The 56936-nt window shown below is 73.0% G+C and carries 46 protein-coding genes (2 of these 46 only partly in view); 27 read left to right on the plus strand and 19 right to left on the minus strand.

From position 1 onward, the window contains the following. Positions 1-609, plus strand: the 3' portion of a protein-coding gene (locus AB0D99_RS03810; RefSeq protein ID WP_362356529.1) for a SigB/SigF/SigG family RNA polymerase sigma factor. 273 nt of this gene lie to the left of the window's left edge; only the last 609 of its 882 coding nucleotides appear in the window; the start codon falls outside the window, past its left edge; it ends in the stop codon at positions 607-609. Between the two features lie 218 nt (positions 610-827). Here AB0D99_RS03810 and AB0D99_RS03815 read toward each other — a convergent pair whose 3' ends face one another. The 3 genes from AB0D99_RS03815 to AB0D99_RS03825 all read right to left on the minus strand — a co-directional run bounded on the left by AB0D99_RS03815 (position 828) and on the right by AB0D99_RS03825 (position 1993). Next, positions 828-1244, minus strand: coding sequence for an ATP-binding protein (locus tag AB0D99_RS03815; RefSeq protein ID WP_362356531.1), 417 nt, complete (start codon positions 1242-1244; stop codon positions 828-830). A gap of 38 nt (positions 1245-1282) precedes the next feature. After that, positions 1283-1642 (minus strand): STAS domain-containing protein, encoded by a 360-nt coding sequence (locus AB0D99_RS03820; protein WP_362356671.1) that lies wholly within the window; start codon positions 1640-1642, stop codon positions 1283-1285. A gap of 108 nt (positions 1643-1750) precedes the next feature. Further along, positions 1751-1993 (minus strand): DUF5133 domain-containing protein, encoded by a 243-nt coding sequence (locus AB0D99_RS03825; RefSeq protein WP_362356533.1) that lies wholly within the window; start codon positions 1991-1993, stop codon positions 1751-1753. 140 nt (positions 1994-2133) lie between these two features. On the opposite strand from AB0D99_RS03825, the gene AB0D99_RS03830 reads away from it, so the two are divergent. Next, the gene (locus AB0D99_RS03830; protein WP_362356535.1) at positions 2134-3171 is read left to right on the plus strand and encodes an NAD-dependent epimerase/dehydratase family protein; all 1038 of its coding nucleotides are present in this window, start codon (positions 2134-2136) and stop codon (positions 3169-3171) included. Between the two features lie 107 nt (positions 3172-3278). After that, positions 3279-3737: a hypothetical protein gene (locus AB0D99_RS03835; RefSeq protein WP_362356537.1), complete on the plus strand. Its 459-nt coding sequence runs from the start codon at positions 3279-3281 to the stop codon at positions 3735-3737. Between the two features lie 47 nt (positions 3738-3784). Here AB0D99_RS03835 and AB0D99_RS03840 read toward each other — a convergent pair whose 3' ends face one another. Then, positions 3785-4633 (minus strand): glutathione S-transferase C-terminal domain-containing protein, encoded by an 849-nt coding sequence (locus AB0D99_RS03840; RefSeq protein WP_362356539.1) that lies wholly within the window; start codon positions 4631-4633, stop codon positions 3785-3787. 125 nt (positions 4634-4758) lie between these two features. Beyond that, a complete protein-coding gene (locus AB0D99_RS03845; protein ID WP_362356541.1) occupies positions 4759-4917 on the minus strand; it encodes a hypothetical protein in 159 nt (52 codons plus the stop codon). Positions 4918-5055: 138 nt separating this feature from the next. Here AB0D99_RS03845 and AB0D99_RS03850 point away from each other — a divergent pair, with 138 nt between their 5' ends. The 4 genes from AB0D99_RS03850 (at position 5056) to AB0D99_RS03865 (ending at position 9153) form a co-directional block, all read left to right on the plus strand. Next, positions 5056-5514, plus strand: coding sequence for an Rrf2 family transcriptional regulator (locus AB0D99_RS03850; protein ID WP_362356543.1), 459 nt, complete (start codon positions 5056-5058; stop codon positions 5512-5514). 213 nt (positions 5515-5727) lie between these two features. Beyond that, positions 5728-6990: an acyl-CoA dehydrogenase gene (locus AB0D99_RS03855; protein ID WP_362356545.1), complete on the plus strand. Its 1263-nt coding sequence runs from the start codon at positions 5728-5730 to the stop codon at positions 6988-6990. A 289-nt stretch (positions 6991-7279) separates the two neighbouring features. Then, complete coding sequence (locus tag AB0D99_RS03860; protein ID WP_362356547.1) at positions 7280-8161, plus strand: universal stress protein; 882 nt, start codon at positions 7280-7282, stop codon at positions 8159-8161. A 125-nt stretch (positions 8162-8286) separates the two neighbouring features. Then, entirely contained in the window at positions 8287-9153 is an 867-nt protein-coding gene (locus tag AB0D99_RS03865) for a CAP domain-containing protein (protein ID WP_362356549.1), read from the plus strand. Positions 9154-9178: 25 nt separating this feature from the next. Here the strand turns inward: AB0D99_RS03865 and AB0D99_RS03870 are convergent, their stop codons facing one another. The 5 genes from AB0D99_RS03870 to AB0D99_RS03890 form a co-directional block, all read right to left on the minus strand. After that, positions 9179-10822: a sigma-70 family RNA polymerase sigma factor gene (locus AB0D99_RS03870; RefSeq protein WP_362356551.1), complete on the minus strand. Its 1644-nt coding sequence runs from the start codon at positions 10820-10822 to the stop codon at positions 9179-9181. A gap of 87 nt (positions 10823-10909) precedes the next feature. Next, positions 10910-11200: a hypothetical protein gene (locus AB0D99_RS03875; protein WP_362356553.1), complete on the minus strand. Its 291-nt coding sequence runs from the start codon at positions 11198-11200 to the stop codon at positions 10910-10912. A gap of 155 nt (positions 11201-11355) precedes the next feature. Further along, positions 11356-13575 carry an NADP-dependent isocitrate dehydrogenase gene (locus AB0D99_RS03880; protein ID WP_362356555.1) on the minus strand — a complete coding sequence of 740 codons (2220 nt, stop codon included), beginning with the start codon at positions 13573-13575 and terminating at the stop codon, positions 11356-11358. Between the two features lie 45 nt (positions 13576-13620). Continuing rightward, a complete protein-coding gene (locus AB0D99_RS03885; protein ID WP_362356557.1) occupies positions 13621-14667 on the minus strand; it encodes a phosphatase PAP2 family protein in 1047 nt (348 codons plus the stop codon). A gap of 181 nt (positions 14668-14848) precedes the next feature. After that, positions 14849-16672: a glycoside hydrolase family 15 protein gene (locus AB0D99_RS03890; protein ID WP_362356559.1), complete on the minus strand. Its 1824-nt coding sequence runs from the start codon at positions 16670-16672 to the stop codon at positions 14849-14851. 177 nt (positions 16673-16849) lie between these two features. Here AB0D99_RS03890 and AB0D99_RS03895 point away from each other — a divergent pair, with 177 nt between their 5' ends. From AB0D99_RS03895 to AB0D99_RS03935, 9 genes are all read left to right on the plus strand, one after another. Then, on the plus strand, positions 16850-17587 hold the full coding sequence (locus tag AB0D99_RS03895) for a glycosyltransferase (protein ID WP_362356561.1): 738 nt from the start codon (positions 16850-16852) through the stop codon (positions 17585-17587). A 513-nt stretch (positions 17588-18100) separates the two neighbouring features. Then, positions 18101-18850 (plus strand): glycosyltransferase, encoded by a 750-nt coding sequence (locus tag AB0D99_RS03900; protein ID WP_362356673.1) that lies wholly within the window; start codon positions 18101-18103, stop codon positions 18848-18850. Between the two features lie 5 nt (positions 18851-18855). Beyond that, positions 18856-20397 carry a glycosyltransferase family 4 protein gene (locus AB0D99_RS03905; RefSeq protein WP_362356563.1) on the plus strand — a complete coding sequence of 514 codons (1542 nt, stop codon included), beginning with the start codon at positions 18856-18858 and terminating at the stop codon, positions 20395-20397. Further along, positions 20394-22892, plus strand: coding sequence for a lipopolysaccharide biosynthesis protein (locus AB0D99_RS03910; protein WP_362356565.1), 2499 nt, complete (start codon positions 20394-20396; stop codon positions 22890-22892). Before AB0D99_RS03905 ends, AB0D99_RS03910 begins: the two co-directional genes overlap by 4 nt. Continuing rightward, positions 22889-24679: a glycosyltransferase family 4 protein gene (locus tag AB0D99_RS03915; RefSeq protein WP_362356567.1), complete on the plus strand. Its 1791-nt coding sequence runs from the start codon at positions 22889-22891 to the stop codon at positions 24677-24679. Before AB0D99_RS03910 ends, AB0D99_RS03915 begins: the two co-directional genes overlap by 4 nt. Then, positions 24661-25485, plus strand: a complete 825-nt coding sequence (locus AB0D99_RS03920) for a PIG-L family deacetylase (protein WP_362356569.1) — start codon at positions 24661-24663, stop codon at positions 25483-25485. The genes AB0D99_RS03915 and AB0D99_RS03920 overlap by 19 nt, the downstream gene beginning before the upstream one ends. Beyond that, positions 25482-27071 carry a phospholipid carrier-dependent glycosyltransferase gene (locus tag AB0D99_RS03925; RefSeq protein ID WP_362356571.1) on the plus strand — a complete coding sequence of 530 codons (1590 nt, stop codon included), beginning with the start codon at positions 25482-25484 and terminating at the stop codon, positions 27069-27071. Before AB0D99_RS03920 ends, AB0D99_RS03925 begins: the two co-directional genes overlap by 4 nt. Next, positions 27068-28165 (plus strand): glycosyltransferase family 4 protein, encoded by a 1098-nt coding sequence (locus AB0D99_RS03930; protein ID WP_362356573.1) that lies wholly within the window; start codon positions 27068-27070, stop codon positions 28163-28165. Before AB0D99_RS03925 ends, AB0D99_RS03930 begins: the two co-directional genes overlap by 4 nt. Then, positions 28162-29469, plus strand: coding sequence for a beta-galactosidase (locus AB0D99_RS03935; RefSeq protein ID WP_362356575.1), 1308 nt, complete (start codon positions 28162-28164; stop codon positions 29467-29469). The genes AB0D99_RS03930 and AB0D99_RS03935 overlap by 4 nt, the downstream gene beginning before the upstream one ends. 17 nt (positions 29470-29486) lie before the next feature. Here AB0D99_RS03935 and AB0D99_RS03940 read toward each other — a convergent pair whose 3' ends face one another. The 3 genes from AB0D99_RS03940 to AB0D99_RS03950 form a co-directional block, all read right to left on the minus strand. Next, positions 29487-30245: a class I SAM-dependent methyltransferase gene (locus tag AB0D99_RS03940; RefSeq protein ID WP_362356577.1), complete on the minus strand. Its 759-nt coding sequence runs from the start codon at positions 30243-30245 to the stop codon at positions 29487-29489. After that, entirely contained in the window at positions 30242-34798 is a 4557-nt protein-coding gene (locus AB0D99_RS03945) for an aminotransferase class I/II-fold pyridoxal phosphate-dependent enzyme (RefSeq protein WP_362356579.1), read from the minus strand. Before AB0D99_RS03945 ends, AB0D99_RS03940 begins: the two co-directional genes overlap by 4 nt. Positions 34799-34931: 133 nt before the next feature. After that, positions 34932-35960, minus strand: coding sequence for a LacI family DNA-binding transcriptional regulator (locus AB0D99_RS03950; RefSeq protein ID WP_362356581.1), 1029 nt, complete (start codon positions 35958-35960; stop codon positions 34932-34934). A 200-nt stretch (positions 35961-36160) separates the two neighbouring features. Here AB0D99_RS03950 and AB0D99_RS03955 point away from each other — a divergent pair, with 200 nt between their 5' ends. From AB0D99_RS03955 to AB0D99_RS03975, 5 genes are all read left to right on the plus strand, one after another. Beyond that, the gene (locus AB0D99_RS03955; RefSeq protein ID WP_362356583.1) at positions 36161-37507 is read left to right on the plus strand and encodes an extracellular solute-binding protein; all 1347 of its coding nucleotides are present in this window, start codon (positions 36161-36163) and stop codon (positions 37505-37507) included. A 107-nt stretch (positions 37508-37614) separates the two neighbouring features. Next, on the plus strand, positions 37615-38616 hold the full coding sequence (locus tag AB0D99_RS03960) for a sugar ABC transporter permease (RefSeq protein ID WP_362356585.1): 1002 nt from the start codon (positions 37615-37617) through the stop codon (positions 38614-38616). A gap of 4 nt (positions 38617-38620) precedes the next feature. Further along, entirely contained in the window at positions 38621-39499 is an 879-nt protein-coding gene (locus AB0D99_RS03965) for a carbohydrate ABC transporter permease (RefSeq protein WP_362356587.1), read from the plus strand. 73 nt (positions 39500-39572) lie between these two features. Next, positions 39573-41015, plus strand: coding sequence for a GH1 family beta-glucosidase (locus tag AB0D99_RS03970; protein ID WP_362356589.1), 1443 nt, complete (start codon positions 39573-39575; stop codon positions 41013-41015). A 117-nt stretch (positions 41016-41132) separates the two neighbouring features. Then, positions 41133-42872: a VanW family protein gene (locus AB0D99_RS03975; protein ID WP_362356591.1), complete on the plus strand. Its 1740-nt coding sequence runs from the start codon at positions 41133-41135 to the stop codon at positions 42870-42872. Positions 42873-42877: 5 nt separating this feature from the next. Here the strand turns inward: AB0D99_RS03975 and AB0D99_RS03980 are convergent, their stop codons facing one another. Next, complete coding sequence (locus AB0D99_RS03980) at positions 42878-43732, minus strand: class II fructose-bisphosphate aldolase (RefSeq protein ID WP_362356593.1); 855 nt, start codon at positions 43730-43732, stop codon at positions 42878-42880. Next, a complete protein-coding gene (locus AB0D99_RS03985; RefSeq protein ID WP_362356675.1) occupies positions 43732-44691 on the minus strand; it encodes a sugar isomerase in 960 nt (319 codons plus the stop codon). Before AB0D99_RS03985 ends, AB0D99_RS03980 begins: the two co-directional genes overlap by 1 nt. Before the next feature lie 155 nt (positions 44692-44846). On the opposite strand from AB0D99_RS03985, the gene AB0D99_RS03990 reads away from it, so the two are divergent. Further along, positions 44847-45641: a DeoR/GlpR family DNA-binding transcription regulator gene (locus AB0D99_RS03990; protein ID WP_362356595.1), complete on the plus strand. Its 795-nt coding sequence runs from the start codon at positions 44847-44849 to the stop codon at positions 45639-45641. A gap of 41 nt (positions 45642-45682) precedes the next feature. Here the strand turns inward: AB0D99_RS03990 and AB0D99_RS03995 are convergent, their stop codons facing one another. Next, entirely contained in the window at positions 45683-47746 is a 2064-nt protein-coding gene (locus AB0D99_RS03995) for a phosphocholine-specific phospholipase C (protein WP_362356597.1), read from the minus strand. A 299-nt stretch (positions 47747-48045) separates the two neighbouring features. Between AB0D99_RS03995 and AB0D99_RS04000 the strand changes: the two genes are divergently transcribed. Further along, entirely contained in the window at positions 48046-49689 is a 1644-nt protein-coding gene (locus tag AB0D99_RS04000; RefSeq protein WP_362356599.1) for a serine/threonine-protein kinase, read from the plus strand. Then, positions 49686-50324, plus strand: a complete 639-nt coding sequence (locus AB0D99_RS04005; RefSeq protein ID WP_362356601.1) for a hypothetical protein — start codon at positions 49686-49688, stop codon at positions 50322-50324. The genes AB0D99_RS04000 and AB0D99_RS04005 overlap by 4 nt, the downstream gene beginning before the upstream one ends. A 93-nt stretch (positions 50325-50417) precedes the next feature. Here AB0D99_RS04005 and AB0D99_RS04010 read toward each other — a convergent pair whose 3' ends face one another. Beyond that, on the minus strand, positions 50418-51854 hold the full coding sequence (locus AB0D99_RS04010; protein ID WP_362356603.1) for a DEAD/DEAH box helicase: 1437 nt from the start codon (positions 51852-51854) through the stop codon (positions 50418-50420). A 148-nt stretch (positions 51855-52002) separates the two neighbouring features. Continuing rightward, positions 52003-52206, minus strand: a complete 204-nt coding sequence (locus AB0D99_RS04015) for a cold-shock protein (protein WP_033201600.1) — start codon at positions 52204-52206, stop codon at positions 52003-52005. Positions 52207-52534: 328 nt separating this feature from the next. Here AB0D99_RS04015 and AB0D99_RS04020 point away from each other — a divergent pair, with 328 nt between their 5' ends. The 3 genes from AB0D99_RS04020 to AB0D99_RS04030 all read left to right on the plus strand — a co-directional run bounded on the left by AB0D99_RS04020 (position 52535) and on the right by AB0D99_RS04030 (position 56445). Further along, positions 52535-53200, plus strand: a complete 666-nt coding sequence (locus tag AB0D99_RS04020; RefSeq protein ID WP_362356606.1) for a GntR family transcriptional regulator — start codon at positions 52535-52537, stop codon at positions 53198-53200. A gap of 170 nt (positions 53201-53370) precedes the next feature. Further along, positions 53371-54660, plus strand: coding sequence for an amidohydrolase family protein (locus AB0D99_RS04025; RefSeq protein ID WP_362356608.1), 1290 nt, complete (start codon positions 53371-53373; stop codon positions 54658-54660). A 432-nt stretch (positions 54661-55092) separates the two neighbouring features. Beyond that, the gene (locus tag AB0D99_RS04030; RefSeq protein ID WP_362356610.1) at positions 55093-56445 is read left to right on the plus strand and encodes an amidohydrolase family protein; all 1353 of its coding nucleotides are present in this window, start codon (positions 55093-55095) and stop codon (positions 56443-56445) included. 148 nt (positions 56446-56593) lie between these two features. Here AB0D99_RS04030 and AB0D99_RS04035 read toward each other — a convergent pair whose 3' ends face one another. Next, a protein-coding gene (locus AB0D99_RS04035; RefSeq protein ID WP_362356612.1) for an excinuclease ABC subunit UvrA crosses the window boundary here: on the minus strand, positions 56594-56936 show its 3' portion. 2039 nt of this gene lie beyond the right edge of the window; only the last 343 of its 2382 coding nucleotides appear in the window; the start codon falls outside the window, past its right edge; its stop codon occupies positions 56594-56596.

Genomic DNA, 56936 nt, shown 5'->3' on the forward strand with positions numbered 1-56936 from the left:
GAGGACATCGTCCAGGTCGGCACGGTCGGCCTGATCAAGGCGATCGACCGGTTCGAGGTCGGCAGGGACGTGGAGTTCTCGGCCTTCGCGCTGCCCACGATCGTCGGCGAGATGAAGCGTTTCTTCCGGGACACCAGCTGGTCCGTCCAGGTGCCGAGGCGGCTTCAGGAGCTGCGCATCGAGCTGGCCAAGGCCGTCGACATCCTGGAGCAGCGGCACGGCCGGCGCCCGACGAGGGCCGAACTGGCCGCGTACCTGCACATCGGCGAGGCGAGCGTGGCGGAGGGCGAGCAGGCGTCGAACGGTTACGTCGCCCGCTCGCTCGACACCCCGACCGGCGACGACGAGTCGACCCTCACCGCGGGCGCGCGGCGGCTCGGCGAGGAGGAACGGGCGTTCGAACTGATCGACTCGCTGGAGTCGCTGAAGCCGCTGATCGCCCGGCTCGACGCGCGTGACCGCACGATCCTCGCGCTGCGCTTCGGGGAGGAGCTGACCCAGGCGGAGATCGGCGAGCGGCTCGGCCTCTCGCAGATGCACATCTCCCGACTGCTGGCCCGGATCCTGAACGAGCTGCGGACGGGACTGGTCGAGGACCGACAGCCTTAGCCCTAGGTCGCGTCCGCAAGGTCGCGCCCGGCTCGCGTCCGCACGGTCTCGCCCGGCCCGCGACGGGCTGCGAGGGCCCGGGGCCTCGCAGCCCGTGTCCGGCACCGCCCGCGCATGTCCTGCACCGCCCGCGCGTGTGCTGCACCGCCGGCGCATGTCCTGCACCGTCCGTGCGTGTCCTGCACCGGCCGGCCGCGTCGGTGGCCGCCGTCCTCCCGTCAGGGCCCGGGGGCCGGGCGGGCGACCTCCAGCCAGACGACCTTGCCATGATCGCGCGGCTCCGAGCCCCAGTCCCCCGCGAGCCGGTCCAGGACCATCAGCCCGTGGCCGCCGGGCAGCGAGGGCGCTCGGGGCCGCCGCCGTCGCGGCTGCTCCGGGTTGGCGTCCGAGACCTCGACCCGCAGCCCGTCCCGACGGCGGCGCAGGACCAGTTCCTCCGGCCCTCCCGCGTGGAGGCAGGCGTTGGTGACCACCTCCGAGACCAGGAGCAGCACGTCGTCGACGCGCTCCCGCGCCTCGTCGGTCTCGGCCGGGAGCCAGCCCCAGTCGGCGAGGGCCTCCGCGGTGAAGTCGCGACAGCGCATCACCACGCCCTTGGTCCCGAACAGCACCAGCCTTCGGACCTGGTCTTCCACGACTTCTCCGCCCACGGCTCCCTCCGCGATCCGCCCGCCTAGCCGTCCGCCCGTCGATCCGTGAGCGCCTCGGCCACGTCCTCGTACACGCGGAAGACGGTCCGCGCACCCGTGATCTCGAACATCCGGGCCACCGGCGGTCGCAGCCCGGCGAGCTCCAGCCGGCCGCCCGCCTCCAGGGCCTGGAGCCGGCCCCGCAGGAGGACGTTCAGGCCGGTCGAGTCGCAGAAGCGCAGCTCCTCGCAGTCGACCAGGATCCGCACCGCTCCGTTCTGCCCTTCGAGCTCCCCGCGCAACGCGTCCGCGGTGTCGTGGTCCAGCTCTCCCGCGAGGGTCAGCACCACGACTCCGGGCTGCGGCCCGGGTGCCGCCGTGACGGTGAACCGCTCCGACGCCATCGAGGTCACCCGCCTCCTCCGCTTCCGTACAGGGCATCTACCCCACTCATGCCCCGGAACGCCCCTCTTTCCTCACTCACCCGCCCCGTCCCACCTGTCACTCCGGGCTCACGTGCCGGGCAGCCCTTCGAGCGCCTTCCTCGGCACGGGGCTCACCTTGGCCGTGTACCGCTCGGCCGCGCGGACCGCCTCGCGCGCCGTCCGCTCCCCCATCAGGACGCACAGCGTGTACGCCGTGTCCTCGAAGCGCCTGCGGACCGACAGGTCTCCCGGCCTGGCCTGGGCCGCGCGTTCCTGAGCCCGGTAGTGCCGCAGCAGCCGGTCGATCGTGTTTCTGTCGGGCAGCAACATCATGTCCTCCTGGCACACCCCCCTATCGCTCCGTTGCTCCATATTCAGGTCACTTCGTCACCCGCGCGACCCAACCGGACACGATCCGTCACGGCCCGGCCCGGCGTGCGCGCCCGCCCGATAGGGCGGAAGGTCGAAGTATGAAGGCGAGCGCGGGACTGAGGGTGGTCGTCACGGGTGCCACGGGCAACGTCGGGACGAGTCTGGTCCGGGCCCTGGAACGAGAGCCGCGGGTCGCCTCCGTCCTCGGACTCGCCCGCCGCAGGCCCGCGTTGACGCTGTCGAAGACCGAGTGGGCCGAGGTGGACCTGTCGATGGAGGGCGACGAACCGCGGCTCGCGCAGTACATCGCCGACGCCGACGCGGTCGTCCATCTGGCGTGGCGCTTCCACCCCACCCACGACATGGCGGAGACCTGGCGGTCCAACGTCCTCGGCACGCTGCGCGTCCTCGACGCGGTCGCGGCGGCGCGGGTGCCGGTCCTGGTGCATGCCTCGTCGGTCGGGGCCTACTCTCCGGGCCCGAGCAGCGGCGCCGCCGTCTCGGAGTCCTGGCCGACGCACGGCTGGCCCGGCGCGGCCCACACCCGCGAGAAGGCGTATCTGGAAAGGGTCCTGGACACCTTCGAGCGCGACCATCCGACGACGCGGGTGGTCCGGATGCGGCCCTGTTTCCTCTTCAAGGAGGAGGCCGCGAGCGAGCAGCGGAGGATCTTCGCGGGCCGCTACTTCCCCGGCGGCCTGATGCGCCCGGACCTTCTGCCGCTCCTCCCCGACCTGAAAGGGCTGCGCTTCCAGGCGCTGCACACCGACGACGCGGCCGACGCCTACCGGCGGGCCCTGGTACGCGACGTCCGCGGCGCCTTCAACGTGGCGGCGGATCCGGCGATCGACACCGCGGCCCTCGCCTCGCTGCTGGACGCCCGCGCCGTCACGGTGCCGAACGGGGCGGTGCGCGGCGCCCTCGCGGCGGCCTGGAAGCTGCGGGTGGCACCCGCGTCCCCGGACCTCTTCGACGCCGTGCTGCGGATGCCGCTGCTCGCCACGGAGCGTGCCCGCCGGGAGCTCGACTGGGCGCCTTCGATGACTCCCGTCGAGGTCTTCGGGGCCTTTCTGCGGGGCGTACGCGCGGGGAGCGGCGACGCGACGGCGCCGCTCGCCGGGCGCCGCTTCGGCTGAGGACCCCGCGCCCGCGTGCCCCCGCATGGGTGGCGCCGATTCGGGTAGCCGCGCTGGGTCCCACCCCGGCCTCGCCCGCGAGGCCCCGGCCCAGAGACGAGCCCACCATGGTTTCCCTCGCCGACCCGGCGGCGGCCGTCCCCCTCGAGGAGGGCCGTACCGCGCGACTGCTCGGACTGGCGCTCCGGTTCACCGGCCCGGGCGACATCTCCCTGCCCGTTCCCCCGTCCGGGGCCGCACGGCAGCCGTTCACGGTGAAGGAGGGTGCCGAGTTCCGCGCCGTCGTGCGCTTCCGCGTCGAGGGTCCTTCGGTGACCGGCCTGCGGGTGGTCGACCAGCGGACCAAGGACGGCGTCGAACTCGGTGGCACCGATGTGGCGCTCGGGGACTTCCGGCACGGCGGACCGTACGACCTGGAGCTCCCGCCGGAGCGCGTCCCGAGCGGACCGCGGGCGCGCGGGCTCTACGAGGTGTTCGCCTCGCTGGTCGACGGGGACGGCCGGGTGCTCGACCGGCGTGACTACCGTTTCGAGGTCAAGAAGGGCTGGGAACCGCCCTTCGCCTGACGGCTCCTGCCCGCCCCCTCTCCGCACGCGGTCCGCACGCCCCCGTCTCAGACGCGGTAGGTCCGCCAGTCCACGATGCTCATGGCCGCGCCCGCCGCCTCCTGCCCCCTGCAGTGGGCGCGGTGACGGCTCGCGATGCCGTCGAGGTCGAGGTGGCGCCCGAACGCGGGCCGTGCGGCGAGCCGCCGGGCGTAGGCCCAGAGCGCCGGATGGTCCGCGACCCGCTCCATGGCGCCGGCGTCCAGGTGCCAGCGGTGAACGGTGTCCAGCTGGAGCAGGGTCACCCAGACGGACACGTCGGCGGCGGTGACGGCGTCACCGAGCACGTACTCCTGCCGTTCCAGCCGCCGTTCCAGGCGGCCCAGCGCGGCGAGGAGCACGGCGAGCGGGTCGCGGTGCGCGGCCAGGTCGTCGAGACCCAGCTCTCCGGCGCGCTGAGCGGCGCGGTTGACGCTGCGTTCGCAGAGGTCGGCGACGGCCTCGATCTCGGACTCCCGGTCGGCCGGGCGCAGTTCGGGCCCGGCTCCCCGGAAGCGCAGCGCGAGGTCACGCAGGATGTCGGGGACATGTGTGCTGACGATCCGGCCGGTCCAGGCGTCGCTGAGCACGGGGGCGACGGCGGGCCCGGCGTACTGGTGGGCGCTGGCCTCGTACAGCGGGCGGAGCGCGGCGTAACCGCCGCCGGGTGTGTCGGGGGTGGCGGGCAGCAGGGTCACGGGCAGCGTGTCCTGGAGTCCGAGCAGGCCGTGGGTGACGGCGACGCCCAGACAGTCGGGGCGGGAGAGCGCGAGGTGCAGCCGGTAGCGGTGGGGAACGGCGTAGTGGCCGCTGCGTACGTCGCGGCCGATCCGGCCACGGAAGACGGGCGGCGTGACGGCGGCGGGAAGGACGGGCATGGCTTCTCCCTGGGGGTGCTCGGTGCTGGGTCGCGGCGGCGCGCCATCGGCACGCGCCCGGAGGCAGCAGAGGTACGGGAAGGAGGAGAGAGGGGAGCGGCGCGCCGCGTAAGGGGTGGGCGGCCTCAGAGCGCGCGGGGGGCGGTGGCTTCGGCGGACCCGAGGCTCCCTCGACTGGCCGCGCTGCACACGCGCAGGAGGTCGATGTGGCGGCGCGAGGTCAGGGGCAGGGAGCGGGGCAGCCGGACGGCGCGAGCCGCGTCCGTTCCCACCCTGAGCCCCATGGTTCCCTACCTGTTCACTCGGATTCCCGTCCCCGAGTGTCGGGGTGCCCATGGCTCGCGTCAAGGGTGCGGACCGTCCCGGGACCCGCGGCCGCGAGGGTACGAATCCGGTCACCACGGTGGGGAATAATGCGGGCCATGCGCATCTCAGCCAGGGCCGACTACGCGGTGCGTGCCGCACTTCAGCTGGCCGCCGCCCAGGACGCGGGGCCACTGAAGGCGGAGGCGATCGCGGAGGTCCAGGACATCTCCCACAAGTTCCTGGAGGGGATCCTCGGCGACATGCGCCGGGGCGGTCTCGTACTGAGCCAACGGGGCGGGAACGGCGGGTACTGGCTGGCCAGGCCGGCCGACTCGATCTCCGTCGCGGACGTCATCCGCTGCGTGGACGGCCCGCTGGTGTCGGTCCGCGGGGTGCGCCCTCCGGAGCTCTCGTACACGGGCCCGGCCGAGTCGCTCCTCACGCTCTGGATCGCCCTGCGGGCGAACGTGCGCCATGTGCTGGACGGGGTGTCGCTGGCGGACCTGGCCTCGGCGAATCTGCCCGCGGAGATCTCCGAGCTGGCCGAGGACCCCGAGGCGTGGACCAACCCCTGACCCGCATTCGGCGGGTGACCACGCGACGCTCGGCCCGAGCGTCCGAGGAGGGCCCGGGCATCCGACCGGCGACCGCCAGGGGCCGAACCAGGTAACCGTCTCGCCCAGCGAGACGCCACTGTCCATCATGCGAACGCCCCTTGGGGCCTCCGGCACCCCTCTGCAACTATCCCTACTATTCCAGTGGGAATACTAGGGATCATGTGAGGTGACGTGAGAACGCCGAAGAAGTCAGCGATACGGCCCACCTCCGGACCGGTCGACCGCCCGGCCGACGACGAGATCTGGCCCCGTGTCACCCGGGAACTCGCCGACGACCTCGCGGTCGACGCACCGGTCAGGGACCGGGCCGGCAAGGCCCCCTTCGACGAGGTGGCCCGGCTCAGGGAGGCCGGACTGCCCGCCCTGCTCACCCCACCGGGCCCGAGCCGCCGGGGAGCCGACTGGCAGGCCGCCTGTACCGTGATCCGCGAGATCTCGGCGGCGGACAGCTCGATCGGTGAACTCCTCGCCCACCACTATGTGTTGTCCTGGACGGCGCGCTTCCTCGGCGGAGGCGCCACGACCTCGGGCTCCCCCGAGACCACCCTGGAGAACCGCACGACACGCGAGCGGTGGCTGCTCGCCGGCGGCATCGAACCGTCCCGCGCGGCGGGGCGAGCCGAGCCGACCCTCACGCCGGTCGACGGCGGCTACGTCCTCGACGGGCGACGGTCGTTCGCCTCCGGAGTCGCCGTCGCCGACCGGCTGGTCGTGGGGGCGCGGTGTACGGGTACGGGGGAGGTCCTGGTCGCCCTGGTGGACCCCGCGGGCCCGGCGGTGTTCACCGAGGCGGGAGCCGACAGACTCGGCCAACGCCTCGCCGGGGCCGGAACGGTGACCTTCGACAACGTCCGCGTCGACCACCGGGACATCCTGGGTGCGCTCCCCGGGGACGAGCATGCCGTGGCCCCCTACACGGCACTGGCCCCCCTCGCGCTGCGGCTGCTCCTGGTCCACGTCGGCCTCGGCATCGCCGAGGGGGCGCTCGCGGAGGCCCGCGACATCAGCCGTGCCGCCCAGGCCGCACCGTCACCCGCCGACGACTACCCGGTGAGCGGCGGGGAGGATCCGTACCTCCTTCTGGCCTACGGGGAGCTGGCCACGGCCGCGCACACCGCCGCGGCGGTCGTCGAGCGGGCGAGCGACGCCCTGGCCCACGGGCTGCTGGCGGAGGGGTCCCTCGGTGTCGAGGAACGGGCCGACATCTCCGTACTGGTCGCCGCGGCCGAGGCGGTGACCACCAGGTCCGCGATCCAGATCACCACACGAATCCTCGAACTCGTCTCCGGCACCACGGGCGGCGGACCGGACTTCGACCGCTTCTGGCGCAACGCCCGTGCCCTCACCGCGAGTTCATCGGCATCCCACCGCCTGCGCGACATCGGCGACCACTATCTCAACGGCACCCACGCGCGGCTCACGCTCCGGGCGTGAGCCCGGACACCGGGACCGGCCGGACACCGGGGGCCGGCCGGGCACCCTGGGGCCGGCCGGGCACCGGGGGCCCGCCATCGGGCCCCCGCAGCCGCCGCATGACGGTCTCGGTGCCTCCGCCGCCGTCCGTCGCCGCCCCCGCCGGATGAGCGGAGGCGGAGGTTCCGGGACGGACGTACCGTCATGACGGGACGTCCGGCCCTCTCGTCGAGCGGTGGGCGGTCCCACGCCGGACGGGGTCAGGGACCGGCCGACGGGCCGGGCCCGCCGCCGAGGACGGAGTCACCCGATGAGCCGAGAGATCGTCGCGGGAGTGGACGGTTCGCCCGAGAGTCTCGCGGCGGCCGACTGGGCCGCCCGCGAGGCCCGGCGACGGCGCCTGCCCCTGCGGCTGGTCCACGCCTGGCGGTGGCAGCGACTGGACATCCCGCTCGAACAGGACCGGGCGGGCCAGGAGCGAACGGCCCACGACGTGCTGCGGCGGGCCGAGTCGGCCGTGGCCGAGCGACACCCCGGTCTCGCCCTCACCGCCGAGGTGGTGACCGAGGCCCCGGTCCCCGCGCTGCTGAGCACCGAGGAGCGGGCCGAGATGCTCGTCATCGGCTCACGTGGCTACGGCGCCGTGGCCGGCTTCCTGCTCGGCTCCCACGGTCAGCAGATCATCGCGAACGCCCACCGGCCGGTGGTGGCGGTGCGCTCCCGGGACGGCGAGGGGAGCGGCGACCCCGAGGGCGGCGTGGTCGTCGTCGGTCAGCTCGGCTCGGCGGAGGACAGCGTGCCCGCGCTCGGCTTCGCGTTCGAGACGGCGGCGGCCCGGGGCGCGTCCGTGCGCGCGGTACGGGCGTGGAACCTGCCGCCGCTGTACGCGTACGGCCCCACGTCCTCGGCGCTGGCGTCGGCCGACGAGGCGGGCGGCCTGGTCCCGTACGAGGAGCGGGCGTTGCGCGAGGCGCTCGCGCCGTGGCGGGAGCGGTTCCCCGAGGTGCGGGTCACCGAACACGTGGAGATCGGCAGCGCGGGACAGGTACTGCTCAGCTCCTCGGGCGACGCCCGGCTCCTCGTGGTCGGACGGCGCGCACGGCGCGGGATGCTCGGGTCGCGGATCGGCTCGGTCGCCCACGCGGCCCTGCATCTGGCGCCGTGCCCGGTGGTGGTCGTACCGCACGAGTGAGTGACCGCGCACCTCGTTGACGAGGCGTGTCGAGGGGTGGGGGGCCGGAAAGGCTTATGTCCGTCGCCCCGGCGGCTCCCCCTGCGCCGGACGGTCCGGTGGACTCGGAGAAGAGAGCGGAGCCCATGCACCACCACGACGAGCACAGCCCCGAGGGCCGGCGGACCAGCGGCGGCGGCAGGCACCGCAGAGGGCGGGGACGTCGTGCGCGGCGCGTGCCGTCCTTCCGCACGGCCGTGACCGTCGCGGGTACGGCGACGGCCGTCCTCACCGTCGCGGCGGGAGCGTACGTCGCGACCCTCGGCTCGCCGGGAGGCACGGGCACCCGCCCGGAGGCGGTCGCGCTGTCGCAGATCGCTCCCCTGGCCGGGGGAGCCGTGCCGTCGGAGGTCCCCACGGCCGTGGCCCCGGACGGCGCGCCGTCCGCCGGACCAGCCGCTCCCCCGTCCGGCCGGTCGTCCACGCCCCCTCCCGCCGTACCCGTGTCGGCCTCGGCGTCGAGCCCGTCGCCGACCTCGGTGCCGTCGTCCGTCCCCGGCACGCCGGACCGGCAGAAGGCCGCGGCGCCCGGCCCGCCGGAGGCGGTGGCGCCCGTCGCGGGGACGGTGGACCAGTACATCGACCAGGTCGTGTCGCTGGCCAACGCCGAGCGGGAGAAGGCGGGTTGTGCGCCGCTCCGCTCCCACGGCCTCCTCCGGAGCGCGGCGCAGGCGCATGCGGACGACATGGCGGAGCGCGGCTACTACGAGCACACCAGCCCCGAGGGGCGGGACGCGGGCGACCGGATCACGGCCGCCGGGTACGCGTGGTCGAGCTGGGCCGAGAACATCCACCGCGGCCCGAAGAGCGCCACGGCGGCCATGGAGGACTGGATGAAGAGCGAAGGTCACCGCCGCAACATCCTCAACTGCTCCTTCGAGGACATCGGCGTGGGGGTGAGGCTGACGTCCGGCGGACCGTGGTGGGTGCAGAACTTCGGAACCGGCCGCTGACCCGGGCCCTTCGGTACGGGCGGGTTCAGGAGGGCGACGCGAGCTTCTGCACCCACAGGGTGCCGTCGGGGCCGGACACGGCCGCGACTCCGGTGTGCTTGTAGCGGCAGTTGAGCATGTTCTCCTGGTGCATGGAGCCGTCCATCCAGCGGTCGAAGACCTTCGACGGGTCGGACCCGCCGCGCGCCAGGTTCTCCGCCCAGGCGGACCAGGCGTAGCCCGCCGAGGAGATGCGCGCGTCGGCGAACTCGCCCTCGGGGCTGCTGTGCCCGTAGTAGCCGCGCCGGACCATGTCCCGGGCGTAGTCACGGGCGGCCTCGGCGAGTCGGGGGTCCTGCCGCAGCGGCGCGCACCCCTCCTCCGCGCGGCGCTGGTTGACCAGCCGGGTCAGCCGCTCCTCGACGGTCGGGGGCGGGGTCGGCCTGGGCGTGGGCTTGGTGGTGGTCGGACTCGGCGAGGGGGTCGTCGTCGACGGCCGGGGGGTGCTCGGCGACGGCGGCGGCGCCGCCGCGGGCGTCGCGGGTGCGGAGCGGCGGGCCTCGGGCTGCGACGGTACGAGCAGGATGAGTCCGCCGAGGACGCCGGCGGCGACCGCGCCGGCGAGGACGGACCTGCGCATGCCTGATCCGCCGCGGCCCGCCGCGTGCGCGGGACCCGAGTGACCCAGGTCGGCGAAGCGGCCGCCGCCGCCTCCGGAGACCGGTCCGAGGCCGTCGCCGAGCCCCGGCTCGGAGCCCGCGTACGCGTCCGGTCCGGGCCCGCTTCCGGGAACCGCGCCCGGGTCTCCCCCGTGCGGCGCCGGGTCCGATCCCGCCGCCTGGCCCCCGACCCCGTCGATCCCCGCGGCGTCCGGGGACTGCGCGGCCCAGGCCGCCGTCTCGATGTCGGGCCGGGTGGCCGTCCAGGCCAGCAGCGGCGGCACCAGGCCGAGGCCGACCAGGAGGCCCTCCGCGGGTGCCAGGCCCGAGCGGGTGCGGCCGCAGACAGCGCAGGTCGTCAGATGGCGGGCTATGCGCTTGCGCCAGATCGGCGCCGGGTGCCCGTCCCAGCCGGCGGTCACGCCGAGCAGCTCCGCGCAGGGCGGCCGTACGGCGAGGGCGCGGACGACGGCGCGGCCCGTCTCCAGGCGCTCCTTCATCCGCTGGACGCGGACCGCCGCGTGCGCCGGGGGGACGGCCAGGGCGTCGGCGAGCTCCGCGCGGCTGAGTTCGCCGCCGGCCTCCAGCCACCACAGGGCGAGGAGTTCGCGATCGCTCTCGTCGAGCCAGCGGGTCGCCTCGGCGACCTCGCGCCGCTGCCCGGAGAGGCCGAGTCGCAGGATCGTGAGGTCGACGAAGTCCCCGGCGGGGTCGGCGAGCTCGGCGGCCCGGTCGAGACCCGGCACGGGCCCGCTCTGTCGCTCGCGCCACCGCCGGCGGATCTGGTTCATCGCGATCGCGACGAGCCAAGACCGGAAGCGTTCGGGGTCGCGCAGCCCGGGCAGGCCGTCCAGAGCCCGGCACATCGTCTCCTGCACGACGTCGTCGACGTCGGCGTGCCCGTCGAGCGCGCGGCCGACGATGTTGTAGATGAGTGGAAGGTACGCGCGCACCAGCCGCTCACCGGCATGCGGGTCTCCGGCCACGGCCGCGTCCACCAGTGCGGCCGTGCCGCGCTCGTCGCTGTGCATCCTGCCTGCTCCCTCGTGCCTGGGTCTGTGCGTCCCCGTGGTGAGGAGACCCCCGGGCGCGGGTGGGATAACACTTCGCGCCGATGTTTATGCCGGTGGGTGCGGAAGGAACGGCACGGTGGCCGCGTTCCCCGCCCGTACGGCCTCGACCGCGGCCTCGTGGAGGTCGCGGCTCTCCAGCTCGCTGGCGCACGGTACAGGACTGCCCGACATCGTGAACCAGTCGGACGCGCCGCTGTACTGCACGGCCACGCGTGCTTCGCCATCTGCCCAGGTGGTGTGCACGGTCAGGTCGCCCGTGACCGCACCGACTTCCTCGGTGAGCACGCCACCGCGCCCGGTGTAGACGCCGGGGGTCGTCCATGATGCCCAGCTCATCCATCCAGGTTCACACCCGGATGCCACATCCGCCACCGCCGGGACCGGCCCGCGTGCGGGAGTTCCCTCCACCGGCGGGAGGGCGTTCTTCCCCGCCTACGGGACCGCCCCGGCCGGTGGGATCCGGCCGGGGCGGAACAGCGGTCGCGCCGCGATCAGGCGAGGGACGCGATGGCCTCGTTGAAGGTGGCGGACGGACGCATCACGGCCGCGGCCTTGGCCGGGTCGGGCTGGTAGTAGCCGCCGATCTCGGCCGGCGAGCCCTGGACCGCGTTGAGCTCGGAGACGATGGTCTCCTCCTGCTCGGTCAGGGTCTTGGCGAGGCCGGCGAAGGCCGCCGCGAGCTGCGCGTCGTCGGTCTGCTTGGCCAGCTCCTGGGCCCAGTAGAGCGCCAGGTAGAAGTGGCTGCCGCGGTTGTCGATACCACCGACGCGACGGGTCGGCGACTTGTCCTCGTTGAGGAAGGTGCCGGTGGCGCGGTCGAGGGTGTCGGCGAGGACCTGGGCGCGGGCGTTGCTCGTGGTGGTGGCCAGGTGCTCGAAGCTGGCGGCCAGGGCGAAGAACTCGCCGAGGGAGTCCCAGCGGAGGTAGTTCTCCTTGACGAGCTGCTGGACGTGCTTCGGGGCGGAGCCGCCGGCGCCCGTCTCGAACAGGCCGCCGCCGGCCATCAGCGGGACGACCGAGAGCATCTTGGCGCTGGTGCCCAGCTCCAGGATCGGGAAGAGGTCGGTCAGGTAGTCGCGCAGCACGTTGCCGGTGACGGAGATGGTGTCCTCGCCGCGGCGGATGCGCTCCAGGGAGAACGCGGTGGCATCGACCGGGGCGAGGATCTTGATCTCCAGGCCCTCGGTGTCGTGCTCCGGCAGGTAGCCCTGGACCTTGGCGATCAGCTGGGCGTCGTGCGCGCGGGTCTCGTCCAGCCAGAAGACGGCCGGGGCGCCGGTGGCGCGGGCGCGGGTCACGGCGAGCTTGACCCAGTCCTGGATGGGCAGGTCCTTGGTCTGGCAGGCGCGGAAGATGTCGCCTTCGGCGACCTCCTGCTCCAGGACGACGTTGCCCGCGGCGTCGACCAGGCGGACGGTGCCGGCCGTGGCGATCTCGAAGGTCTTGTCGTGGGAGCCGTACTCCTCGGCCTTCTGCGCCATGAGACCGACGTTGGGCACGGAGCCCATGGTCGACGGGTCGAAGGCGCCGTGGGCGCGGCAGTCGTCGATGACGGCCTGGTACACACCGGCGTAGCTGCTGTCCGGGAGGACGGCGAGGGTGTCGGCCTCCTGGCCGTCCGGGCCCCACATGTGGCCCGAGGTGCGGATCATGGCCGGCATCGAGGCGTCGACGATGACGTCGGACGGCACGTGCAGGTTGGTGATGCCCTTGTCCGAGTCGACCATGGCGAGGGCCGGGCCCTCGGCGAGCTCGGCGTCGAAGGACGCCTTGATCTCGGCGCCGTTCGGGAGGGCGGCCAGGCCGTTCAGGATGCCGCCGAGGCCGTCGTTCGGGGAGAGCCCGGCCTTGGCGAGGGCCGCACCGTGGGCGGCGAAGGTCTTCGGGAAGAAGGCGCGGACCACGTGGCCGAAGACGATCGGGTCGGAGACCTTCATCATCGTGGCCTTGAGGTGCACCGAGAACAGGACGTCGTCGGCCTTGGCGCGGGCGATCTGCTCGCCGAGGAAGGTGCGCAGGGCGGCCACGTGCATGACGGAGGCGTCGACGACCTCACCGGCGAGGACCGGTACCGACTCGCGCAGCACCGTGGTGGTGCCGTCGGCGGCGACGTGCTCGATGCGCAGCGTGCCGTCCTCGGAGACGGTCGTGGACTTCTCGGTGGAGCGGAAGTCGTTCTGCCCCATGGTGGCGACGTCGGTCTTCGAGTCGGAGGACCAGGCGCCCATGCGGTGCGGGTGCGTCTTGGCGTAGTTCTTGACCGAGCCCGGGGCGCGGCGGTCGGAGTTGCCCTCGCGCAGGACCGGGTTGACGGCGCTGCCCTTGACCTTGTCGTAGCGGGCGCGGACGTCCTTGTCCTCGTCGGTCTGCGGGTCGTCCGGGTAGTCGGGGAGGGCGTAGCCCTGCGCCTGGAGCTCGGCGATCGCGGCCTTGAGCTGCGGGATGGACGCCGAGATGTTCGGCAGCTTGATGATGTTCGCGTCGGGCGTCTTGGCCAGCTCGCCGAGCTCGGCGAGCGCGTCGTCGATGCGCTGACCCTCGTCGAGACGCTCGGGGAAGCCGGCGATGATGCGTCCCGCCAGGGAGATGTCACGGGTCTCGACAGTGACCCCGGCCGTCGAGGCGTAGGCCTGGATCACGGGCAGGAACGAGTACGTCGCCAGGGCGGGCGCCTCGTCAGTGTGGGTGTAGATGATGGTCGAGTCAGTCACCGGGTGTGCTCCGCTCCACGTCTGCGTCTGCGAGATTGCTCGACATCAAGATATCTCGTGATCCGCCTCGGTGGGAAAGGGCCCTGCCTCCTCGGCGGGAACGATGGTGCCGGTGAGGCGGTACGGAGCGGGGACGGCGTCCAGGTCGACATGGCGCAGCAGGGCGAGCAGCACCAGCGTGGCCGCGGCGCCCGCACCGACGGCGAGGGCCTGTCCGGCCTGGTAGGCGACGTGGGGAAGGTTCGGATCGGTGGCCTCCAGGACGAACATGGAGTCGGCGAGCAGGACGATGCCGGCGCCGAGCCCGACGACCGCGGCGGTGGCCAGGGGAGCGATCACGAAGACCGTGCGCAGCGGGAAGCGGCGCGAGAGCGCGGGGCCGACCTTGCCGCGGCGGGCGAGGAGCGCGACGAGGCAGCAGGCCACGGCGAGGACGAGCAGGTCGGCGCCGATGGTGTCGCTGGGCCGGTGCCAGCCGGCGGCCACGGTGTACGCGCCCACGGCCGTCGCCCACAGGGCGCACAGGCCCACCGCGAGGCCCCGGACCCGGTAGGGGACGACGAGGGCGAGGCCGAACATCACGCTCATGGCGACCGTGGTGTGCCCGCTCGGGAAGCTGTTCTGCGCCAGGTAGGGGGGCGCGTGGACCAGGTCGGGGCGGGCGAGGACGTAGCCCTTGAGCACCTCGGCCAGGAAGAGGGAGACGCCGACGGTGCCGAGGGCGACGAGGGTGAGCGCGTACCTCCGCCGCAGCATTCCGATCACGGTCAGCAGGAGCATGGCGACGGCGAGCGAGTAGACCGTGACGTACTGCAGGGTGGGGTTCGCCTCGTGGGCGGCGGCCAGCGTCTCGTCGGTCACGCGGCCGGCGAGCACGGCGTTCTCCCAGCGCTGGCCGGTGGCTGTCAGGACGAGCCCGGCGTAGACGACCGCGAGCAGCAGGACGGCGGCGAGGCAGGCGCGCTGCATCCTTTTGCGTACCCGGGCGCTGAAGGAGTCGGCCGCTTCGGCGGCTATGTTGGCGTACCACCAGGTACCTGTCTCCAGCGACCGCGTCCTGCCGTCGCCGCGGAGCCTGTCGTAGGGGGCCATGCTCCGATTCGAACCCGTCCGGGACCACCGCGCCCGTTGTGCGCACCCGAACGAATCGCCGAGCGGCCGTTCCGGGGGCACGGGCTCCGTGGCGCGGGAGGGCAGGCCGGGCGGGAGGGCCGATCCTCGGCACGGGACCGTCGCCCCGCACGATCGGAGGGTGCCTCCGGGGCCGGCGGGGTCATGCCGCGGCGGAGTGTCCCGTCGGTGACCGGTCGCGCTTGCGCGTGCCGAAGAGGGTGAACGCCGTGTTGACCAGGGCGACATGGCTGAGCGCCTGGGGGACGTTGCCCAACTGGCGGCGGGTGTGGGGGTCCCACTCCTCGGCGAGCAGCCCGACGTCGTTGCGGACGTCCAGGACCCGCTCGAAGACCGTCCGCGCCTCGGACGGACGCCCTGTCATCGACAGGGCGTCGGCGTACCAGAACGTGCAGGCCAGGAAGGCCCCTTCGGCTCCGCCGAGACCGTCCACCTCGTGGACCTCGCCGTTGTTCACGTCGGCGTACCGGCGCGTGAATCCGCGGTCGTCGAGCCGCCCCATGGCCCGCACGGTGCTCAGGACGCGCGGGTCGGTCGGGGGCAGGAAGCCGAGCCGGGGGATCAGCAGGGCGGTGGCGTCGATCCGGCGGGCTCCGTAGTACTGCACGAACGTCTGCTGCTCCTCGCTCCAGCCACGGGCGCAGACCTCGTCCCGCAGCTCCCGGCGCAGGGCCTGCCAGCGCCGGACGGAGCCGCGCTGCCCCGCGACACGGGCGAGCCGCAGTGCCCGGTCGGCCGCGACCCAGGCCATGATCTTGGAGTGGACGAAGTGGCGGCGCGGGCCGCGCACCTCCCAGATGCCCTCGTCGGGATCCTGCCGGCGCTTCTCCACGTATTCGAGGAGCGAGGCCATCAGGCTCCAGACGTGCGGGTCGATGTCGACGCCGGCGCGGACGGCCGAGTAGATGGTGCCCAACACCTCGCCGTAGATGTCCAGTTGGAACTGGTCGACGGCCGCGTTGCCGAAGCGGACCGGGCGGGAGCCCTCGTAGCCGGGCAGCCAGTCGGCGCGCACCTCGGGGAGGTTGCGCTGTCCGGCGACGCCGTAGAGCGGTTGCAGATCGGCCGGGTCGCCGGCGACGGCGCGGACGAGCCAGTCCTTCCACGCGAGCGCCTCTCGGTGACAACCGCTGCGCAGCAGCGCGGAGAGGGTGAAGGTGGAATCCCGGAGCCAGCAGAATCGGTAGTCCCAATTCCGTTGCCCTCCGATGCATTCGGGAAGGGACGCGGTGGCCGCGGCGACGACTCCGCCGGTCGGTTCGTAGGTGAGTGCCTTGAGGGTGACGAGTGATCTGATGACCGCTTCGCGATACGGGCCTTCGTAGCGGAGATGGGACGTCCATTCGTCCCAGTGGGCGAGCGTCCGCGCCAGTTCCGCCGCCACGTCGGGTGCGGGGCCGGGCTCGGAATGGGAGGGGCTCCAGCCGAGTACGAAGGAGACGCGCTGACCGGCCGTCACCGAGAAGTCGACCGAGGTGCATTCATCGGTGACGTCGACGTCGACACCCGGGCCGTACCGCAGATACGCCGCGTCCGGGCCGGCCACGACGGCGACCGTACGCCCGTCCACCGGGCGGGACCACGGGACGACGCTGCCGTGGTTGAAGCGCAGCCGCAACTCCCCGTGCAGAGCGACCCGTCCGGCCACCCCCTCGACCAACCGGATGATGCGCGGGGTCGTCTGACGGGGTGGCATGAAGTCCGTGATGCGCACGGTTCCGGTGACGGATTCCCAGACGGATTCCAGCACCAGTGAGTCGTTCTTGTAACTCCGGCGACTGCAAGGGCGATTTCCCACCGGCGCGAGACTCCACTGCCCGTGGGATTCGTCGCCCAGGATCGCGGCGAAACAGGCGGGCGAGTCGAAGCGCGGCGCGCACCACCAGTCGACGGCCCCGTCGGTCCCGACGAGGGCTGCCGTCTCCAGATCCCCGATGAGGGCGTAGTCCTCAATTCGCCCTGCCATGAACGGATTGTAATACCGTGGAGGGAGGGTAGCGCGAATGGAGTTCGATGAATTCCCACTCGCCCGCATAACGAGCGGTCCGGACGAGACCGATTCCAGAAAGCCGTACCGATGGGTAAAGGCCCGCATCCGCTGCGCCGGTCGACCGACCGTCTCCCGGACGCCGGAGGCCGCGCGGTGAGCGTGGTCGTCCCGGTCCGTCCCGGAGACCGTGACACCGACTGGCTGCTCGAACAGATTCCGGCAGCAGTGCGGGAAGTCGTCCTGGTGGGCAGCGCGTCCGGCGCCGTGAAGACCGGCACCGAGACGCGTACGACGATCCATGACTCCGTGACCGTGCGCAGGCTGGGGCCGTGGGACCGCTCGGCCGGCGACATCCCCCACGCGGGACTCCTCGCCGCCACCGGCGACCACATCGTGCTCATGGGCGCCGACGGCACCATGTCCCCGAAGGAGATCCCGCACTACCTGCACTACCTGGACAGCGGATACGACTTCGTGAAGGGTTCGCGCTTCATCGCCGGCGGCGACTTCGCCGACTACCCGCTGCTCAGGCGGCTGGGACACAGCGCGCTGCTGCGCGTCGCCAGGCAGCTGTACGGCCAGCACCTGACCGACCTCTGGTACGGCTTCTGCGCCTTCCGCCGGGGCTTCGTCGAGCTGCTGGAGCTGCGCGAGGACGGGGTCGAGCTCGGCCCCGAGCTGGTCACCCACGCCCTGCACTACGGGCTGCGCATCGCCGAGGTCCCCAGCCTCGAACTGCCCCGCCACCACGGCCCGACGCACGCGCGCACGGTCCGCGACGGCGCGCGCATCCTGGGCCGGCTCCTCGACGAACGCCCGCACAACGCGCTGCACCGCCTGGCGCCGATCCCGCGCCCCGGGAAACACGCGGAACAGGCCCGTGGCGCTTGACGAATCAGATACCGGATGCTAACGGTTGAAGTCAGGCATTTCAGACGCATGACAGGCCCTCGGCAGGGTCGGTTGCCGGAAGAAGCTCATCGTGACTTCACTCCCCATCAGCCGAACACCGGCGGCACCCGCTCCGCATCCACTGCGACGGGTGACCGACTGGCCCAGCGCCGAGTCCCGACGCCGTCGTCCGTGCGTCGTGCCCCGCCGCCCGACCGCCCATCCCGCGCGTCGGGCGTCCGACCGGCTCCTCCCCGCGGTCAGGACGTGCCATGTCGCCGTCCGCAGGCCGCGCACCACCGCGCGGCGGCGCCGCAGCCGCTCGGTCCGCGCCCGCGCCGCGCACACCCGGCGCGACGGCGGATCGGACGGATCGGGCCCACCCGCCGGGGCTGCCGGAACCGCGGAACCCCCTGACCACGGGCGATCGGACGTGCCCTTCGGGTACGTCCCGGTCCGCCGTACCACCCCGCGACGCCCGCGGCGCCGCGCCCCCGAAGGAGGCGAGGCGTGATGGTCGCCGTGCGCGCCCGCGAACCGCTCCCCCGCTGGCTCACCCGGCCGGCCGTGGATCTCGAACTGATCATCCCGGCCTTCAACGAGCAGCGACGGCTGCCCTCCACGATCGACTCGACCCTGGACTACCTCGCCGCACGGCCGTGGAAGTCCGCCGTCGTCGTGGTGGACAACAACAGCGTAGACGGAACCCTCGACACGCTCGCCCGGGTCGCCGACCCGCCCGTGGGACTCCATGTGATCGGCTGCAGCGACCAGGGCAAGGGCGCCGCGGTGCGCCGCGGGATCGTCACCTCGTCCGCCCGCTACATCGGCTTCGCCGACGCCGACAACGCGACCCCCATCGACACCCTCGACCGGGTCATGGAGCTGCTCCGCGCGGGACACGGCGCCGTGATCGCCTCCCGGCACACGGCGGGCGCCCACCTGGAGGTGGAGCAGTCGGCCCTGCGGCGCGGGGGCGGCCTGCTCTTCCGCACCCTCGCGCATCTGACCGTGCCCGGGGTCGCGGACACCCAGTGCGGATTCAAGTTCTTCTCCGGCCCGCTGGTCCGTGAGATCGCCCGCGACTGCCGCATCGACGGGTTCGCCTTCGACGTGGAGCTGCTCGCCCATGTGGTCCGGGCCGGTCACGACGTCGTGGAGGTGCCGGTGGACTGGTCGGACGTTCCCGGATCGACCTTCTCGGCCCGGCGCGACGGACTGCGCTCGATGGCCGACCTGCTGCGGCTCTCCCTGGCCCGGTGATCGCGATGAACGCACTCGACCGACTCGCCCGTACCGACATCGCCTTCCTGAACTGGCGCGATCCCTCGCACCCCGACGCCGGCGGCGCCGAAGCCTACTGCTGGGAGATCGCCCGACGGTTCTCCGCCGCCGGAGCGCATGTCACGCTCGTCTCCGCGCGGTATCCGGGCGCGCGGGCGCGGGAGTTCCGCGAGGGCATCCGGATCGTGCGGGGCGGCGGGACCTTCGGCGTGTACGGGGCGGCGGCCGCCCATCTGCTGCGACACCGCCACGGGTACGACGCGGTCGTCGACTTCCAGAACGGGATCCCGTTCTTCTCACCGCTGTTCACCCCGCGCTGGACCTCGGACATCTGCGTCATCCACCACATCCACCAGCACCAGTTCGACCTGCGCTTCCACTGGCCGCTCAACGCCGTGGGGCGCGTCCTGGAGAAGCAGATCAGCCGCCTGGTCTACCGCGGCCGCCCGGTGGTCGTCGTCTCGCCCTCCACCCGGGAAGGCGCCCGGCGCGAACTCGGCTTCGGCAATCCGATCCACATCGTGCCGAACGGCAGTCCCCGCGCGGCAGCCGCCGCCTCCGACGGATCGCGCAGCCGGAGGCCCACGATCACCGTCGTCAGCCGGCTGATGCCGCAGAAGCGGGTGGACCTGCTGGTCCGGGCGGTGCCCGCGCTGCTGCGGCGCACGCCCGCCCTCCGCGTCGACGTCTGCGGCGACGGTCCCGAACTGGACCGGCTGCGCAGGCTCGCCGCGGAACTCGGCGTCGCGTCCGCGATCGTCTTCCACGGCCGCGTCACCGAGCAACGCAAGCGGGAGCTCTTCCACCGCGCCTGGCTGACGGTCGTGCCGTCCGTCGCCGAGGGCTGGGGGCTCACCGTGATCGAGGCGAACGCCGCCGGGACGCCGGCGCTGGCCTACGACGTGCCCGGGCTCCGCGACGCCGTACAGCCCGGGGTCAACGGCTGGCTACTGCCGCAGGACCACGACCTGGCCGACGGAATCGGCGACGCCCTCGCGGAGCTGGCGCAGCCGGAGTCACGCGCCCTGATGGCCGAACGCTGCCGCTCCTGGGCCGCCGCGTTCTCCTGGGACGACAGCGCCGAACGCCTCGCCCAGGTCGTCCTGGAGGACCTCCAGCGCATCCACCGGCACCGCCGCTCGCGGCGCGGGTCCAGCGACCTGTCGGTCGTGACCCGCTTCACGGCGGACGACGGCGACGCGACCGAGCGGGCGGTGCGGCGGACGCTCCGCGAGACCGACGACTGGAACCGGGACGGTGACACCTTCCGGCTGCTGCTGCACGGGTGCGACGAGGTGCAGGCGCTGGAGGCCCTGCGCCGGCTCGACGTGCGCGAGGCCACCCTCACGCTCGCCGCCGGACGCGACGTACTCGTCGGCGCGGCGGCGCCCATGGACGGATTCGCCCCGGCACCCACGACCGGACCCACCGCGCGCGGGACCGGCGCGGACCCCACCCGGCGCGGGACCGCGTCGTCCGGCACCGGCCGGATCGCGGCGGAGTTCGAGGAAGGTCCCCGGCCATGACGACCGCCGGTCCCGTGGCCACCCAGGCACCCGTGCTCCCCGACGAGGTCACGGCGGTGCACGGGGCACGCTGGATCGCCACCGCGGCGGTGACGGTCGGCGCGCTGAACTACGTGTACGCGCTGGCGCTCACGCGTCTCCTCGACGTCGGCGCCTACGCCACCTTCGCGGCCGGCCAGGGGCTGATCGTGTGCACGGCGGCCATCGCCGTCGTGACCGTGCCCTGGATGCTGGCGCAGGCGCTCGCGCGGGCCCGTTCGGACGCCGAGCGCGGCGAGGCGGTCCGGTTCGCGGTCGTGACGGGCGTCGCGGGCGGCATCGTCGCCGCGGCCGTGGTGGGCGCCGTGGCCACGGAGTTCGCCGGGTTCGGGACCACCTTGGTGATCGGCGTCAGCACCCTGCTCATCTATGTGACCAGGGTCTGCGTCGGCTGGCTCCAGGGCACCGAGCGGCTGCGGACACTCGCCGCCCTCACCGTCGTGGAAGCCGGCCTGAAGCTCCTCATCGGTCTCTTCTTCGTGTCGGCGCTCGGTCTGGGCGAGACCGGCGCGCTGGCGGCCTTCGGCATCGCCGTGGTGCCGTTCGTCGTCTTCCGGCCGCGGCGGTTCCGGAGCACGCGGCGGCGCCCGTGGCGGGCCGCCACCGCCAACCGGGACCTGTGGCGGCGGGCCGTCGGTGTCGCCTCCCTGCAAGGCGTCATCGCCGTGCTGGCCGCCCTGGACGTGGTGATGGTGGCCATGCTGCCCACCGTCCGGTCCGACGCCGCGAGCTACCAGGCCAGCGTGATGCTGGGCCGGGTGCCGCTGTTCCTGGCCGCGGCCGTCTCCATCGCCTTCCTGCCCGCCCTCTCCCGGCGCCGGGCGGGCACTCCGCTCGCCGCACGCGCCATGGGCATGTACCTCACCGTGGCCCTGCCGCTGACCGTGGTCGCCGCCACGGCTCCGGGCGCGGTGCTCAACACGGTCTTCCCCGACGACTACACGAAGATGAGCACGCTCATGGCGTGCACGGCGGTCGCCGGTCTCGCGCTGGGCGCGCTGAGTCTGCTGGTGACCTTCGCGCAGGCGGTGAACGACTACGCGGTGCTGCGGCCGCTGCTCGTGGGCCTGGTCTGTTACGTCACCGGGCTGACGACCGGCTGGGCCGTCGGCGGTGTGCTCGGGATGGCGCTCGGCGGGATGTGCGGGACGGTGGTCGCGCTGGGCGTGCTGCTCCTCCGCGAGGCACGCCGCCACGGCCTCCATGCGCACGGCGGTGGCCGGCGGGGCGCCGCGCCGCTCGCGCGGCTGGCCCCGCCCCTCGTCCTCGCCGGAGTACTGCTGGCTCTGCGACCCCATGCGGTGGCGTGGCTGCTCGTCGCCACCGTGACGACCACAGTGGCGCTGTGGCGGTTCTTCGCCCGCCGCGGCGCGCCCGTCCCTCAGGAGCCCGGCGCGAGCGGGCCCGACGGGACCGGGCCGGAAGGGACGGAACCCGGTGTGCCGGACCGGGTTCCGTACCGCCGGGCCGCCCACCTCGCGTGGCACGCGCCCCGGGCCGACGGAGATCCGGGGCCGGACGGCGACGGCCCGCACCAGGACACCGAAATCGACCGGCGCCCCGTCCGGATCCTCGTCGACGCCGTCTGGCGGGACGACCCGCCGCCCGCGTCCGACGAGGAACTGCGGGCGGCGCTGGACCTCGCGCGGCTCAACCAGGTCGAGGGCCGGCTCTCGCGGGCGTACCCCCGTCGGCTGGGCTCGACGCTCGACGAGGTCAGCGACGCGACCCGGCTCTTCCGGCACAACCTCGTCGAGTCGACGGACCGGCTGGGCGCGGCGGGCATCCCCTCGGTGCTCATCAAGGCCGACCTGTCCGGCGACCACGTGCACGGGGACTTCGATCTGGTCGTCCCCCCGGACCGATGGAAGGCGGCGGAGGCCGCCCTCGACGGCTGGTGCGTACGGCGGTCGACGTACTGGCCCGAGCGGTCCGGCACGGTTCTGCTGGAGCCGGCCGAGGGTCCCGCGGCCCATCTGCGCACCGGGGTGTGCTGGTTCGGTGTTCCGGTGATGGACACGGAGCGGCTCTTCGCGCACGCCGTCCCCGACCGCGACGGCCGGGCCTGGTTCGTGCCCTGCCCCGCAGACCGGCTGAGGATCTGGCTGGCCGACGGGCTCTTCCGGAACCTGTCGCTCGATCTGTCGGAACTGCTCGCCCTGCGCGAGCTGCTGGCGCCTGAGGTCGTGGCCGAGGCGCGTGCCCAGACCGCCCGGGAGGGCTGGTCCTCCGGCGCCGACCGGACCCTGGCCGTCGCGAACGACACGATGGCGAGGCTCGACCGCGGCGAACCGGTCCGGCTTCCGTCGCCGCTGCCGGTCGGCACGACCGTGTGTGCGGGCGCGGCGCATGCCGGACACCTGCTGGTCCACGGACGGGCGGGTGCGGCGGTCCGCGAGATGGCGCTCCGGGTGCCGCTCGTCGTGACCAGGAGCGTACGGGGGCGCCCCTCATGAGCACGGTGCGAGGTCCCCTCATGGTGGCCGTGTCCGGGCCCGACGGCACCGCCGGGCCGGCGCTGGTCAGACGCGTCGCCGGGCTGCTGCGGGAACGCGGTCTCACCGTCGCCACCACGCGCGGCCACGGCTGCTTCCTCTGCCGTCGGCTCATCGCTCCTCCGCGGGTGAGGGACACGGAGGAGACGACGGTGCGGCGCCCCGACGGTCCCGTGCGCGGTGGACCGCGGGCGCGCCGCGCCCACGCGCTGCTGGAGGCCGTCGAGTTGTCCGTACGGACAGGAACACTGCGGCGCCGGTTGTGGGGCCGGCCGTCGATCGTGCTGACGGACCGGGGGCCGCTGGACGGTCCGGTGACGTTCGGCCTCCCGCCCGGGGGCCCGGCCGCACGGCTCTTCGTCCGGGCCGCCGGCCGCTACGACCTGACGCTGCTGGTGGAGAACGCTCCCGCCACACCGCGGCGCGGGACCTTCGAACAGGCCACCGCGCAGCCGGAGATCCGGTGGGCCCGCTACCGCGCCTGGGCGTCGCGGATGCCCGGCGTGGTCCGGCTCGACGGCGGTCGCGCCCCGTCGCTGGTGGCGGCGGAGGCCCTGGAGCGGGTGTTCGACAGCGCGGGGACCGAGCGGGCCGGTCTCCCCTCCCGGCGCAAGCGGATCGTCGTCTCGATCTACGACGACGCGGGCAACCCCGACTACCGGGGCGGCGGAGCGCTGGTGGTCGAGAAGGTGGCCCGCAGACTCTCCGACGACTTCGACGTGACGGTGGTGACGGCCGGGTCGCGCGCGGCCACGCGCGAACGCGACGGCATCCGCTACCGGTACCTCCCCGTCCGCTGGGCGGGTCCCCGCGCGGGGCAGCTGCTCTTCCTGACCCTGCTCCCCCTGCTGGCGCGCAGGCTTCCGCACGACGCGTGGCTGGAGAACTTCACCCCGCCCTTCTCGACGAGCTTCCTGCCGCTCTTCACCCGCGCGCCGGTCGTCGGCATCGACCAGGGCCGCAGCGCCGAGGCATTGTGGCGCCGCTACCACATCCCGTTCTTCCTGGTGGAGCGCCTCGGGCTGCGCTGCTACCGGCACATCGTGACGCTGAACGAGGCCGACGCCTCCGCCGTCAAACGGCTCAGTCCCCGGGCCGACATCCAGGTGATCGCCAACGGTGTGGAGCAGCGCCAGATCGACGACGCCCGGCTCGGAGAGGGCGACTACATCCTGTTCCTCGGGCGGATCGACACCTGGATCAAGGGGATCGACCTGTTGCTCGACGCCTACGCCCGGGCCCGGCCGCCGATGCCGCTGCTGCTCGCCGGGAGCGGCACGCAGGCCGAGGAACGCAAGCTGGCGGCGCTGCTCTCCACGCACCCGGGCAGCGTCCGCTGGGTGGGGTTCGCCGGGGAGGCGCTCAAGCGGGACCTGCTGCGCGACAGCGCCTTCCTGGTCATGCCCTCGCGCCACGAGACCTTCGGGCTCGTCGCGCTGGAGGGCATGTCGTACGGGAAGCCGATCCTGCACTTCGACCTGCCCGCGCTCCGGTGGATGAGCGACGGCGGCGACGTCGCCGTACCGCCGTTCGACGTGGCCGCGCTGGGCGAGCGGATGCGGCTGCTCGCCACCGACGAGCGGGCGCGCCGCGTGCTGGGGCAGCAGGCGGGCCGGTCGGCCCAGCGCTACACGTGGGACGAGATGACGGGCCGCTATCTGCTGCTGACCCGCCGCCTCATGGACACTCCCGCCGGGAGGCGGCCGAGGAAGGAGAGGAGGCGAGCGCCATGGCCGACGACCCGCTGAGCGCCGCCCTGGAGGTCAGTGTTCCGCTGCTCGTGCTCTCCCCCCATCTGGACGACGCGGTGCTGTCGTGCGGTGCGCTGATGCTCTGTGCCCGGCGGCGGGCGCCGGTGACCGTCGTCTCGTTCTTCACCGAGGCGGGGCCGCCTCCGCACACCCTGTCCGGCCGCCAGTACCTGCGGCAGACCGGGGCCACGGACGCCGAGGAGCTGTACGCGTCCCGGCGCGAGGAGGATCGCGCCGTGCTGGAACGGATGGGCGTGACCTGGCGTCACTTCGGTCTGGTGGACGGGCTCTTCCGGCGCCGCGACGGCCGGCCGCCCCGCACGACCGGGCCCGCGCGGCGGCTTCCGGAGCTGGACCACGTCTACCCCACGTACCGGCTGCACCTCTCCCGCGGCCGGGTCTCCCGCCGCGACGGCGCGACGCTCCGGACCGTCACCGCCGCCGTCCGCGCGCTGATGCCCGCGCGCCGCGGCCTCGTCCTCGCTCCGCTCGGCGTCGGTGGCCACGCCGACCACGTCCTCGTCCGCACGGCGGCGGAGTCGAGCGGGTGCCGGGTCGCGTACTACAGCGACTTCCCCTACAACCGCGACCATGACGCCGACCCCGCCTTCACCGGGCGCCACGCGTTCGTCAGCTGCTCCTGGGAGGACGGTCTCACCGACAAGCAGGAGCTGATCCGGGGCTATCGCACCCAGGCGGAAGCGCTGTTCCCGCAGGGCGGCATCCCGCTCGTGCCCGAGGTCTATCTGCTGGCGAGCGACATCGCCGCCGCCTCGGCACCGCCGGGCGGAGGCGTCCCATGAGCTCCACCCGGACAGCCGCGCCGCCGGTTCCGTCCCCCGAGCCGGAGCGGCCGCCGGACGGCCGACTCCGACTGCGGCGCCCGGTGCCGACCGCCGCGCTGGCCGCCCTCGCCGCGGTGGTCACGATCGCGCTGCGCCTGATCGCCGTCGACCGCTCCGGGGACATCTTCGTGGACGAGCTGATCTACACGGAACTGGGCAGGAGCGCGGGTGAGGGCGGCTTCCCCCGGACGGACGAAGGGCTGTTCTTCCTGCATCCGCCCGGGTTCTTCTACCTCCAGGCCGCCTGGCTGGGGCTGATCGGCTTCGACGGCGACGCGCTCGCGGAGGTGCACGCCGTCCGGGTGCTCAACGCGCTGCTCGCGGGAGCCACCGCGGCGCTGCTCGTCCTGCTCGTCGCCCGCGTCAGGTCGCGTACCGCCGGCGTGCTCGCGGGTCTCGTCTTCGCCTTCGACCAGTACTGCATCCGGCAGAACAACCGGGCGCTCCTGGAGACCGAGACGATGGTCTGGGTCCTGGCCGGCTATCTGGTGCTCGTCCCGCCGGCCCGGGGGGACCCGCGCAGGGCGCGCGGACGGGCGGTGCTCGCCGGGTTCCTCTTCGGCATGGCGATTCTGACCAAGGACCACTCCGCGCTGATCACCCTGCTGCCGCTGCTGGCCGCCGTGGCCCTCAACTGGGGCCCGCCGCGCAGGCTGCTGGCCCTCACCATCGCCACGGCCGTGGTGCCCTACACCGTGTACGTGACCTTCGTGCGGGGCTTCGGCCACTTCGACGACTTCTGGTACGCCAAGACGATGGGGGTGCAGCGGCTGCTGGGCATCGTGCAGGAGACCGGGTTCAACGCGCCGGGGTCACCCTCGCTGGCCGGCCGGCTGACGGCCCAGCTCCCCGACTACACCATCAGTTACGTGCTGCTCCTCCTCGCCCCGGTGGCTCTCGTGCTGCTGCTGCGGCGCAAGGACCCCGTCCACCGGCTGCTGGCGCTCTTCCACGCCTCGGCGATCGTCACCCTGCTCTACGCGGTCACGGTGGGGACGCTGGAGGAGCAGGCGCTGTACCTGCTGTTCGTGCCCACCCTGGTGGCGCTCGCGGTCACGATGCCGCTGCCCCGGCGGAGTCCGGGCCGTACCCGGACCGTCGCCGGGCTCTCCGCGGTGGCGCTCGCCTGCGTCGTCCTGGTGCCGGCGGCCGTTTACGCCAAGGAGCGCGGGGAGGCCGACGACGGCTTCGTACGACTGCGCTCGTACGTGACCCAGCACCTCCCGCAGGGAACCCCCATCTCCACCGTCGACGGCGGCACCAGCCTCGGCGTCACCCACTACGCGCTCCAGGACCGCTACCGGACGGGCCACTGGGTGACCGACGACGACCGGCTGGCGCAGGGCGTGCAGTACCTCGTCGTCCCCTGGAAGGTCATCCAGCAGGGCTACGGCGCATCCAGCCTCGCCGAGGTCCGGCGGCTCACCGAACGCGGCGAGCTCCTCTTCTCCTTCGACGGGGAGATGTACGGCACGCTCGCGCTCTACCGGATCCCCCTGCCGGACGTGACGGGTCCGGCGGCCGGCCCGGGGGGCGGACCATGACCGTCGGCCCGCGGCCGCCGCGCGTCCTGCTCCTGACCAGCAGCCCGCTGGACGGCGCGGACGGGTCGGACGTGCAGCTGGCCAGGGAGGTCCTCGGGGCCCTGCCCCAGGTGGACTTCCTCTGGTTCTCGCAGCGGCCCGGGCGGCGCGGCCTCCCCGTCGCCTCCGCCGGCCGGGCGATCCCGCTCTGGTCAAGGGACGGCGCGCCCCACGCCTCGGTGCGGGTGCAGGCGGCGCTCGCCGGGGCCTTCGCGGCGCGCCACGCCGACCTGGTCCACGCCTTCCTGACCATCGGGCGGACCTACCCCGCGTTCTCCTGGCTGCGACCGGTGCTGCTCGGGGCGCGGCCGGTCGTCCACACCGTGCCCGGGGTCATGGACGCCCGGCTGCTGGCACGCAGCCGACCGCTGGGGACGACCGTGGCCCTGTCGGAGTCCATGGCCCGCCGCCTGCATGCGGCGAACTTCGGTGACGTACGGGTGATCCCGCCGATGATCCCGCTGGAGGTGTGGCCGTGCCTGCCGCGCCCCCCGGGGCTGCCCCTGGTCCTCTTCTCCGGACATCACGACCCCCAGGGAGGGGCCGTGACGGCGATCGAGGCCGCTGCCGAAGCGGTGCGCGCGGGAGCGGAGTTCCGGCTTGTGCTGGCCATGCGGGGGCGTCCGGGTCAGCACACGCGCACCCTGGAGGAGGAACTTCGGGAGAGGGCCGGTGCCGCCGGGCTGAGGGACGTGGAGGTCCACGGTTATGTGGACGACATGAACGCGCTGCTGGCCTCCGCCCATGTGCTGCTCTTCCCGCCGCCGGCGATCGGCGGCACGGCGGACATCCCGCTCACCGTGCTCCAGGCGCTGGCCACCGGGCGTCCGGTGATCCTCAGCGACCTCCCCCAGTTCGCCGACTTCGGCGACGCCGTACTGCGCGCGCCCGCCGGTGACGGGCGCCGGACGGGCCAGCAGCTCGCCTGGCTGCTCGACCAGCCCCGGGTGTGGGACATGCTGGCGGAGCGCGGCAGGGCGGCCGTCGAGGAGCGCTTCGGACCCGAGCGGTTCGCCGCCCGGTACGGGGCGCTGTACCGGGAGTTGCTGGCATGAGGCGGCCCACGCGACGTCACACGGTGGCCGGGGTGCTCGCCGCCCTGCTCATGGTGCTGGCGACGGTGGGACTCCTGGGGCGGCAGGACCCGGCGGGCGAGAGCGGGAAGGACGCGTACTGGTTCGGCACGCTGCAGACAGCGCCGGAGCACGCCGTGACGGAGTACGAGCACGGGGTCCGGGTCGCGCATCTCGACATCGACTGGGGGGACTTCGAGCCGGAGAAGGACATCTTCGACGACGCATACGCGGAACGGATCAAGGAGCGTGTGCGCGTCTTCCACGACGCGGGGCTGCGGGTCGAGCTGGGCCTCGGGCTCCACCAGCCGCCGGAGTGGCTGGCGAGGACCTATCCCTGGGCGGTCTACGTCAACCAGTTCGGCGAGCGGTCCCCCCGGACGGCGAACATCGTCTTCAGCGAGACCGTCCGGTTCGAGGCCGAGCAGTACGCGACGCGGGTGACGGAACGGATCGGTCTGGAGAACGTCTGGGCGCTGCGGATCGGGGTCGGCGAGACCGGGGAGTACAGCTACCCCGCGCCGGTCTCCACCGAACGGGCGCAGGCCGAGTACTGGGCGTACGACGACAACGCCCAGTCCACCGCGTCCGACTCCGACCGCCCCACGACCGTCCCGCAGAACCCCTTCCCCGAGTGGCGGCCGGGGGACGAGACGTACCGGGGGCAGCCGTTCACCGAACGGCAGGTGCGGCTCTGGTACGCCTGGTACCTCGGTGCCCTGGCCGACGCGGTGAACTGGCAGATCGGGATGTACACCGAACTGGGCCACGAGGGCCCGCTGAAGGTGCTGGTCCCGGGGGCCGGATTCCCTCCGTGGGTCTACGACGCGGCGGTCGCCGACCGGCTCGACGGGAAGGACCCGGGGCGGCTCGTCGGCCGGGGCGTGGCGTTCTTCGAGACGCTCGGACTGATCCACGGGCAGGGCAACGTGCGCATCGTGACGACGGCGCTGGTGGACGGCACGGGCCGGCCGCGCGACAACGGCTGCCGGCCGGACGACGCGGCCGTGGACGTCCGGACGGCGGACGAGCGGACGGTGGGCGGCTGGTCATCGGCCCGCTGGGTCGTCGCCGTCGCCCGCGCCAACGGCTTCGCGCACGTCTCGGGGGAGAGCGCGGGGCCGCAGGTGGCCCCTTACCACCCGGGGGTCATGGACGCGGCCGCCCGTCAGATGACGTCCTGCGGCCTTGAGGGGATCATGTGGGCCTTCGACCGTGACCTCTACGACGGAACGCCCGGCTCCTCCCTCGCGGAGTACGCGGCCGTCATCCGGCGGCTCGGCTGAGTCGCCCGGCCCGGCGGTCATGCCCCCTCGGGCCGCCGGGCCGTCAGCAGGAGCACCCCGGTGTCGCCGTACTCGGGAAGCGTGCGGTCCTTCGCGACCCGGTCGATCCGCAGCGAGTCCGTCAGCGGGGCGAAGACGGAGCGGAGGACGTCCGCGTCCATCGGGCAGGCCGGCCAGGCGGGTCCGGTGCCGATGCGGTACGTCGGCATCCGTTCCATGAAGGAGGCGACGAGGTGCCCTCCCGGACGCACGGAGCGGACGAAGGCGGCGCACAACGCGGCGGCCTCGGTGAAGTCCTCGGTGACGCTCTCGGCGACGAAGTTCATGGAGGCGAGGTCGTAGGACCCCGCGAGGACGTCGTCGGCGTCGCCGGGCACGATCCGCACCCTCGCCAGGGCCTCGGCGGGTGTGCCGGGGAGGGCGGGGTCGAGGCGGCGGCACAGGGCGTGGAAGGCGTCCCAGCTGTCGTCCGGCCCCCGGGCCAGCTGGTCGCGGAGATAGTCGACGTTGGCGGAGCTGGGTTCGAGCGCGTCGATCTGCCGGCTGGCGGCGGCGGCCAGCATGAGCGGGTACAGGTTGGGCCCGGCGCCGAACTCCAGGGAGCGCGCGAGACTGCCGGGCGCGAACCGCCGGTAGAACGCGGAGTGGTGGCGGATCACGCCGATGTCGACGGGGTGCAGCTCCCGGTAGTTCTCCGCGAGGTAGTCGGCGACCGGCCAGGCGTCCCAGTCCGCGTCCCGGTTGTGCCGTACCCCTCCGGGCCGTCCCCGGGTCATCGTGCGTCCGGCGACGGACGTCCGACCGCGACGCCCCCGTCGTGCGGCTCCCCGGTCCGCTGCAGCGCGAAGCGGTGGGACAGCTCGGTCAGGACCGAGTTGAGCTGGTCGATCTCCTCGTCGGTGTTGGCGGCGGTGACCTGGATGCGGAAGCCCACCCGGTCGCGCGGAACGAGGGGGTAGCTCGCCAGCGTGACGTAGATGCCCCGGGCCCACAGGAACGAGGCGACGCCTTCGAGGTCCCCCTCCTCGGCGAGGGGGATCTCGATGATCGGGAGTCCGTCGGTGTTGGGGGTGGCGATGTCCATCCCGCGCACGTGGCGCAGGACCCGGTCCGTCTTGCGGTGGAGGTCGGCGCGGATCTCGTCGCCGCGCTCCGCGTTGACGTCGAGGCCGGCGAGCGCGGTGGCGAGCGAGGCCGTCGGGGAGGGACCGGAGTACAGGTACGGCGCCGCCGCGACCTTGAGGTGGTCCTTCAGCCACTTGGGCACGGCGAGGAAGGCGAGCAGGGAGGAGTACGCCTTGGAGAACCCGCCGACGAGGACCAGGTTGTCGTAGGACTCGCCGAGATGACGGACGATGCAGTTGCCCCGGGAACCCCAGGGGGAGGTCTCACCGGGGCCGCGTTCGCCGATCACTCCGAAGCCGTGGGCGTCGTCCACGTACAGCAGCGCGCTGTTCTCGCGGCAGATCCTGGCGATCTCCCGCAGGTCCGGGAAGTTGCCGGTCATGCTGTTGACGCCGTCCATGCAGACCAGACGGCTCACGTCGCCGGGTACGGCCCGCAGTTGCATGTCCAGGTCCCAGGGCCTGTCGGCGTGGAAGCGCTTGACCGTCGCACCCTGGCCACGGGCCACGACCGCTCCGTCGTAGACGGTGCGGTGGGCCGTCGCCTCGACGAAGACCCGGCCGGTGCCCGCGAGGAGCGGGATCACCGACTGGTGGATCAGGGTGATGGTCGGCAGCAGCAGGGTGTCGGGGGCGCCGAGGAGCTCGGTGAGCCGTTCCTCGATCCGGGGGTAGAGGCGGGGGCTCCCGATCAGCCGCGACCAGCTGGGATGGGTTCCCCAGTACCTGACGTGCGGCTCGATGGCGGCCATGATCTCCGGTTCGAGGTCGAAGCCGAGGTAGTTGCAGGAGGCGAAGTCGACGAGCCACTGGTCGTCGACGCGGAGCTTGCGCCCGTCGATCTGGTCGATGACCGCGTCGCACATCTGGCTGGTCCGCTTCAGCCGTTCCAGGTCCCGCCAGCGCGGGTCGCGCTGGACGGCCCCGCCCCTTCGGCTGCCCTCCGCCTGCCGGGCCGCCGTCTGCCGGGCCGCCGTCCGGGCTCCCGGGCGGGCGGGCAGCCGGCCGCCGGGGGTCCCCGTCCCGGTCTCCTCCGGCCGGTCCCGGGTGGCCGTGGCCTGGGCGCGGCGCAGGAAGGACTCGGCCTGGTGCGCGGTCATCGGCCGGGCGAACAGGAATCCCTGCCCGAACTGGCAGCCCATGTCGGCGAGGAGTTCGCGCTGGCCCTCGTTCTCGATGCCCTCGGCGACCACCCGCAGCCCCAGGACGTCCGCGATGCGCACGATGCCCTCGACGAGGGCCACCTGCTGGCGGTCGGTGGTGATGTCGTCGATGAAGGACTTGTCGACCTTCAGGACGTCGATGGGGAACTCGCGCAGATAGCTGAGCGAGGAGAAACCGGTGCCGAAGTCGTCGATGGCGAGGGACACCCCGAGGTCCCGCAGGGCGCGCATGGTGTCGCGGATCTTCTCGTCCTTGCGCATCAGGACGGTCTCGGTCAGTTCGAGCACCAGGGAGCCGGGCACGAGCCCGGAGGAGGCGAGCGTGCGACGCACCTCGTCGAGGAAGCCCGGGTCGCGGAACTGGCGCGGGGACACGTTGACGTTGGCGTACAGGGGCTGCTGGCCGCCCCGGCGGGCCCGCTGCCAGCGGGCGACGTCGAGGGCGGCGTGTTCGAGCACCCAGGCGCCGAGCGGCATGATGTGCCCGCTCTCCTCGGCCAGGGTGATGAACTGGTCGGGCGGGACCATGCCCCGCCGCGCGTGCGGCCAGCGGATCAGGGCCTCGAAGCCCGCGACGCTGCCGTCGGCGACCTCGACGATCGGCTGGTACCGCAGGGCGAAGGCGTGGTCGGCGATGGCCGTGTCCATGCCCGCCTGGAGTTCGTGCCGGGAGACGAGCCGGGAGTGCAGCTCGGGACGGAACCGCCGCCAGCGCTTCTTGCCCGCCGCCTTGGCCGCGTAGAGGGCGAGGTCGGCATGGCCGAGCAGCTCCTCGGCGTGGGCGCTGTCCAGGACGGTGGCGACCCCGACGCTGGTCGACACGGAGACGGCTCCGTCGGTGAGGTGGAAGGGCTGGCTGAGGGTGTGCACGATGTGGGCGGCGAGGGCCTCCGCGTCGCCGGGTTCCTTCGCTCCCTCGATCAGCACGGCGAACTCGTCCCCGCCCAGCCGGGCGGCGGTGTCGCTCAGCCGCAGCACGGAGGTGAGCCGGCGGGCGACGGCGACGAGCAGTTCGTCGCCGACGGAGTGCCCCATGGTGTCGTTGACGACCTTGAAGTCGTCGAGGTCGACGAAGAGCATGCAGGTCAGGGTGGACTCCCGGCGGCCTCGCAGCAGGGCGCGCTCGATCCGTTCCAGCAGCAGGACGCGGTTCGGCAGCCCCGTGAGCGAGTCGTGGAAGGCCCGGTGCGTGAGCTCGCGCTCCAGCTTCCGCTGCTCGGTCACGTCCCGCAGGGTGAGGACGAGGCCGTGGACGGTCTGTTCCTTGCGGAGGTTGCTGCACCGGACCTCGACGTGCAGGTCGGTGGCGTCGCCGCGCATCAGTTTCCAGTCGGCCCTGGCGTCGGTGTCGTTGCTGGAACGGACACCGGCCAGGATGCGCAGGGCGCTCGCGGCGTCGCCCGGCGCCAGGATGTCGACGAGCGGGGTGCCGGGCAGCAGCGAGTGGCCGAACATCGACTCGGCCGAGGGGCTGGCGTACCGCACGGTGTCGTCGTCGTCGACGATGAGGATGACGTCCGAGGTGTTGTGCACGAGGGTGCGGAAGTACGCCTCGCTGGTGCGCCGGTTGACCTCCTCGCTGAGCCCGAAGCGCTCCAGGGCGAGGGCGGCCTGGGACGCCAGGGACTGCGCGGGCCCGGATATCGCGCGGAGCTTCTTCTCGGGGCCCGCGAGCAGCAGGACGCCGAGGAGCGATTCGCCCGCGGCGGGCGCCTGCAGCGCCAGGGGGCAGAGCAGGGCATGGGACAAGGGGCCCAGGGCGTGCGCGACCGTGGGGTCGAGGCGGTCGGTGGGCACCATGCGGCCGCCCTGGGCGAGCAGTTCGGGCCACGGGGTCTCCCCCGGCCCGGACAGCTCGGTGCCGCGGAAGTTCCAGGGCAGGTGCCCCGTCGGTACGGCGTACAGGAAGCGGCGGCGGTCGCGGGCCAGCAGCATCGTCTTGTGCGGCGTGCCCGGTCCGACGAGCGTGGCCGCGGCCACCTCGACGGCGCTGGCGACCTCCCTGGGGCTCAGCGACGCCACCAGCGAGGCGGCGGCGACGCGCAGACTGCGCTCGCGGGCCTCGGCGTTGCGGTGTTCGGCCATCATGCCCCACAGGCGCGCGAGCACCAGCAGGAACATGATCGCGGAGAAGACCGCGATGACGGCGATGTCCTGTTCGCGGCCGTGGCGCAGCGACTGGTAGAGCAGCAGGCCGGGGGCGATGAGCGAGGCCGCGGCGAGCAGGGCGAGGCGCCGTTCGGCGAGGCCGGACGCGGGCTGGGGGGCGCGTTCGGTCAGCCCGGTCATCGAGGGGTGCAGCGCCGCGAGGCCCCAGGCCGTGAAGAAGATGACCCACCCGAGGTCCCAGCCGGTGCCGACGCGCCAGGTCCCCTGCAGCTGGAGCGTTCCGTAGATGACGTCGGACGCCAGGATCCCGCAGGTCCCCACCGTGAGGAGCTGCACGGCCCGGGACTTCAGTCCGCCGGGGAACAGCAGGCGGACGAGCATCGCGAGCATCAGGACGTCGCCGAGCGGATAGGCGATCGAGATCGCCTTCTCGATCCACGTCATGTCCGGCGACGTGGCGAGCGGGGTGATCAGGTTCACCCAGGAGAGCAGGGCGAGCCCGGAGGTGAGGATGAGGGCGTCGAGCGCGACGCCGAGGTCGCGTCCGGCGGCGCGGTAGCGGATGAACCCGTAGAGGCCGATGGCGAACAGGGGGTACGTGACGAGGTACAGGGCGTCGGCGACGGAGGGGAAGGGGTTGGTCTGCCCGAACAGGGCCTCCAGCAGGTTGTACGCCGTGTCCCCCGCCACGAAGGCGAAGTTGGCGCCCGCCAGCACGAGCCAGGGCCAGCGCTTGGCCGGCTTGTGCAGATGGACTCCGGTGAGGATCGCGGCGACGCCGCTGAGCCCGATCAGCGCCCAGAGCAGGGTGTGCCGGGAGGGCACGTTGAGATAGGCCACGGCGAGCACCGCCACGGCGAGCACGTAGACGACGACCCAGCGCCGCAGCGTCCCGGTCCACACGAGCGCGTGGTTCGGTTGTTGCAGCGGCATGGCGGAGCGCCCCCTTGCCCGGTCGGCGCCCGGTTGCGGAACGGACCCCTTGGTGGTGTCAATTGTCCGCAGATCGCCCGGCCGATGCATCTCGAAACGGACCGGGGCCGTCCCGACCTGCGGACTCGCGGGGTCAGGACGAGTCGCGGACGACCAGCTCCGTCGGCAGCACCCGGTGGTGCCGCTCCTCCGACGCCCCCGCGATCTCCTGCAGGAGCAGCCGGGCCATCGTGCGCCCCATCTCCTCGATGGGCTGGCGCACGCTGGTCAGCGGCGGGTCCATGTGGCGGGCCACCGGCGAGTCGTCGACGCCGACCAGGGCCACGTCGCTCGGCACCCGGCGTCCCGCCGCGCGCAGGACCGCGCGGGCCCCGGCCGCCATGACGTCGGAGGCGGCGAAGACGGCGTCGAGTCCGGGGCTGCGCTCCAGGAGCTCGCTCATGGCGCGCCGACCGCCGTCCTCGGTGAAGTCGCCGGTGGCCACGAGGGAGTCGTCGTCGGCGAGTCCGGCCTCCGCGAGTCCCCGGCGGTATCCGTCGAGACGGCACCGGGCCACGTACATGTCGAGCGGGCCCGTGATCGTCGCGATGCGGCGGCGGCCCCCGGCGGCGAGATGGGCGACGGCGGAACGCCCGGCGCCGACGTTGTCGGAGTCGACGTACGCCACCGGCTCGGCCTCGCTGCGGCGGCCGTTCAGCACCGCCGGCAGACCGAGGGCCCGCACCTGGTCGGGCAGCGGGTCGTCGGCGTGGACGGACACCAGCAGCACGCCGTCCACGCGCTGGGCGGCGAGGTACTGCTCGAAGCGCTGGCGCTCCTTGTCGCTGCGGATGAGGGTGAGCAGCAGCTGCTTGTCGGCGTCGGCGAGTTCGGCGCTGACCCCGCGGATGATGTCGAGGAAGTACGGCTCGGCGAAGAGCCTGGCCTCCGTCTCGGGGATCACCAGCGCCACGGCGTCGGTACGGCTGCCGGCCAGCGCCCGAGCGGCGCGGTTGGGTACGTATCCGAGCTCGGCGACGGCCCGGTCGACGGCGGCCTTGGCGTGCTCGCTCACCCGCGGGGAGCCGTTGATCACGCGCGAGACCGTGCCACGGCCGACACCCGCCCTCGCCGCGACCTCCTCCAGGGTGGGCCTGCCGGTCTGGCGCCCGCTCACCACCATCTGCCGTCTCCCCTCGTGTCCCCTGCGTTCCCGTGACCCTATCAAGAGTGGGAGCGCTCCCATCCTCCGCGTAACGGATCCCGACCCACCCCTTGACACCCGCGCGCGTCAGCCAGCACTCTTCCGGCGAGACGCAGTGGGAGCGCTCCCACGCGGGCCGCACAGCTCACGCATCGCACCACCGGGACGAGGAGAGTCGTATGCGCACTTCCAGCACCAGACGCACCGGAGAGGGGCGCCGCCGCACCGCCGTGGCCGCGGCCGCGGGCCTCACGGCATGCGCCGCCCTGCTCACCGGTTGCGGCGACGGTGGATCCGACGAGGCAGGCGGCGACGGGAAGATCACCCTGCGCGTCGGGACCTTCGGCTCCTTCGGTTACGACGACAAGACCGGCGCCAAGCTCTACGCCGAGTACGAGAAGGCCCACCCGAACATCAAGATCGTCGAGTCGAACGTCGCCGACGGCCAGAAGTACTGGGACACCCTCAAGCTGCGCCTCTCGCGCAACAGCGGTCTCGCCGACATCCAGGCCCTCGAGGTCGGCTACATCGCGGAGGCCACCGGCCCCGCCATGGCCGGCAAGTGGGTCGATCTGAGCAAGAGCGGCGGGGCCGACCTCGACGCCTTCCTCGACTGGAAGGTCGAACAGGCGACGACGGCCGACGGCAAGGTCATCGGCCTCGGCACCGACATCGGGCCGATGGCCATCTGCTACAACAAGGACCTGTTCGCCAAGGCCAAACTGCCGACCGACCGGGCGGCGGTCGGGGCGCTGTGGCAGGGCGACTGGGCCAAGTTCCTGGAGACCGGGAAGACTTACCAGAAGAACGCGCCCGCGGGAACGTCCTTCCACGACTCCGCCAGCGGACTGTTCAACGCGGTCATCTCCAGCGAGCCGGTGCAGTACGCGGACACCAAGGGCGAGTTGGACTACGAGAACAGCCCCGGGGTGAAGAAGGCGTGGGAGACCGCCGTCGCCGCGGCGCAGGGAGGGATCACCGCCAAACTCCGCCAGTTCGACGAGAAGGGCACCTGGAACGCCGCCTTCAAGAACTCCACGTTCGCCACGGTCGCCTGCCCGAGCTGGATGACCGGCATCATCAAGGACCAGGCGGGCGCGGCCAACCAGGGCAAGTGGGACATCGCCGCGCCGCCCGTGGCGGGCAACTGGGGCGGCGCGTTCCTCGGCGTCCCCAAGTCCGGCAAGCACGTCAAGGAGGCCGCCGAGCTGGCCGCGTGGCTGACCGCGCCGGCGCAGCACGCCAAGGTCTTCGGCGTGAACGGGAACATCCCGTCGACCAAGCACACCCTGACCTCCGCCGTCGTGCAGGAGGCCACGCTGCCGTACTTCGGCGAGACCCCGGTCGGGAAGATCTACTCCGACGCCGCCGCCGGCATCACGCCCGCGCCGATCAGCCGCTGGGACGGCCAGGTGAAGACCTTCATCACCGACAACGGCATCCTCGACATCGAACAGCGCGGCACCGATCCCGCGAAGGCGTGGGAGAACGTCAGGAAGCTCATCGAGGACAAGATCGAGCAGTAGCGGCGCCCACGAGCCGCCCGGCGCTCCCCCGCCGGGCGGCCGTCAGGCCCCCTCGCCCCCTCCTCCGAACGCACCGCACGCGCACCGACTCCGAAGGGACGCCCCTCGTGGCCACCTCCCTCCGGGCGGCGGCCGACGGCACCCCGCCGCCCGCCCCGCCCTCCTCGCCCACCCGGACCGGCGCACCGCCGCCGCCCAGCACCTGGCGCAGCCGGCTCTACCGGTGGGACCTGCGGCTCAGCCCGTACGCCTTCGTCTCCCCCTTCTTCCTCACCTTCGCCGCCTTCGGACTCTTTCCGCTCCTCTACACGGGCTGGCTCTCGCTCCACCGGGTCGAACTCGGCGGCGACGCGCGGTGGAAGGGGCTGGAGAACTACGCCGACCTCGCGGACAGCGAGTTCTTCTGGAACGCTCTCGCCAACACCTTCACCATCGGGGTGATCTCCACCGTCCCCCAGCTGCTCATGGCCCTGGGTCTGGCGCATCTGCTCAACTACAGGCTGCGCGGCCGGGGCTTCTTCCGGGTCGCGGTGCTCGCCCCGTACGCCACCTCGATCGCGGCGGCGACGCTCGTCTTCGCCCAGCTCTTCAACACCGACTACGGGCTGATCAACACCCTGCTCGGCTGGGTCGGTTTCGACCCGGTGGACTGGGAGTCCTCCAAGTGGCCTTCCCAGATCGCCATTTCGACGATCGTGATCTGGCGCTGGACCGGTTACAACGCGCTGATCTACCTCGCCGCCATGCAGGCGGTGCCCCAGGACCTCTACGAGGCGGCGGCGCTCGACGGGGCCTCCCGGTGGCGGCAGTTCGTCAGCGTCACCGTTCCGGCGATCCGGCCGACGATCCTGTTCACCGTCATCGTGTCCACCATCGGCGCCACGCAGCTCTTCGGCGAGCCGATGATCTTCGGCGGCAGTCTGGGCGTCAGCGGCGGCAGCGGCAACCAGTTCCAGACGCTGAGCCTGCTGATGTACGAGAAGGGCTGGGTGACCGGCGCCCTGGGACAGGCGTCCGCGATCGCCTGGGTGATGCTCCTGCTCCTGCTGTCGATCGGAGCGGTCCGGGCGGTCCTCGCCCGGGCGGCACGCAAGAAGTCGGGGGTCTGACCTGATGACGCACACCACCCTCGACAGGAAGCGGCGATTCGGTCGCCCGGCCGCCGGCCGTCAACACCACGCGGGCCCGCTGACCTACGTCCTGCTGGGCCTGGCCGCCCTGGTCTCGCTCTTCCCGCTGTACTGGAACCTGGTCGCCGCCTCCCACTCGGGCGAGCGCGTGGTCCAGGCTCCGGCGCCACTGCTGCCCGGCCCCCGGCTCCTCGACAACTTCACCTTCGCCTGGAACCAGGTCGACATGGGCGAGGCGCTGATCAACACCACCGTCGTGGCGGGCCTCGTCGCGGTGTCCACGGTGCTCTTCGCCACCCTGGCCGGCTTCGCCTTCGCCAAGCTGCCCTTCAAGGGCCGGGGCGCCATGCTCACCCTCGTGGTGGCGACGATGACGATCCCGCCCCAGCTCAGCGTGATCCCGCTGTACCGGATCATCACCGACCTGGGCTGGGTCGACCAGCTCCAGTCGGTCGTCCTGCCGTCCCTGGTCGCCGCGTTCGGCGTGTTCTTCATGCGGCAGTACCTGATCGAGGCGCTCCCCGTGGAGTTGGTCGAGGCGGCCCGCATGGACGGCGCCCACAGCCTGCGGATCATCTGGCACGTGGTCTTCCCGGTGGCCAGGCCCGCGATGGCGGTGCTCGGGATGCTCGTCTTCGTCCAGGCGTGGAACGACTTCTTCTGGCCGTTCATCGCGCTGACACCCGACGGGAACCCGACGCTGCAGGTCGCCCTGGCCGGCCTGGGCGCGGGCAACCACAGCGTCGACCACGCGATCGTGCTGACCGGCGCGCTGATATCCACCCTGCCGCTGCTCCTGGTCTTCGCCGTGCTCGGCAAGCACATCGTCGGCGGCATCACCTCGGGCGCGGTCAAGAGCTGACCCCGGGTCACTCCCGCACCGAGCCACCCCCTCCTTCTCTTCCGACACCCCTCTCACTCGGGAGCACTTCCGCATGACCGCGACAGATCCCCGACCCCACACCACGACCCGCCGGTTTCCGACCGGATTCCTGTGGGGCGCCGCCACCGCGGCGTACCAGATCGAGGGCGCGGCGGCCGAGGACGGCCGTACCCCGTCGATCTGGGACACCTTCTCGCGCACCCCCGGCAAGGTCTTCGAGGGCCACACCGGCGACGTGGCGGTCGACCACTACCACCGCTTCCGCGACGACGTGCGGATGATGGCGGACCTGGGCCTGAGCGCCTACCGCTTCTCCGTGGCATGGCCGCGGGTCCAGCCGACCGGCCGCGGCCCGGCCGTGCAGAAGGGCCTGGACTTCTACCGGCGCCTCGTCGACGAACTGCTCGGCGCCGGCATCGAACCCGTCGTCACCCTCTACCACTGGGACCTGCCCCAGGAGTTGGAGGCGGCCGGCGGCTGGCCCGAGCGTTCCACCGCGGAACGGTTCGGCGCGTACGCGGCGCTGGTGGGCGAGGCGCTGGGCGACCGGGTCACCCGCTGGACCACCCTCAACGAGCCCTGGTGCACGGCCTTCCTCGGCTACGGCTCCGGCGTCCACGCGCCCGGTCGCACCGACCCGGTCGCCGCTCTGCGCGCCGCCCACCACCTCAACCTGGCCCACGGCCTCGCCGCCCAGGCCCTGCACTCCGCGCGGCCCGGCCGGGCCCGGCTCTCCATCAGCCTCAACCTGCACGAGATCCGGCCGCTCACCTCCTCCGCCGAGGACCGGGAGGCGGCCCGCCGGATCGACGCGGTCGGCAACCGGATCTTCCTGGGGCCGCTGCTCGACGGCGCCTACCCCGACGACCTGCTGGCCGACACCGCCTCGCTCACCGACTGGCGCTTCGTCCGGGACGGCGACACGGCCACGATCCGGCAGCCACTGGACTCGCTCGGCATCAACTACTACACGCCGACCGTCGTGTCGGCGGTCGCCGAGGGGGCGGACAGGCCGCAGGACGACGGCCACGGGGCGAGCGACCACTCGCCCTGGCCCGGCGGCGAGGACATCGCCTTCCACCGGGCACCGGGCGAACGCACGGCGATGGGCTGGGCGGTGGACCCGAACGGCCTGTACGACCTGCTGACGCGGGTCTCCGCGCGGTATCCGGGCCTCCCGCTACTCATCACCGAGAACGGCGCCGCCTTCGAGGACGAGATCGGGGCCGACGGCACGGTCCACGATCCCGACCGGATCGCCTACGTGCACGGTCATCTGGCGGCCACGCACCGGGCGATCGCCGACGGGGCCGACGTCCGGGGCTACTTCCTCTGGTCGCTCATGGACAACTTCGAGTGGGCGTACGGCTACGCGAAGCGGTTCGGCGCGGTCCACGTCGACTACGAGTCGCTCGCCCGCACCCCGAAGTCGAGTGCGCGCTGGTACGCGCGGGTGGCCCGGTCGAACGCTCTGGTGGACCCGGCAGAGGGCTGATCCGAGCCGAGGAGGGCCACATCGTCGCTGGTCAGAGGGGTACGACATGCGTGGGGCACCCGCCCGGCGTAACGTCGCCGGTGGATCTCGGGTACCCCGACGACTCCGGGAGGCTGTGTGCGCGACTCCACGCACGACGACGAGGCGGCCGCCCCGTCCCGCGGCCACCGGCGCGTACGCATCGCCGTCACGGCCGTCGGGGCGGTCCTCGTCGCCGCGGGTGGTCTGTACGCGGCGGGGCTCGTCGCCACCGGCGACGAGATCTCCGAGGGCACCCGGGTCGACGGGGTGGACATCGGCGGAATGAGCCGTGAGGAGGCGAGGGCGAAGCTGACGTCCTCGCCTCCGGCGTCCTGGACCGCACCCGTACCGGTGCGGATCGGTGGCAGCACCGGCACCGTGGATCCTGCCGCGGCCGGTCTGAGCGTCGATGTCGAGGAGACCGTGGAGAAGGCGGCCGACCCGGCGCGCGACCCGGTCACCGTGATCGGGCGGCTGTTCTCCTCCCAAGAGCGGGACGTCGAGCCCGTCGTCGCCTTCGACGAGGCCGAGGCCCGAGCGGCGATGACGGAGACGGCCCGGACGTACGACCGGGCGACCGTCGAGGGGGCCGTCTCCTTCAAGGAGGGCCAGGCCGTCACCGTCCAGGCCAGGGACGGTCAGAAGCTGGACGTCGACGGCGCGGTCGACACCCTGCGCGACACCTATCCGGAGCCCGCGGCGGAACCGGTGACGCTGCCGACCGCGGTGTCCCGGCCGAAGGTGGGCGAGGCGGAGCTGTCTCGGTTCCTGAACGAGTTCGGGACCCCCGCGATGTCGGGGCCGGTCACCCTCACCGTCGACGGCGAGAGCCTGCGGATCACGCCGACGACGCTCGGGTCCCATCTGACGGTGAAGGCGGACGACCAGGGCCGGCTCGTCCCCGCGCTCGACTCCCGGGCGCTGATCCGCGACCCGGCGGTGGCGGTCCCGCTCGAAGCCGTCGCCACCGGGCCGGTCGAGGCGACGCTGGGCGTGCAGGGCGGCCGGGTGGTGGTGCTGTCCGACGGCCGTGCGGGCCACGAGGTGACCGCGAAGGCCCTGGGCGACGCGGTCATGCCGCTGCTGCCGAAGAAGGGCGAGGCGGCGCGGACCGGCCCCGTGGCCACCCAGCTGATCCAACCGGTCCTGACCCGGAAGTCGGTCGCGGAGATGGGCATCAAGGAGCAGATGTCGAGCTTCACGGTCGACTTCCCCACCGCGCCCTACCGGACGACCAACATCGGCCGCGCGGTCGAGCTGATCGACGGCTCCCTGGTGAAGCCGGGCGAGGTCTGGAGCTTCAACAGGACCGTCGGGGAGCGCACCAAGGAGAACGGCTTCGTCGACGGCACGATGATCCTCGACGGGCAGTACCACTCGGCGCCCGGTGGTGGTGTCTCGGCCGTCGCCACCACGGTCTTCAACGCGATCTTCTTCGCCGGGGTCAAGCCGGTCGAGTACGGGGCGCACTCCTTCTACATCGAGCGGTACCCGCCGGGCCGGGAGGCCACCGTGGCCTGGGGCACGCTGGACCTGAAGTTCCGCAACAACTCCGACGCGTCGATCTACATCCAGGCGAAGTCGACGGACTCCTCGGTGACCATCACGTTCCTGGGCACCAAGAAGTACGACGCCGTGGAGGCGGTGGAGGGCCCCCGCACCAACCTGACCGAGCCCGCCGAGCGGAAGGGCTCCGGCCCCAAGTGCGAGCCGCAGCCCCCGCTGGAGGGCTTCGACATCACCGTGGACCGGGTCTTCCGCGACGACGGGGCGGAGGTGGGCCGGGAGACCTTCCGGACCCACTACACCCCGCGCGACCGCGTCACCTGCGACTGACGTGATCAGGTGCGCACGAGCGGAGCCTCCGCCGCGAGCACCCGGAGCAGGTGGGTGACCGCCTCGGCGACGGCGGTGCGCGCCGGGCCGAGGTAGCGGCGCGGGTCGACCGTCGTGCCGTTCTCCCCCAGGTGGGCCCGGACGGCCAGGGTGAAGGCCCTGTTCAGATGGGTGGCGACGTTGACCTTCGTCATGCCCGCGCTGATCGCCCGGCCGAGGTCCTCGTCGCCGACCCCGGAGGAGCCGTGCAGGACGAGCGGTACGGCCACGGCCTCGCGCAGCCGGGAGACGAGCGCGAAGTCGAGGACGGCGTCCCGGGTGAGCATCGCGTGGGAGCTGCCGACGGCCACGGCGAGGGCGTCGACGGCGGTGGCGGCGACGAACGCCCGCGCCTCGTCCGGGTCGGTGCGCACCCCGGGGGCATGGGCGCCGTCCTTGCCGCCGACCTCGCCCAGTTCGGCCTCCACCCAGACCTCGTGACGGTGGCAGTACTCGGTCATCTCGCGGGTGGCGGCGACGTTCTCCTCGTACGGGAGGGTGGACGCGTCGAACATGACGGAGCCGAAGCCGAGGTCGACGGCCTCGCGCACGAGTGCGGGCGATTCGGCGTGGTCGAGGTGGACGGCGACGGGGACGGCGGCCCGGCGGGCGATGGCGAGGGTGGCGAGCCCGATGGGTTCCAGCGAGCCGTGGTAGCGGGCCGTGTTCTCGCTGATCTGGAGGATGACGGGGAGTCCCGCGGCCTCGGCCCCGGCCACGATGGCCTGCGCGTGCTCGATCTGGATCACGTTGAACGCCCCGGCTCCGGCGTTCCGCCCGCGTGCGCCGAGGACGATCTCGTCGGTGGTGGTCAGTGGCATCAGGCCCGCTCCGCTCCGGTGGTGTTCAGGACGACGGACCGGGTGAGGTTGCGCGGCCGGTCCGGGTCCTGGCCCTGCGCCTCGGCGAGCAGGACGGCGAGCCGCTGCGCGCGGATCAGGTCGGCCATGGGGTCGAGGTGGTCGTCGTCGGCGCCCGACTCGGCGACGAGGGTGCCGCCCACGCGGTCGACGTCGTCGGCCAGTCCGGTGGGGACGGGGCCGAAGGACCAGGCGACCCGGCCGGGCGCGGTGATGCTGATGGGGCCGTGGCGGTACTCCATGGCGGGGTAGGCCTCGGTCCAGGCGCCCGCGGCCTCGCGCATCTTCAGTCCGGCTTCGAGGGCGAGACCGTACGTCCAGCCGGTGCCGAGGAAGGTGAACTGCTCGGCGCCGGTGATCTCGGCCGCGAGGGGTTCGGCGACGGCCCGTTCGGCGTCCTTGGCCGCACGCTCCACCGTGCGGACGCCGGCCGGCAGGGCTTCCTCCGCCTCCAGGTGGGCGCGGAGCAGCGCGAGCGCGGTGGTGGCGAAGCGCGTCTGCACCACCGACTCCTCGTCGGCGAAGTCGAGGACGGCCACGGCGTCGGCGGCCGCCATGACGGGGGTCTCGGGGTCCGCGGTGAGGGCGCCGGTGGCGACGGTCCCCTTCACGCGGTTCAGCAGGTCGAGGACCTCGGTCGTGGTGCCGGAGCGGGTGATCGCCAGGATCCGGTCGTAGCGGCGCCCGTGGGGGAACTCGGAGGCGGCGAAGGCGTCGGTCTCGCCGTGGCCGCCGCTCTCGCGAAGCTGGGCGTAGGACTGCGCGATGAACCAGGAGGTGCCGCAGCCGACCACCGCGACGCGCTCGCCGCGTACCGGGAGGGCGGCACGGTGCTGGGGCAGGGTCTCGGCGGCCCTGCGCCAGGACGCGGGCTGCGAGGCGATTTCGACGGCGGTGCGGGAGGGGGAGAGTCCCGAGATGGGCACGTGCGGCTCCTTCACTGACGAGTGATGCTCACTCTTGCTCGTAACACCATACTTTCAAGCAACTTCGAGCACCTGTTCTGGGCGCAGTATCCATCAGTCGACGCCTCGGGTCCAGGGATCCCCCGGCCGTTCGGGCTAAAATCGCGATCATGTCGAAGCACGAGCGGTGGAACACGCTCCTCGAACTCCTCGCCGCCACCGGCAGGCTGGAGGTCGAGGACGCCGCGGCGACGCTCGACGTCTCCCCCGCCACGATCCGCCGGGACCTGGACGAGCTCGCGGAACAGCGCCTCCTCGTCCGTACGCGCGGCGGGGCGGTGCCGCAAGGGGTGTCGTACGAGCTTCCGCTGCGCTACAAGTCCTCCCGGCATGCCTCGGAGAAGCAGCGGATCGCCGCCGCCGTGGCGGAACTCGTCCACGAGGGCGAGGTGGTGGGTCTCAACGGCGGGACGACCACGACCGAGGTGGCCCGCTCCCTGGCCCTGCGTTTCGCGGGCGGCGGCGCGCGGGAGACGGTCGGGGCTCCGGCGCTGACCGTGGTCACCAACGCGCTCAACATCGCGGGAGAGCTCGCCGTCCGGCCGCAGATCAAGATCGTGGTGTCCGGGGGCGTGGCCCGCTCGCAGACGTACGAGCTGGTCGGCCCGCTGGCCGCCGGGGTGCTGGACGAGGTCGTGCTCGACGTCGTCGTCCTCGGCGTCGACGGCATCGACCCGCGGCTCGGGCTCATGGCCCATCACGAGGACGAGGCCGGGATCAGCCGGCTCTTCGCCGAGCGGGCGAGCCGGGTCGTCGTGGCCGCCGACTCCTCGAAGCTGGGCCGACGGGCCTTCGCCAGGATCTGCGACGTCGACGGCGTGGACGTCCTGGTGACCGACGAGGCGATCCCGGCGGAGGCGGTGCGGGAGCTGACGGACGCGGGCATGCGGGTCGTCACCGTCTGACCCGCCACCCCGTCGGCCCGCCGCACCGCCCCTCCCCGGCGTCAGGCCGTGATGATGCCGGGATCGCTGAGGCCGGGGGCGCCCGTCTCCACATGGCCCGCGAAGCGGCGCAGGAAGGTGCTGTCACCGCTGGACGCGACGGACACGTCGTACCAGCGACGGCTGCCGCCCAGGTCCACGGTGTGCGTCACGGTGGCGCCGGGCGCCACGGTGAAGGTCCGTGACTGGCCGCCGTAGGCCGGGGCGCTGGTGACCGTGAGGGTGACGGCCGCGGTGCCCGCGTTCCTCATGGTCAGCGCCAGGTTGCCGCCGACGCCGTCATGACGGGCCGTCACCTCGGGGCCGGCCGTCGTCCCCGGTCCCCGGAAGCGGCGCAGGAAGCCCTGCGGGCCCGTGACGGTGAGATCGTACGTCCCGGCGGAGTACGCCGTGTTCCAGGTGTCCGGCAGGCTGGTGCCGGGCCCCGTGGTGTACGTCCACGGCCCGTCGGTGCGGTCCGGCGCGGTGATGTAGAAGTGGGCCCCCGCCTTGGCACCCGCGCCGAAGGTGAGGGTGTAGCGGCCGGTGGACGGGGTGGCCGAGCCGTCGACGTACAGCTCGTAGGGAAGCGGCCTGATCGGCCGTGCGCCCGCCTCCTGGACGGGCAGGACCGGCTTGGCCGGCGGCTTCGGCACGTAGCTGGGGTGCCGCTCCTTGTCCGGCGGCCGGTAGGCGGAGGTGTCGGGCAGCGGGGCCGGCGCGGTGTCCTCGAGCGAGAAGTCGAAGGCCGAGGTCAGATCGCCGCAGACGGCACGCCGCCAGGGCGAGATCTGCGGCTCCTGGACCCCGAAGCGGCGCTCCATGAAGCGGATGATCGAGGTGTGGTCGAAGACCTCGGAGCAGACGTAACCGCCCTTGCTCCAGGGCGAGACGACGAGCATCGGGACCCGCTGGCCCAGCCCGTAGGTGCCGGCGGCGTAGCCGGCGTTGCCCGTGAACCAGTCGAGGGACGTGTCGACGGTGGAGCGCCCCTGGGACGCGGACGCCGGCGGGTAGGGCGGGACGACGTGGTCGAAGTAGCCGTCGTTCTCGTCGTACGTGATGAACAGCGCCGTCCTGCTCCACACCTCCGGGTTGGAGGTGAGCGCGTCGAGCACCTGGGAGATGTACCAGGCGCCGTAGTTCGAGGGGAAGTTGGGGTGCTCGGTGAAGGCTTCCGGGGCGGCGATCCAGGAGATCTTCGGAAGCCGGTTCGCGGCGACGTCGGCGCGCAGGATGTCGAAGAAGCCGCCGCCGTTCTTGACGTTCGTGCCGGTACGGGCCTTGTCGTAGAGCGGGTTGCCCGGCTGGGCGTTGCGGTACTGGTTGAAGTAGAGCAGGGAGTTGTCGCCGTAGTTGCCGCGGTAGGCGTCGTTGATCCAGCCCCAGTGGCCGGCCGCGTCCAGACCGTCGCCGATGTCCTGGTAGATCTTCCAGGAGATCCCCGCCTGTTCCAGCCGCTCGGGGTAGGTCTTCCAGCTGTACCCGGCCTCCTCGTTGCCGAGGACGGGGCCGCCTCCGGTGCGGTCGTTGCCGGTGTGCCCGGTCCACATGTAGTAGCGGTTGGGGTCGGTGGCTCCGATGAACGAGCAGTGGTAGGCGTCGCAGACGGTGAACGCGTCGGCGAGCGCGTAGTGGAACGGGATGTCGTTCCGGTTCAGGTACGCCATGGTGCCCGCGGACTTGGCGGGGATCCACTGGTCGTACTTGCCGTTGTTGAAGGCCCGGTGGCCGCCCGCCCAGTCGTGGTTGAGGCCGGCGATGAACTGCATCCCGAGGTCGTCGGCCGTCGGGTGGTACGGCAGCACGGTCTTCGTGCCGTCCTGCTGGTGCCAGACCGACTTGCCGCTCGGCAGGGTGATCGGGCGGGGGTCGCCGAAACCGCGGACACCGTTGAGCGCGCCGAAGTAGTGGTCGAAGGAACGGTTCTCCTGCATCAGGACGACGATGTGCTCGACGTCGGCGAGGGTTCCTGACGCGCGGGCCGCGGGAATGGCGGCGGCCCGGGCGATGCTGCCGCCGAGGGCGGAGATGCCGGCGGTGGCGCCCGCTATCTGGAGAAAGCGGCGCCGGTTGAGTTCCGTCATGGGTCTGAGCACCTCTGATGGATTCCGGGGGGGGACGGTGGTCCGAGCGAGCCCAAGATCAGTGGGTGAGGGGACGGGGACGTGTCGTCGACGCGTGGAGGCGCGGTACAGGACATGAACGGGGAACCCGGTGGGCGCCCCACGGCCGGGGATACCGTAGGGTCCGGCGATGCACGGCCGAGTGCCGTGGACGAAGAGTCCATGAACTCGTGCGAGAAAGTCCATGCGCCGCCCGTGCGCCCTTCCCGGGAACCGGCCGTGGCCGGAATCTGTCCCCATGGGGGAGGAAGGGGGGCGGAATGGACGCTTGGGTGGTCCCCGGGTACACGGAGTACCGGGAGCTGGGTTCGGGCGGCAGCGGGCGCGTGGTCCTCGCCGTCCATGACGCGACCGGTGTGCCGGTCGCCGTGAAGTACCTCGGCGAACGCCTGCGGACGGACGCCGCGTTCATCCGGGGATTCCGGGCGGAGGCGCGGCTGCTCGGCGGGCTCGACTCGCCGTACGTCGTGGGTCTGTACGAGTACGTGGAGGCCCCGCGCGGCGCGGCGATCGTCATGGAGCTGGTCGACGGACTCGCCCTGCGCGCACTGCTGGCCCGGGAGGGCGCCACCGGCCCGGAGGCCGCGCTCGTGGTGCTCAAGGGCTCCCTGCTGGGGCTCGCCGCCGCACACCGGGCGGGGGTCGTGCACCGCGACTACAAGCCCGAGAACGTCCTGGTCGCGGCCGACGGCTCCTCCAAGCTCGTCGACTTCGGCATCGCGACGGACCGCGGCAGCCGGCCCGGCGTCGCCGGGACACCGGCGTACATGGCACCCGAGCAGTGGAACGGCGAGCCCGCCTCGCCGGCGGCGGACGTGTACGCGGCGACCGCGACCTTCTACGAATGCCTGACCGGACACAAGCCGTTCACCGGGCAGAACATCGCCGAGCTGGCGCTGCAGCACCTCGACGCCCCGGTGCCCGACGGGGCCGCGCCCGAGGCCCTGCGGCCTCTCATCCGCCGCGGTCTCGCCAAGACTCCGGAGCAGCGGCCGGCGAACGCGGCGGCGTTCGTGACCGAGTTGGAGACGGTCGCCACGTCCGCGTACGGGCCCGACTGGGAGGAGCGCGGTCAGCGCAGGCTGGCCGCGCTGGCGGCCCTGCTCCCGCTGTTGCTCCCGTCGAACGGCGGTGGGCAGGCGGCGGGCACGACCGCCCTGCACACCACCACTCTGCCGTCGGGCGCGGGCCGGGGTCGTGGCATGCGGCTGTGGCCGAGGGTGCTGCCCGCCGGCGTGGCGGCGCTCGTCCTCGCCCTGCTGGCCGCCGTGGCCGCGCGGGCCGGGGACGAGGCGCCGGGCCGCACGACGGCCGAGGCGTTCGCCACCACCAGCGCGCGGCCCGACGGCTCGGCGTCGCCCGTGGCCACACCGTCGCAGACTCCTGCGGGGACACCGTCGGAGGCCACCCCCACACCCTCGGCGTCCACCTCGACGACGCCTTCGTCCACTCCCCCGCCGTCGCCGACCGAGACTCCGACGGCCACTCCCACCGTGACGACGACCGTGACCCCGACGACGTCACCGACCACCACCGCTCCTTCGGATCCGGTGACGAGCCCGCCCACGAGCCCGCGTCCGGTCGGCGTGAAGTCGGTGTCCGTCACCGGCCTGCGACAGACCGGCACGGGCACCGCCGAGGCCACCTTCGAGGTCGTCACGGACGGGACCGGCCCGGTGACCGTCCTCGTCGGCTGGTTCACGAGCGACACCAAGGGGGCGCGGGGCGTCTCCGACGGCTCCGAGAGCCTTCGGCGGGAGGGCGCGACCCGGTACACGTTCACGCTGACGCACTCCTTCCGGGGCAACGGCTGTTACTGGGGTGTGCGGGCGACGACCGACCCCTCGGCCGCGAACGGCGGTTCCACGCAGCAGATCCTGACCCGGGGGTGCACGATCTCATGAGCGATCCACGCGACCGCCCGTACGACTCGGACGAGTACAGCGCCACGGTGCTCGGCAGCCAGTGGTTCGAACGTCCGGTGGAGGACGTGCCGCCCGATCGTGTCGAGGGCGAGGTCCTGCGCTTCGGCCCCGGTGTGACGGCGGCCGTTCGGCGAGGAGCCGTCGACGGGCCCACGACGGCGCAGATCTGGCACGGCACACCCCCCGGAGAGGACGCCGGCGGAGCGCCGCGCCGCCGGTCGCGGGGGCTGGGGCGGTACGCCCTGGCGGGTGTCGTGCTGCTGGCCGTGCTGGCGTTCCTCGCCTGGCAGCGGCTGGGGCCCACGGTGTCCGTCCGCGGGGTGACGGTCACCGCACCGTCCGAGCCGCTCGCGTGCGACGGCACGGCGGACATCGTGGCGGTGGTGGACACCGACGGGCGGCCGGGCACCGTGACGTACCGCTGGGAACGCAGCGACGGCACGACGTCCGGGCTGATGCGGGAGCGAGTCGCCCGCGATCAGACGCAGGCGCGCCTGCATCTGCTGTGGACCTTCCGCGGCCGCGGCGAGCACCGGGCGACGGCCAGGATGGTGATCGTCTCGCCCGCCCCGGAACACACCGCGGAGACCTCGTTCACCTACCGCTGCGCCTGATGCCCGGGGGGACGCGCGCCGGGCCTCCGGCGGCGGCCGGTACGAACGCGGACCGACGCCGGGCGGGGGCGCCGCCTGGTGTCCGCCGCGGCGTCAGCGACCGCGGCGGACGCGGGCGGCCTTGCGGGCCTCGGCCATCCTGCGGTCCTCGGCCGACCGCCGCGACTCGTTCTTGGCACGGCCCTGCTTGCCCGGGACGGTCCCCATGCCGCGGAAGGGCTTGCCGCCGCGCTTGGGGCCCTCGGTGCTCGGCGCGTTCCCGGCGACGGGAACGCCGGAGGGCTTCCTGGCGCCGGTGATCCGGGTGAGTTCGGCCTCGCCGGAGCGGACCTGGGTGACCTGGGGGCGGAGCCCCGCGTCCCCCATGAGGCGGACCACGTCGCGCCGCTGGTCGGGCAGGACCAGGGTGACCACGCTGCCGGACTCCCCGGCGCGCGCGGTGCGCCCGCCGCGGTGCAGGTAGTCCTTGTGGTCGGCCGGAGGATCGACGTTGACGACGAGGTCGACGTCGTCGACGTGGATACCGCGCGCCGCCACGTTGGTGGCCACCAGGACCGTGACGTCGCCGTCGCGGAAGCGCTCCAGGGTGCGGGTCCGCAGCGGCTGGGACTTGTCGCCGTGCAGGGCGGCGGCCCGTACGCCACTGCCGAGGAGGTGCGCGGTGAAGCGGTCGACCGACGCCTTGGTGGCCAGGAACATGATCACGCGCCCGTCGCGGGCGGCGATCTCGGTGGCGGTGGCGTACTTGTCGGCGCCGTGCACCTGGAGGACGTGGTGCTCCATGGTGCTGACGGCGGCGGCCGACGGGTCGACCGAGTGGACCACCGCGTCGTGGAGGTAGCGCTGGACCAGGAGGTCGACGTTCTTGTCGAGGGTGGCGGAGAACAGCATCCGCTGGCCATCGGCGCGCACGAGGTCGAGCAGTGCGGTGACCTGGTCCATGAAGCCCATGTCGGCCATCTGGTCGGCCTCGTCGAGGACGGTGACGTCCACCCGGTCCAGGCGGGCGTCCTTGCGCTCGACGAGATCCATCAGGCGGCCGGGGGTGGCGACCACGACCTCGGCGCCGTCGCGCAGCGCGGTGGCCTGCCGTCCGATCGACATACCGCCCACCACGGTGGCCATCCGCAGCTTCAGCGCCCGCGCGTACGGGCTGAGTTCGTCGGTGACCTGCTGGGCCAGCTCGCGGGTGGGGACGAGGACGAGCGCCCGCGGCCTGCGGGCCTCGGCCCGGCGGCCGGCCGTGCGGACGAGCAGGGGCAGTCCGAAGGCGAGCGTCTTGCCGGACCCGGTGCGTCCCCGCCCCAGGACGTCGCGCCCCGCGAGGGCGTCGGGCAGGGTGGCGGCCTGGATCGGGAAGGGCGTCACGACCCCGTTCGCGGTGAGCAGCTCCCGCACGACGGCGGGCAGGCCGAGTTCGTCGAAGGACGCGACGGCGGAGAGCGCCGGGGTACGGCTGTCCGGCCGCGCGAATTCGTCCTTGGACGCGGAGGTACGAGGGGTGTGGTCCGGACGGGCTGAGCTGCTCATGAAAACCTTTGCGTGGAACCTTCGTTCCGGGAAATGGCCGGGGTGGGACGAGGAAAGGCCGCATTCTTCGGGATCGGCCGGGAAACGCAACGAGCCGGGGCCCTCACCTCTCGGGTGAGGACCCCAGCTGCGTCGGACGCGTCAGACGTCAGGCGGGGAGGATGTTCTCCGCCTGCGGGCCCTTCTGGCCCTGCGTGACGTCGAAGGTCACCTTCTGGCCCTCCTGCAGCTCACGGAAGCCGGAGGTCGCGATGTTGGAGTAGTGGGCGAACACGTCCGGGCCGCCACCCTCCTGCTCGATGAAGCCGAAACCCTTTTCCGAGTTGAACCACTTCACGGTGCCAGTAGCCATGCCATATCTCCTTCGGGGCATTACCCGGGAATCCGCACTGTGCGAACCCCGGCGTCGCCGCGATGATTTCCCCGTCCGGAAACAGCACCGAAAATACAAAAAGTGCCCGACGAATGATCGTCAAAGGCACTTGAAGTCTATGGGAACCACAACTGCAACTGATCTCGACTGTAGCACGCAGTGGTCATCCGTGCGCGGAATTGCGCATTCCGACTCGGCCGTCGGGGAAGATCCCGCGGCGGTGAGCCGGAGCCCGCCGGAGAACCGGTGCCGCGCGGCCGGCCGGACGTATCCTCGCCCGGGACACGGCGAACGGAGGACCGGGAACGTGGCGGACGACACGAGGAGCGGCTCGCCGGCCTCACTGAGCGCGCGAGCGCGCGAGGCCGTGCTGCGGCGGATCGTCGACCGGCGGTACGCGCAGGGCGCGCGGCTCGTCGAACGCGAGGTCGCCGAGGAGCTCGGCATGTCCCGCGTGCCGGTGCGCGAGGCGCTGCGGGCCCTGGTCGCCGAAGGGCTCCTCGAACTGCTCCCGCACAGCGGCGTCCGCGTCCGGCGCCTGGAGCGCACCGACGTGGAGCACCTGTACGAAGTGTGGGAACCGCTCGCCGTCCAGGCGTCACGCCTCGCGGCACGGGCCGTGGCGGCGGGAGACAGCGCGGGGCTCACCGTCCTGGAGGCGACGCTGCGCCAGGCCGAGTCCGCGGCCGCGGCGGACGAGGGGACCCGCGAGGTGGCCGCGCACACCGCGTTCCACGAGGGCGTCGTGGAGCTGTCGGGCAATCCGCTGCTGGCCCGGACCATGGAACAGCTGAGCTGGCAGCTGCGCCTGCTCTTCGGCCTGCGCGCGGAGCCCGCGCACATGCGGGCGCAGCACGCCGAGATGTACCGGCACATCGCGGCCGGGGACGCGGAGGCGGCGGGGGCGAGCACGCTGCTGCACGTACGCGACAGCAGGGCCGTGGCACTGCGCTCGCTCTTCGGCGACGACTGAGGGTGTTTGTATACCAACCTCCCGCCGAGGCTGACCAGACCCTTCACGAGTCGACCCCATGGGCGCCTGTACAGGCATGACACCCGCCGTGAGGGCACACCCTTGCCCTCCCTCTCAGGCTTGGTATACAAAATCGGGGAGCCGCCCCTCCTACTCCCCAAGGAGCTCCCATGTGCGTCGAAGCCGTGCCACCGCCCCCCAGCAGGCTGACCCGCCGTGGCGTCCTCGCCGGTGCGGCCGCGCTCGCCGGCACCGTGGCCGCCGCCGGTGCCGCGACGGCAGCCCCCGCCGACCCCGACGCACCCGTCACACGTCGCGGCGCCGGGGTTCGGGGCGGAGACCTCGTCATCGAGGGCGGCACGCTCCTCGACCCGGCCACGGGTGAGGTCACCGAGAACGCCGTCGTCGTCATCGAGGACGGGACCGTGCGGGCGGTCGGGCGCCGGGACCGCGTCACCGTGCCGCGGGACGCCGAGGTGCTCGACGCCCACGGCCGCTGGGTCGTGCCGGGGCTGGTCGACGCGCACATCCACCTCAGCACCGCCGCAGAGGCCCGGTCCGCCGTCCTCAAGGGCGCGACCAGCGCACGCAGCGGATCGACCTCCTTCTTCCAGGACATCGCCGTCCGCGACCTCGCCCGGCACAGCCCCGCCCTCGCGCCCCGGCTGACCGCCGCCGGCGTCTTCGTCACCCCGGACCTCGGCGACAGCCTCCTGGCGGACCCCGAACTCACCCCGCTCGTACGCCTCAAGGACGGCGTGCGCTCGGCCGAGGCGCTGCGCCGCGTCGTCGAGGTGAACCTCGACCGCGGCGCGGACGTGATCAAGACGCGCGTCAACGAGCGCGCCGGGCTTCCCGAACAGGACCCCCTCGCCCAGGTGTACTCGCACGAGCAGCTCGCCGAGATCGTCGCGGCGGCCCGACGTCGCGGCAAGGGCGTCCTGTGCCACAGCTACAGCGAGCAGGGCTGCCACGACGCCGTCACGGCGGGCATCCGCTCCCTGGAGCACGGCGCCTTCGTCGGCGAGCGCACGCTGCGCGAGATGCGCCGCCGGGGGACGTACTTCACCCCCACGCTGACGGCCATCGCCGGACTGGCGGAGTCCACCGACCCGATCCTCGCCGAGCGGGGGCGCGCGTACCTGCCCGTCCTCAAGCGGGCGGTGCTCGCCGCGCACGACCTGGGCGTCCCGCTCGCGGCCGGGACCGACTCGTCGGGCGGGACCGTGCGCCCGATCGGCCGCGAGGTGGAGCTGATGCGTGCGGCCGGCCTTCCGGCGCTCGACGCGATCCGCACCGCCACCACCGGCGCCGCCCGCCTCCTCGGTCACGAACGCACCGTGGGTCGCCTCGCGCGCGGCTTCGCGGGCGACGCGATCCTCGTGGACGGCGACCCGCTGTCCGACGTCACGACCCTGACGCGGCCGGTCCGCGTCGTACGGGCGGGCGTCCCCGCCTGACCCCGGCGGGCGGGAGCCGCCGTCCTCCCGGGCCGGCGCTGGACGAGGACGCGGTCGACCCACCGGTCGACGCTCCGGGGCCCACCGGGACCTCGCCGACGTGCCGCTGAGCCGACCGGAGCCTCGCCGACCTGCCGCTGAGCCCACTGGGACCTCGCCGACCTGCCGCTGAGGTGGCCGGGGCCGCGACGGCCGGCCTCCACGTCCCGGCTCCCGCTCGCCCGGCCCCCGGCCGAGCGGCCCCGCCGCGCGTCGGCCCGTACAGACGCGCCGCCGCCCGCACGATGACCCCCGTCCCGACCCCTGGCGCGGCCCGAACCCCGACCCGCGGCGCGGCCCGCCGACTCCGCCGCGCGCCGCCGCCGTCCGCCTTCCCGGTCGGCGCCCCAGACCCCCGTCCCCCGCACCACCCGTCCCTCCGAAGGAGCCCCCGTGCAGCCGTCATCGCCCTCCCCCAGCGCCCTCTCCCGTCGCACGATGCTCGCCGGTGCCGCCGCCCTCGCGAGCACCACGGCCACATGGGCCGTCGGCACCCCCGCCGAGGCCGCGGCCGTCACCGCCGAAGCGTCGACGGCAGCCGCGCCCGGTGCCAAGGGCGGCCGCGACAAGGCCGTGGTCTTCCGCGGCGTCCGCCCGTTCGGCGCGGCCGGGCCCACGGACCTCGTGGTCGTCGACGGGCGGATCGTCGACGGACCCGCCCCGCGCGGAGCGAAGGTCGTCGACGGAGGCGGCCGGATCGCCCTTCCCTCGCTCGTGGACGCGCACATCCACCCCGACAAGACGACCTGGGGCGGCTCCTGGGTGTCCCGGAAGCCGGCGAGCGGCATCGCCGACTACGTCGCCCAGGACGTGGAGCTGTTCCGCGGCCAGCGCCGCTCCGTCGCGGAGCGCGCGTACGGACTGATGTCCCACGCCGTCACCCGCGGCACCCGGGCCATGCGAGCCCACGCCGACGTGGCTCCGGCGTACGGGCTCGCGGGTGTCGAGGGCGTCGCGGAGGCTCGACAGCGGCTGCGCCACGCCCTCGACGTCCAGATCGTCGCCTTCCCGCAGCACGGCGTGGTCCGCACCCCGGGCACGGCGGAGCTTCTCGAAGAGGCCGCGCGCACCGGCGTCATCGACATGATCGGCGGCATCGACCCGATCGGCTTCGACGATGCCCTCGACGAGCAGCTCGACCTCGTCTTCGGCATCGCGGACCGGCACGGTGTCGGTGTGGACATCCATCTGCACGACCGCGGCGAGAAGGGGATCAAGGCCATGCGCGGCATCATCGACCGCACGCGCGCCCTGTCCCTGGCCGGCAAGGTCACGGTGAGCCACGTCTTCTGCCTGCCGGGCCTGACCGACGGCGAACTCGGCGCCCTCGCCGCCGACCTGGGCGACCAGGACATCGCCCTGACCACGGTCGCGCCGTCCGACTCCCTCGTGCTGCCGATCGCCCGGCTGCGCGAGCACGGCGTGCGCGTCGGCCTCGGCTCCGACGGTGTGCGCGACTCCTGGAGCCCGTTCGGCAACGCCGACATGCTGCACCGCGCGCACCTGCTCGGCTGGGTGACGGACGTACGCCTCGACGAGGAGCTGACGAACTGCTACCGCGTCGCCGCCCACGGAGGCGCCGACGTCATGGGGCTCGCCCACGCGGACCTGGAGCCGGGCTCCCCGGCCGACTTCGTCCTGGTACGGGGCGAGTGCCTGCCCCAGGTCGTGGTGGACATGCCGCGGCGCGACATGGTCGTGCACGGCGGAGTCGTCGTCGCCCGCGACGGGGAGTTCCTCGACTGAGGTCGGCGGAGCGGCAGCGCGCCGGGAGCCTGGGATTCGAGGATCTCGACGATCCACAGGATCGTCGTCACTCGGCAGGCCGGTCTGCATGGCCGAGGGGTGTCCGGCCGGGATCCGCCGGACACCCCTTCGGACCGGGCGGTGCGGGTCAGCCGCCGACGTAGGCCGCGAGGTGCTCGCCCGTGAGGGTGGAGCGGTCGGCGACGAGGTCGGCCGGTGTGCCCTCGAAGACGACCCGGCCGCCGTCGTGGCCGGCACCGGGGCCGAGGTCGATGATCCAGTCGGCGTGCGCCATCACCGCCTGGTGGTGCTCGATGACGATGACCGACTTCCCGGCGTCGACGAGCCGGTCGAGCAGCCCCAACAGGTGCTCCACGTCAGCGAGGTGGAGGCCGGTCGTCGGCTCGTCGAGGACGTAGACGCCGCCCTTCTCCGCCATGTGCGTGGCCAGCTTCAGCCGCTGCCGCTCGCCGCCGGAGAGCGTGGTGAGC

The organism is Streptomyces sp. NPDC047971, assembly GCF_040653355.1.
Classification (GTDB): domain Bacteria; phylum Actinomycetota; class Actinomycetes; order Streptomycetales; family Streptomycetaceae; genus Streptomyces.

Excerpts from the sequence above, each read along its gene's own strand:
- AB0D99_RS03820 (WP_362356671.1), bottom strand. The coding sequence starts at position 1,642 with ATGGCGTCGGAGCGGTTCACCGTCACGGCGGCACCCGGGCCGCAGCCC.
- AB0D99_RS03825 (WP_362356533.1), bottom strand. The coding sequence starts at position 1,993 with ATGTTGCTGCCCGACAGAAACACGATCGACCGGCTGCTGCGGCACTAC.
- AB0D99_RS03830 (WP_362356535.1), top strand. The coding sequence starts at position 2,134 with ATGAAGGCGAGCGCGGGACTGAGGGTGGTCGTCACGGGTGCCACGGGC.
- AB0D99_RS03835 (WP_362356537.1), top strand. The coding sequence starts at position 3,279 with ATGGTTTCCCTCGCCGACCCGGCGGCGGCCGTCCCCCTCGAGGAGGGC.
- AB0D99_RS03840 (WP_362356539.1), bottom strand. The coding sequence starts at position 4,633 with ATGCCCGTCCTTCCCGCCGCCGTCACGCCGCCCGTCTTCCGTGGCCGG.
- AB0D99_RS03845 (WP_362356541.1), bottom strand. The coding sequence starts at position 4,917 with ATGGGGCTCAGGGTGGGAACGGACGCGGCTCGCGCCGTCCGGCTGCCC.
- AB0D99_RS03850 (WP_362356543.1), top strand. The coding sequence starts at position 5,056 with ATGCGCATCTCAGCCAGGGCCGACTACGCGGTGCGTGCCGCACTTCAG.
- AB0D99_RS03860 (WP_362356547.1), top strand. The coding sequence starts at position 7,280 with ATGAGCCGAGAGATCGTCGCGGGAGTGGACGGTTCGCCCGAGAGTCTC.
- AB0D99_RS03865 (WP_362356549.1), top strand. The coding sequence starts at position 8,287 with ATGCACCACCACGACGAGCACAGCCCCGAGGGCCGGCGGACCAGCGGC.
- AB0D99_RS03870 (WP_362356551.1), bottom strand. The coding sequence starts at position 10,822 with ATGCACAGCGACGAGCGCGGCACGGCCGCACTGGTGGACGCGGCCGTG.
- AB0D99_RS03875 (WP_362356553.1), bottom strand. The coding sequence starts at position 11,200 with ATGAGCTGGGCATCATGGACGACCCCCGGCGTCTACACCGGGCGCGGT.
- AB0D99_RS03885 (WP_362356557.1), bottom strand. The coding sequence starts at position 14,667 with ATGGCCCCCTACGACAGGCTCCGCGGCGACGGCAGGACGCGGTCGCTG.
- AB0D99_RS03890 (WP_362356559.1), bottom strand. The coding sequence starts at position 16,672 with ATGGCAGGGCGAATTGAGGACTACGCCCTCATCGGGGATCTGGAGACG.
- AB0D99_RS03900 (WP_362356673.1), top strand. The coding sequence starts at position 18,101 with ATGGTCGCCGTGCGCGCCCGCGAACCGCTCCCCCGCTGGCTCACCCGG.
- AB0D99_RS03905 (WP_362356563.1), top strand. The coding sequence starts at position 18,856 with ATGAACGCACTCGACCGACTCGCCCGTACCGACATCGCCTTCCTGAAC.
- AB0D99_RS03910 (WP_362356565.1), top strand. The coding sequence starts at position 20,394 with ATGACGACCGCCGGTCCCGTGGCCACCCAGGCACCCGTGCTCCCCGAC.
- AB0D99_RS03915 (WP_362356567.1), top strand. The coding sequence starts at position 22,889 with ATGAGCACGGTGCGAGGTCCCCTCATGGTGGCCGTGTCCGGGCCCGAC.
- AB0D99_RS03920 (WP_362356569.1), top strand. The coding sequence starts at position 24,661 with ATGGCCGACGACCCGCTGAGCGCCGCCCTGGAGGTCAGTGTTCCGCTG.
- AB0D99_RS03925 (WP_362356571.1), top strand. The coding sequence starts at position 25,482 with ATGAGCTCCACCCGGACAGCCGCGCCGCCGGTTCCGTCCCCCGAGCCG.
- AB0D99_RS03930 (WP_362356573.1), top strand. The coding sequence starts at position 27,068 with ATGACCGTCGGCCCGCGGCCGCCGCGCGTCCTGCTCCTGACCAGCAGC.
- AB0D99_RS03935 (WP_362356575.1), top strand. The coding sequence starts at position 28,162 with ATGAGGCGGCCCACGCGACGTCACACGGTGGCCGGGGTGCTCGCCGCC.
- AB0D99_RS03940 (WP_362356577.1), bottom strand. The coding sequence starts at position 30,245 with ATGACCCGGGGACGGCCCGGAGGGGTACGGCACAACCGGGACGCGGAC.
- AB0D99_RS03945 (WP_362356579.1), bottom strand. The coding sequence starts at position 34,798 with ATGCCGCTGCAACAACCGAACCACGCGCTCGTGTGGACCGGGACGCTG.
- AB0D99_RS03950 (WP_362356581.1), bottom strand. The coding sequence starts at position 35,960 with ATGGTGGTGAGCGGGCGCCAGACCGGCAGGCCCACCCTGGAGGAGGTC.
- AB0D99_RS03955 (WP_362356583.1), top strand. The coding sequence starts at position 36,161 with ATGCGCACTTCCAGCACCAGACGCACCGGAGAGGGGCGCCGCCGCACC.
- AB0D99_RS03965 (WP_362356587.1), top strand. The coding sequence starts at position 38,621 with ATGACGCACACCACCCTCGACAGGAAGCGGCGATTCGGTCGCCCGGCC.
- AB0D99_RS03970 (WP_362356589.1), top strand. The coding sequence starts at position 39,573 with ATGACCGCGACAGATCCCCGACCCCACACCACGACCCGCCGGTTTCCG.
- AB0D99_RS03980 (WP_362356593.1), bottom strand. The coding sequence starts at position 43,732 with ATGCCACTGACCACCACCGACGAGATCGTCCTCGGCGCACGCGGGCGG.
- AB0D99_RS03990 (WP_362356595.1), top strand. The coding sequence starts at position 44,847 with ATGTCGAAGCACGAGCGGTGGAACACGCTCCTCGAACTCCTCGCCGCC.
- AB0D99_RS03995 (WP_362356597.1), bottom strand. The coding sequence starts at position 47,746 with ATGACGGAACTCAACCGGCGCCGCTTTCTCCAGATAGCGGGCGCCACC.
- AB0D99_RS04000 (WP_362356599.1), top strand. The coding sequence starts at position 48,046 with ATGGACGCTTGGGTGGTCCCCGGGTACACGGAGTACCGGGAGCTGGGT.
- AB0D99_RS04005 (WP_362356601.1), top strand. The coding sequence starts at position 49,686 with ATGAGCGATCCACGCGACCGCCCGTACGACTCGGACGAGTACAGCGCC.
- AB0D99_RS04010 (WP_362356603.1), bottom strand. The coding sequence starts at position 51,854 with ATGAGCAGCTCAGCCCGTCCGGACCACACCCCTCGTACCTCCGCGTCC.
- AB0D99_RS04015 (WP_033201600.1), bottom strand. The coding sequence starts at position 52,206 with ATGGCTACTGGCACCGTGAAGTGGTTCAACTCGGAAAAGGGTTTCGGC.
- AB0D99_RS04025 (WP_362356608.1), top strand. The coding sequence starts at position 53,371 with ATGTGCGTCGAAGCCGTGCCACCGCCCCCCAGCAGGCTGACCCGCCGT.